General features: G+C 69.7%; 48 protein-coding genes (1 of these 48 cut by a window edge). 23 read left to right on the forward strand and 25 right to left on the reverse strand.

Annotation, left to right across the window (positions count from 1 at the left end; translation table 11 throughout):
- Both D3218_RS02210 and D3218_RS02215 read left to right on the forward strand, forming a co-directional pair.
- A protein-coding gene (locus tag D3218_RS02210) for a gamma-glutamylcyclotransferase family protein (protein ID WP_119538239.1) crosses the window boundary here: on the forward strand, positions 1-297 show its final stretch. Its footprint begins 357 nt before the window's first position; the window shows 297 of its 654 coding nt (coding positions 358-654); its start codon lies beyond the left edge, outside the window; it ends in the stop codon at positions 295-297.
- Positions 298-443: 146 nt separating this feature from the next.
- Positions 444-1,823 (forward strand): class II 3-deoxy-7-phosphoheptulonate synthase, encoded by a 1,380-nt coding sequence (locus tag D3218_RS02215; RefSeq protein ID WP_119538240.1) that lies wholly within the window; start codon positions 444-446, stop codon positions 1,821-1,823.
- A gap of 78 nt (positions 1,824-1,901) precedes the next feature.
- On the opposite strand, the gene D3218_RS02220 is transcribed toward D3218_RS02215, so the two are convergent.
- Positions 1,902-2,570, reverse strand: coding sequence for a DedA family protein (locus D3218_RS02220; RefSeq protein ID WP_119538241.1), 669 nt, complete (start codon positions 2,568-2,570; stop codon positions 1,902-1,904).
- Between the two features lie 208 nt (positions 2,571-2,778).
- Here D3218_RS02220 and D3218_RS02225 point away from each other — a divergent pair, with 208 nt between their 5' ends.
- The 3 genes from D3218_RS02225 to gltX are packed head-to-tail and all read left to right on the forward strand — an operon-like array spanning position 2,779 to position 5,739.
- On the forward strand, positions 2,779-3,096 hold the full coding sequence (locus D3218_RS02225; protein WP_136625043.1) for a hypothetical protein: 318 nt from the start codon (positions 2,779-2,781) through the stop codon (positions 3,094-3,096).
- Positions 3,093-4,322 (forward strand): MFS transporter, encoded by a 1,230-nt coding sequence (locus D3218_RS02230; RefSeq protein WP_245414885.1) that lies wholly within the window; start codon positions 3,093-3,095, stop codon positions 4,320-4,322. The genes D3218_RS02225 and D3218_RS02230 overlap by 4 nt, the downstream gene beginning before the upstream one ends.
- Positions 4,323-4,365: 43 nt before the next feature.
- On the forward strand, positions 4,366-5,739 hold the full coding sequence (gene gltX, locus D3218_RS02235) for a glutamate--tRNA ligase (protein WP_119538244.1): 1,374 nt from the start codon (positions 4,366-4,368) through the stop codon (positions 5,737-5,739).
- A 30-nt stretch (positions 5,740-5,769) separates the two neighbouring features.
- On the opposite strand, the gene D3218_RS02240 is transcribed toward gltX, so the two are convergent.
- On the reverse strand, positions 5,770-8,082 hold the full coding sequence (locus tag D3218_RS02240) for an NADP-dependent malic enzyme (RefSeq protein WP_119538245.1): 2,313 nt from the start codon (positions 8,080-8,082) through the stop codon (positions 5,770-5,772).
- Positions 8,083-8,267: 185 nt separating this feature from the next.
- On the opposite strand from D3218_RS02240, the gene D3218_RS02245 reads away from it, so the two are divergent.
- Entirely contained in the window at positions 8,268-9,104 is an 837-nt protein-coding gene (locus D3218_RS02245) for a UDP-2,3-diacylglucosamine diphosphatase (RefSeq protein WP_119538246.1), read from the forward strand.
- 7 nt (positions 9,105-9,111) lie between these two features.
- On the opposite strand, the gene dgcA is transcribed toward D3218_RS02245, so the two are convergent.
- A complete protein-coding gene (gene dgcA, locus D3218_RS02250) occupies positions 9,112-10,098 on the reverse strand; it encodes an N-acetyl-D-Glu racemase DgcA (RefSeq protein WP_119538483.1) in 987 nt (328 codons plus the stop codon).
- A 136-nt stretch (positions 10,099-10,234) separates the two neighbouring features.
- Here dgcA and D3218_RS02255 point away from each other — a divergent pair, with 136 nt between their 5' ends.
- From D3218_RS02255 to D3218_RS02270, 4 genes are all read left to right on the forward strand, one after another.
- Positions 10,235-11,425: an ABC transporter permease gene (locus D3218_RS02255; RefSeq protein ID WP_119538247.1), complete on the forward strand. Its 1,191-nt coding sequence runs from the start codon at positions 10,235-10,237 to the stop codon at positions 11,423-11,425.
- The gene (locus D3218_RS02260; protein ID WP_119538248.1) at positions 11,406-12,236 is read left to right on the forward strand and encodes an ABC transporter ATP-binding protein; all 831 of its coding nucleotides are present in this window, start codon (positions 11,406-11,408) and stop codon (positions 12,234-12,236) included. The genes D3218_RS02255 and D3218_RS02260 overlap by 20 nt, the downstream gene beginning before the upstream one ends.
- The gene (locus tag D3218_RS02265; RefSeq protein ID WP_119538249.1) at positions 12,236-13,903 is read left to right on the forward strand and encodes an MlaD family protein; all 1,668 of its coding nucleotides are present in this window, start codon (positions 12,236-12,238) and stop codon (positions 13,901-13,903) included. Before D3218_RS02260 ends, D3218_RS02265 begins: the two co-directional genes overlap by 1 nt.
- Before the next feature lie 140 nt (positions 13,904-14,043).
- Entirely contained in the window at positions 14,044-14,640 is a 597-nt protein-coding gene (locus D3218_RS02270) for an ABC-type transport auxiliary lipoprotein family protein (protein ID WP_119538250.1), read from the forward strand.
- Between the two features lie 688 nt (positions 14,641-15,328).
- Here the strand turns inward: D3218_RS02270 and D3218_RS02275 are convergent.
- Positions 15,329-22,330: an apolipoprotein A-IV repeat region-like domain-containing protein gene (locus D3218_RS02275; protein WP_119538251.1), complete on the reverse strand. Its 7,002-nt coding sequence runs from the start codon at positions 22,328-22,330 to the stop codon at positions 15,329-15,331.
- Positions 22,331-22,815: 485 nt separating this feature from the next.
- Between D3218_RS02275 and D3218_RS02280 the strand changes: the two genes are divergently transcribed.
- A complete protein-coding gene (locus tag D3218_RS02280) occupies positions 22,816-23,136 on the forward strand; it encodes a 2Fe-2S iron-sulfur cluster-binding protein (RefSeq protein WP_119538252.1) in 321 nt (106 codons plus the stop codon).
- 17 nt (positions 23,137-23,153) lie between these two features.
- Here D3218_RS02280 and D3218_RS02285 read toward each other — a convergent pair whose 3' ends face one another.
- Positions 23,154-23,753 (reverse strand): DUF922 domain-containing protein, encoded by a 600-nt coding sequence (locus D3218_RS02285; protein ID WP_119538253.1) that lies wholly within the window; start codon positions 23,751-23,753, stop codon positions 23,154-23,156.
- 134 nt (positions 23,754-23,887) lie between these two features.
- Between D3218_RS02285 and folP the strand changes: the two genes are divergently transcribed.
- Positions 23,888-24,730, forward strand: a complete 843-nt coding sequence (gene folP / locus D3218_RS02290) for a dihydropteroate synthase (protein WP_119538254.1) — start codon at positions 23,888-23,890, stop codon at positions 24,728-24,730.
- Complete coding sequence (gene folK / locus D3218_RS02295; protein ID WP_119538255.1) at positions 24,727-25,230, forward strand: 2-amino-4-hydroxy-6-hydroxymethyldihydropteridine diphosphokinase; 504 nt, start codon at positions 24,727-24,729, stop codon at positions 25,228-25,230. The genes folP and folK overlap by 4 nt, the downstream gene beginning before the upstream one ends.
- Positions 25,231-25,233: 3 nt before the next feature.
- On the opposite strand, the gene D3218_RS02300 is transcribed toward folK, so the two are convergent.
- From D3218_RS02300 to D3218_RS02315, 4 genes are all read right to left on the reverse strand, one after another.
- Positions 25,234-25,767 (reverse strand): hypothetical protein, encoded by a 534-nt coding sequence (locus tag D3218_RS02300; protein WP_119538256.1) that lies wholly within the window; start codon positions 25,765-25,767, stop codon positions 25,234-25,236.
- A 98-nt stretch (positions 25,768-25,865) separates the two neighbouring features.
- Positions 25,866-26,900 (reverse strand): YcjF family protein, encoded by a 1,035-nt coding sequence (locus D3218_RS02305; RefSeq protein ID WP_119538257.1) that lies wholly within the window; start codon positions 26,898-26,900, stop codon positions 25,866-25,868.
- Positions 26,897-28,354, reverse strand: coding sequence for a YcjX family GTP-binding protein (locus tag D3218_RS02310; RefSeq protein WP_119538258.1), 1,458 nt, complete (start codon positions 28,352-28,354; stop codon positions 26,897-26,899). The genes D3218_RS02305 and D3218_RS02310 overlap by 4 nt, the downstream gene beginning before the upstream one ends.
- 85 nt (positions 28,355-28,439) lie before the next feature.
- Positions 28,440-28,940, reverse strand: coding sequence for a SixA phosphatase family protein (locus D3218_RS02315; protein ID WP_119538259.1), 501 nt, complete (start codon positions 28,938-28,940; stop codon positions 28,440-28,442).
- A 281-nt stretch (positions 28,941-29,221) separates the two neighbouring features.
- Between D3218_RS02315 and dksA the strand changes: the two genes are divergently transcribed.
- A complete protein-coding gene (gene dksA, locus D3218_RS02320; RefSeq protein ID WP_119538260.1) occupies positions 29,222-29,638 on the forward strand; it encodes an RNA polymerase-binding protein DksA in 417 nt (138 codons plus the stop codon).
- Positions 29,639-29,824: 186 nt separating this feature from the next.
- Here the strand turns inward: dksA and D3218_RS02325 are convergent, their stop codons facing one another.
- Positions 29,825-31,552: a flagellar biosynthetic protein FliO gene (locus D3218_RS02325; RefSeq protein WP_119538261.1), complete on the reverse strand. Its 1,728-nt coding sequence runs from the start codon at positions 31,550-31,552 to the stop codon at positions 29,825-29,827.
- Positions 31,553-31,833: 281 nt separating this feature from the next.
- Here D3218_RS02325 and cckA point away from each other — a divergent pair, with 281 nt between their 5' ends.
- On the forward strand, positions 31,834-34,350 hold the full coding sequence (cckA, locus tag D3218_RS02330) for a cell cycle histidine kinase CckA (protein ID WP_119538484.1): 2,517 nt from the start codon (positions 31,834-31,836) through the stop codon (positions 34,348-34,350).
- On the opposite strand, the gene D3218_RS02335 is transcribed toward cckA, so the two are convergent.
- Positions 34,307-35,266 carry a pseudouridine-5'-phosphate glycosidase gene (locus tag D3218_RS02335; protein WP_119538262.1) on the reverse strand — a complete coding sequence of 320 codons (960 nt, stop codon included), beginning with the start codon at positions 35,264-35,266 and terminating at the stop codon, positions 34,307-34,309. The genes cckA and D3218_RS02335 overlap by 44 nt on opposite strands.
- 12 nt (positions 35,267-35,278) lie before the next feature.
- The gene (locus D3218_RS02340) at positions 35,279-36,247 is read right to left on the reverse strand and encodes a PfkB family carbohydrate kinase (RefSeq protein WP_168990391.1); all 969 of its coding nucleotides are present in this window, start codon (positions 36,245-36,247) and stop codon (positions 35,279-35,281) included.
- A 148-nt stretch (positions 36,248-36,395) separates the two neighbouring features.
- Here D3218_RS02340 and recA point away from each other — a divergent pair, with 148 nt between their 5' ends.
- Complete coding sequence (recA, locus tag D3218_RS02345; RefSeq protein ID WP_119538264.1) at positions 36,396-37,469, forward strand: recombinase RecA; 1,074 nt, start codon at positions 36,396-36,398, stop codon at positions 37,467-37,469.
- Positions 37,470-37,528: 59 nt separating this feature from the next.
- On the opposite strand, the gene D3218_RS02350 is transcribed toward recA, so the two are convergent.
- The 4 genes from D3218_RS02350 to D3218_RS02365 all read right to left on the reverse strand — a co-directional run bounded on the left by D3218_RS02350 (position 37,529) and on the right by D3218_RS02365 (position 41,108).
- Complete coding sequence (locus tag D3218_RS02350; protein WP_119538265.1) at positions 37,529-38,572, reverse strand: zinc-dependent alcohol dehydrogenase family protein; 1,044 nt, start codon at positions 38,570-38,572, stop codon at positions 37,529-37,531.
- An 85-nt stretch (positions 38,573-38,657) separates the two neighbouring features.
- Positions 38,658-39,293, reverse strand: coding sequence for a phosphonate metabolism protein/1,5-bisphosphokinase (PRPP-forming) PhnN (gene phnN / locus D3218_RS02355; RefSeq protein WP_119538266.1), 636 nt, complete (start codon positions 39,291-39,293; stop codon positions 38,658-38,660).
- Entirely contained in the window at positions 39,286-40,434 is a 1,149-nt protein-coding gene (locus D3218_RS02360; protein ID WP_119538267.1) for an alpha-D-ribose 1-methylphosphonate 5-triphosphate diphosphatase, read from the reverse strand. The genes phnN and D3218_RS02360 overlap by 8 nt, the downstream gene beginning before the upstream one ends.
- On the reverse strand, positions 40,431-41,108 hold the full coding sequence (locus D3218_RS02365) for a DUF1045 domain-containing protein (RefSeq protein WP_119538485.1): 678 nt from the start codon (positions 41,106-41,108) through the stop codon (positions 40,431-40,433). The genes D3218_RS02360 and D3218_RS02365 overlap by 4 nt, the downstream gene beginning before the upstream one ends.
- Before the next feature lie 565 nt (positions 41,109-41,673).
- Here D3218_RS02365 and alaS point away from each other — a divergent pair.
- Complete coding sequence (gene alaS, locus D3218_RS02370) at positions 41,674-44,328, forward strand: alanine--tRNA ligase (RefSeq protein WP_119538268.1); 2,655 nt, start codon at positions 41,674-41,676, stop codon at positions 44,326-44,328.
- Between the two features lie 66 nt (positions 44,329-44,394).
- On the opposite strand, the gene D3218_RS02375 is transcribed toward alaS, so the two are convergent.
- Both D3218_RS02375 and D3218_RS02380 read right to left on the reverse strand, forming a co-directional pair.
- Positions 44,395-44,760: a PRC-barrel domain-containing protein gene (locus D3218_RS02375; protein ID WP_136625044.1), complete on the reverse strand. Its 366-nt coding sequence runs from the start codon at positions 44,758-44,760 to the stop codon at positions 44,395-44,397.
- 135 nt (positions 44,761-44,895) lie between these two features.
- Positions 44,896-46,110 carry an NADP-dependent isocitrate dehydrogenase gene (locus D3218_RS02380; protein ID WP_119538270.1) on the reverse strand — a complete coding sequence of 405 codons (1,215 nt, stop codon included), beginning with the start codon at positions 46,108-46,110 and terminating at the stop codon, positions 44,896-44,898.
- A 195-nt stretch (positions 46,111-46,305) separates the two neighbouring features.
- Between D3218_RS02380 and D3218_RS02385 the strand changes: the two genes are divergently transcribed.
- Both D3218_RS02385 and murI read left to right on the forward strand, forming a co-directional pair.
- Positions 46,306-47,079: an RNA methyltransferase gene (locus D3218_RS02385; RefSeq protein WP_119538271.1), complete on the forward strand. Its 774-nt coding sequence runs from the start codon at positions 46,306-46,308 to the stop codon at positions 47,077-47,079.
- Complete coding sequence (gene murI / locus D3218_RS02390) at positions 47,076-47,858, forward strand: glutamate racemase (RefSeq protein ID WP_119538272.1); 783 nt, start codon at positions 47,076-47,078, stop codon at positions 47,856-47,858. The genes D3218_RS02385 and murI overlap by 4 nt, the downstream gene beginning before the upstream one ends.
- 5 nt (positions 47,859-47,863) lie before the next feature.
- Here the strand turns inward: murI and D3218_RS02395 are convergent, their stop codons facing one another.
- Positions 47,864-48,370, reverse strand: coding sequence for a hypothetical protein (locus tag D3218_RS02395; RefSeq protein WP_119538273.1), 507 nt, complete (start codon positions 48,368-48,370; stop codon positions 47,864-47,866).
- A gap of 123 nt (positions 48,371-48,493) precedes the next feature.
- On the opposite strand from D3218_RS02395, the gene D3218_RS02400 reads away from it, so the two are divergent.
- The 4 genes from D3218_RS02400 to D3218_RS02415 all read left to right on the forward strand — a co-directional run bounded on the left by D3218_RS02400 (position 48,494) and on the right by D3218_RS02415 (position 51,286).
- Positions 48,494-48,652 carry a YqaE/Pmp3 family membrane protein gene (locus tag D3218_RS02400; protein ID WP_019998473.1) on the forward strand — a complete coding sequence of 53 codons (159 nt, stop codon included), beginning with the start codon at positions 48,494-48,496 and terminating at the stop codon, positions 48,650-48,652.
- 209 nt (positions 48,653-48,861) lie between these two features.
- Positions 48,862-49,479 (forward strand): 30S ribosomal protein S4, encoded by a 618-nt coding sequence (gene rpsD / locus D3218_RS02405; protein WP_119538274.1) that lies wholly within the window; start codon positions 48,862-48,864, stop codon positions 49,477-49,479.
- Positions 49,480-49,580: 101 nt separating this feature from the next.
- Positions 49,581-50,462: a tRNA 2-thiocytidine(32) synthetase TtcA gene (gene ttcA, locus D3218_RS02410; protein ID WP_119538275.1), complete on the forward strand. Its 882-nt coding sequence runs from the start codon at positions 49,581-49,583 to the stop codon at positions 50,460-50,462.
- Complete coding sequence (locus D3218_RS02415) at positions 50,459-51,286, forward strand: inositol monophosphatase family protein (RefSeq protein WP_119538276.1); 828 nt, start codon at positions 50,459-50,461, stop codon at positions 51,284-51,286. Before ttcA ends, D3218_RS02415 begins: the two co-directional genes overlap by 4 nt.
- A gap of 22 nt (positions 51,287-51,308) precedes the next feature.
- Here the strand turns inward: D3218_RS02415 and D3218_RS02420 are convergent, their stop codons facing one another.
- The 6 genes from D3218_RS02420 to D3218_RS02445 form a co-directional block, all read right to left on the reverse strand.
- Positions 51,309-52,583: a multidrug effflux MFS transporter gene (locus D3218_RS02420; RefSeq protein ID WP_119538277.1), complete on the reverse strand. Its 1,275-nt coding sequence runs from the start codon at positions 52,581-52,583 to the stop codon at positions 51,309-51,311.
- Positions 52,584-52,722: 139 nt separating this feature from the next.
- Positions 52,723-53,067 (reverse strand): Grx4 family monothiol glutaredoxin, encoded by a 345-nt coding sequence (gene grxD, locus D3218_RS02425; protein WP_119538278.1) that lies wholly within the window; start codon positions 53,065-53,067, stop codon positions 52,723-52,725.
- Positions 53,068-53,169: 102 nt separating this feature from the next.
- Positions 53,170-53,403 carry a BolA/IbaG family iron-sulfur metabolism protein gene (locus D3218_RS02430; protein WP_119538486.1) on the reverse strand — a complete coding sequence of 78 codons (234 nt, stop codon included), beginning with the start codon at positions 53,401-53,403 and terminating at the stop codon, positions 53,170-53,172.
- A 102-nt stretch (positions 53,404-53,505) separates the two neighbouring features.
- On the reverse strand, positions 53,506-55,722 hold the full coding sequence (gene purL, locus D3218_RS02435) for a phosphoribosylformylglycinamidine synthase subunit PurL (RefSeq protein WP_119538279.1): 2,217 nt from the start codon (positions 55,720-55,722) through the stop codon (positions 53,506-53,508).
- Positions 55,723-55,806: 84 nt separating this feature from the next.
- Positions 55,807-56,211, reverse strand: a complete 405-nt coding sequence (locus tag D3218_RS02440; RefSeq protein ID WP_119538280.1) for a hypothetical protein — start codon at positions 56,209-56,211, stop codon at positions 55,807-55,809.
- The gene (locus tag D3218_RS02445; protein ID WP_245414886.1) at positions 56,204-56,611 is read right to left on the reverse strand and encodes a hypothetical protein; all 408 of its coding nucleotides are present in this window, start codon (positions 56,609-56,611) and stop codon (positions 56,204-56,206) included. Before D3218_RS02445 ends, D3218_RS02440 begins: the two co-directional genes overlap by 8 nt.
- Between the last annotated feature and the right edge of the window lie 3 nt (positions 56,612-56,614).

The following is a 56,614-nucleotide window of genomic DNA, read 5'->3' on the forward strand; positions in this document are numbered from 1 at the left end:
GTGGCCGATGTCCCGCTGTTCATCTACGAGGTTTCGCCGGTCGCGCTCGACGCCGCCGAGGCGGGGGCAACTATCCTGCAGTCCTATCTCGACGCGGTGCTGCAGGGGTTCCGGTCGCTCTACGGCGACACGGGGGTGGCTCGGTTCGTGGCGGAAACCGAAGGGTTCGAGACCGCGGTGCTCGCCGATCGGGCCGATCCGCGTTATCCGCGCGCGGTGCGGCTGGCGCCCGAAGAGGCCGAACTCTTCGACCGCCTCGTGACCGAGCGCGGCGCGCGGATCGTGCCGGCGGGCTGAACGCGTCCGGCGTCAACCCTTTGGTGACAAACGGCCAGGTTCGTGTCACTAAGCCGCCACCGATCCCTCGGGCGGTCTCGCCGGCCCGAGCCCTTTCGCCCGAACGAGAAACAGGAACCGGGCCCACGGTCGGTAGAGGAGATGTCATGGCCAAGGATTGGACCCCGTCGAGCTGGCGCGCGAAGCCCATCGAGCAGGTGCCGGCGTATCCCGACCTCGCGGCGCTGGGCGAAACCGAGAAGCGCCTGGCCTCCTTTCCGCCGCTGGTCTTCGCGGGCGAGGCCCGCAAGCTGAAGCGGGCGCTGGCCGAGGTGGCCGAGGGCCGCTCCTTCCTGCTCCAGGGCGGCGACTGCGCGGAGAGCTTCGCCGAGCACGGCGCGGACAACATCCGCGACTTCTTCCGCGCCTTCCTGCAGATGGCGGTCGTCCTCACCTTCGCGGCGTCCTCGCCGGTGGTGAAGGTCGGGCGCATCGCCGGCCAGTTCGCCAAGCCCCGCTCGTCGGGCAACGAGACCAAGGACGGTGTGACGCTGCCTTCCTACCGCGGCGACATCATCAACGGCATCGAGTTCGAAGAGAGCCAGCGCGTGCCGAGCCCCGAGCGGCAGGAGATGGCCTACCGCCAGTCGGCCGCGACGCTGAACCTCCTGCGCGCCTTCGCGCAGGGTGGCTATGCCAACCTCGACAACGTCCACCAGTGGATGCTCGGCTTCGTGTCCGGCAGCCCGCAGGCGGAGCGATACGGCCAGCTCGCCGACCGCATCTCCGAGACGATGAACTTCATGCGGGCGATCGGCATCAACTCCGAGAGCCATCCTTCGCTGCGCGAGACCGATTTCTTCACCAGCCACGAAGCCCTGCTCCTGGGCTACGAGGAGGCGCTGACGCGCGTCGATTCGACCAGCGGCGAGTGGTACGCCACCTCGGGCCACATGATCTGGATCGGCGACCGCACGCGCCAGCCGGACAATGCGCACGTGGAATACTGCCGGGGCATCAAGAACCCGATCGGCCTCAAGTGCGGTCCTTCGCTCCAGGCCGACGAGCTGATCCGCCTGATTGACATCCTCAACCCGCAGAACGAGGCGGGCCGGCTGACGCTCATCACCCGCTTCGGTCACGAGAAGGTGGGCGAGCATCTGCCCCGCCTGATCCGCGCGGTCCAGAAGGAAGGTCGCAAGGTGGTCTGGTCGTGCGACCCGATGCACGGCAACACGATCACGGTGAACGACTACAAGACCCGGCCCTTCGACCGCATCCTGTCGGAGGTCGAAGCCTTCTTCGACGTTCACCGCGCCGAGGGCACGCACGCGGGCGGCATCCATGTCGAGATGACCGGCAAGGACGTGACCGAATGCACGGGCGGCGCGCGGCCGGTCCTCGCCGAGGATCTGTCCGATCGCTACCACACGCATTGCGACCCGCGCCTCAACGCCAACCAGGCGCTGGAGCTCGCCTTCCTGACCGCCGAGCGGATCAAGAAGGAGCAGGACGCCTATTGCCCGCCGCAGGCGGTCGGCTTCTGAGCGGGAGAGCTCGCAGCTAGGGAAGGATGGTTGGGCCGGACGGAAACGTCCGGCCTTTTCGATTCCCGGTGTCCCGGATCAATCGCCGGACTTGCGCTCAGCGCCGGGCGGGCGGCGGGAGCGGGCCGGCTCCAGCGCCTCGGCGTCCGCCTCGTCGCGCCCGCGCGAGAACAGCTTGTCGCGCACCACCGAGCCGCCCTGTTGCCAGGCGAAGAACAGCGCCAGCAGCACGACGACGACGGCCAGACCGACCATCACCCCGTGCTCCATCATTTCCAGGCGCTGGAACACGGAGGTGATCGAGTAGCCGAAGACGTAGCCGATCGTGGTGAACAGGCCGGCCCAGATGCCGGCGCCGATGAAGTTCAGGATCAGGAATCGCGGAACGGTGATCGAGGACAGGCCGAGCGCGATCAGCCCCGGCATGCGCAGGCCGTAGACGTAGCGGTTCACGATCACGAAATAGGCCTGGAACCGGTCCACCAGCCGCAGGGCCTTGGCGAACTTCGGCTTCTTCTTCCAGCGGACCACCCACCGGCTGTCGGAGAAGTAGCGCGAGAACAGGAACACCGCGAGGTCGCCGCAGAAGGAGCCCACGAAGGCCAGGCTCGCCATCAGTTCGATCGAATAGGAATTGCGGTAGGCGAGGAAGCCGCCGATGATGGCGAAGACCTCACCTTCGAAGAACGTCCCCGCGAAGACGATGCCGGGGCCGAACCGATCGATCAGAGAGAGGATTTCGTACACGCGGTCTCCGCAGGCGTCGTCATGCTAGGTTTCCCCGCGCCCTATGTCGGGCGGAATGCGCGATTTGCAAAGGGGAGGCAAGGGCCAAGCGCGCATCACAGAGTTGCGCGCGTTGGCGTGTCGTGCTGTCACGCATGGGGGTTCGCTCACAGGGCGAAAGGCGCTCGACCCGGTGGCGAGCGCGAGGGGAATTCGACGAATGCATGCGATGGAGACGCCCGCGCCGACGGATGTCCTGGCGGCGGTGCTGGCCGTGGGCATCCTGTTTCTCTTGCGCTTCGCGCTGGCGCTGCGCCGGATGCGACACGAACTCGGCGCGCAGCGGCGCGATCCCGTTCCGGCATGGCGCGACGTCACGCGGCCGATGAGCTTCGGCGCCGCCATGGAGCCGAATCGTCGCCATGCCGTGCGTCAGCTCGTGACGGGGCTTTTCCTCCTGGCGCTGGCCGCGGTCCTCGGCGCATGGCTCGGCGGCGCCGCCCTGTTCGGCTGGCCGGTGCCCTTCGCACCGCAGTGGGCGTCGTGAGCGTTCGGCACGAGGGCGCGGGGCGTTTCCTCGTCGCCAACGCGCGCTGGCTCGGCGGTGCGTTCCTCCTGTGCCTGTGCTCGTCGTTCGGGCAGACCTACTTCATCTCGCTGTCGGGCGGCGAGATCCGGCGCGAGCTGCAACTCAGCCACGGCGAGTTCGGCCTCCTCTACATGCTGGCGACGCTCGCCAGCGCCGCCACCCTGCCGTTTCTCGGGCGGGCCATCGATCGCTTTCCGACGCGCCGCGTCGCGAGCGCGACCGTGGTCGGGCTGGCTGCCGCCTGTGTCGTCATGGCAACGGTCCCCTCCGTTCCGGTTCTAGTGGTGGCCCTGTATCTCCTCCGCCTCTGCGGGCAGGGCATGATGTCCCAGACCGCCTTCACGGCGGTGGGGCGCTGGTTCGTCGCCAATCGCGGGCGGGCGGTGTCCTATGCCACGATCGGCTATCAGGCCGGCGAGGCGACGCTGCCGCTCATCTTCGTGGCCACGGTCGGTCTCCTGGGCTGGCGCGGAAGCTGGTTCGCCTCCGCCGCGTTCCTGGTCGTGCTGGGCCTTCCGGCGATCTACGCCCTCGTCCGCCGCGAGCGCGACCCGCAGAGCACCATGGCCCCCGATCTGCGCCGACCGGCGGTGCGCGAGCGCATGCTCGCCGAGGTCGTGCGCATGCCGAGCTTCTACCTCCTGTGCACCGCCGTGGTGGCGCCGTCCTTCATCGTCACGACGATCTTCTTCCACCAGATCTACCTCGCCGATCTGCGCGGTTGGCCGGTGGAGCTGTTCGCCTCGGGCTTCGTGCTCATGTCCACGGCGACGGCGGCCTGCGCGCTGACCTGCGGCTGGCTGATCGACCGCTACACGGCGGTGCGCATCCTGCCGTTCTTCCTCCTCCCGCTGACCTTCGCGTGCCTTGCGATCTCGCAGATCGAATCGTCCGCGGCGATCTTCGTGTTCATGGGGCTCGTCGGCATCTCCAACGGCTTCGCCGCGACGCTCTTCGGCGCGCTCTGGCCCGAGCTCTACGGTGTGCGCCATCTGGGCGCGATCCGCTCGGTGGTCCTTTCGGCCATCGTCTTCGGCAGCGCGCTGGGCCCCGGCGTCACCGGCTACCTGATCGATCGCGGCGTCTCCTTTCCGTTGCAGATCGCGGTGATGGGGATCTACTGCCTGTGCGGGGCGGCGATGCTGGCGTTCTGGTCCCGCTGGCACGCCCGTCAGGCCGACTGAGCCTCGATTGCCACGAGCGCCGCCGGGGTCTATCGCCAGACGCATGACCGTGCTCGTTCGCTTCGCCCCGTCGCCCACCGGCTATCTCCATATCGGCAACCTTCGGCCGGCGCTGTTCAACTGGCTCTTCGCCCGGCGGCAGGGCGGCCGGTTCCTCCTTCGCTACGACGACACCGACCGCGAGCGGTCCCGGGCCGAATATGCGGAAGGCATTGCCGAGGATCTCGCCTGGATCGGCATCCGGCCCGACGCCGTGGCGCGCCAGTCCGATCGCCTGTCGCACTACGACGCGGCGGCCGACCTCCTGCGCGACAGCGGCCTGCTCTACGCCTGCTACGAGACCGCCGACGAGTTGGAGCGCATGCGCAAGCGCCGAATGGGGCGTGGGCAGCCTCCGGTCTACGGCCGCGAGGCCCTACGCCTCTCGGCGGAGGATCGCGCGCGCCTGGAGGCGGACGGTCTGCGCGCGCACTGGCGCTTCCGCCTGCCGAACTTCGCCGACGACCCGTTCCGGCCGGAACGGACCGAGGTGCACTGGGACGACGTCGTGCGCGGCCGGCAGACGGTGGACCTCGCCTCCCTGTCCGATCCCGTGCTGGTACGCGAGGACGGCACCTATCTCTATACGTTCTGCTCGGTGGTGGACGACGGCGAGATGCGTGTCAGCCACGTGCTGCGCGGCGACGACCACGTGACCAACACCGGCGTCCAGATCGCCCTGTTCGAGACGCTGGGGCACGCCGTGCCGGCCTTCGGGCACTTCAACCTCCTGACCACGATCGACGGGGAGGGACTGTCCAAGCGCAGCGGCGCCCTGTCGCTCCGCTCGCTGCGCGCCGAAGGGCTGGAGCCGATGGCGGTGGCCTCGCTCGCAGTGCTCACGGGCCTGTCGGGATCGATCGAGGCGATGCCCGACCTTGATGCCTTAGAGGCGCGGCTCGATTTCCGTCACGTCTCAGCATCGAGCTCGAAGTTCGATCCGGCCGAGCTGGCGCGCCTCAACGCCGAACTCGTGCACGCCATGCCCTACGAGCGGGCGGCCGAGAGGCTTCGCGCGCTCGGGGTGCCCGACGCCGTGGCCGAAGCGTTCTGGCTGGCGGTGCGGCGCAATTGCGGGCGCGTGGCCGACGCCGCCGAATGGCGTGACGTCGTGTTCGGACCGCCGCCGGCCGCGCCGGCGCTCGGCGACGAGGATCGCGCGTTCGCAGGACGCGCTTTCGACCTCCTGCCGCCCGGCCCCTGGGACCGAACCACGTGGAAGACCTGGACGGAGCGCGCGAAGGCCGAGACAGGCCGCAAGGGCCGGTCGCTGTTCATGCCGCTGCGGCTGGCGCTGACGGGGCTGGAGCACGGGCCCGAACTCGCCGATCTCCTGCCGCTGATCGGGCCGGAGCGCGCGGCCGCCCGCCGCCCCTGAGGGCGGCGCGCCGACCCGCGCCCGGCGGCCTCAGCCTTCCTCGTCGCGCTGAACCGCCTCGGCCACCGCGATCGCGGCCATGTTCACCACGCCGCGCGAGGTCACCGACGGCGTCAGGATATGCGCGGGCTTTGCGGTGCCGAGGAGGATCGGCCCGACATGCAGCGCGTCGGTCATCGACTTCACGACGTTCATCGTGATGTTGGCCGCGTCCAGCGTCGGAAACAGCAGGAGGTTGGCGTCCTCGGTCAGCGTCGAGTTGGGCATCACCCGCTGACGCAGCTCGCGCGAGAGCGCGGCGTCGCCATGCATCTCGCCGTCGATCTCGAGGTTCGGCATCGCCTCGCGCACCAGCGCGAGCGCGGCGCGCAGCTTGCGGGCGTCCTGCGTATCGGCCGTGCCGAAGTTCGAATGCGACAGCAGCGCGGCGCGCGGCTGGATGCGGAACCGCTGGATCATGCGTGCCGCGAGCTGCGCGATCTCCGCCAGGTTCTCGGCCGTCGGGCTGTCCTGCACGTAGGTGTCGGCGAAGAAGGTCGTGGCGTTCTGCGAGATCAGGAGGCTGAGGCCCGACAGACGTCCGACGCCCGGCGCCACGCCGATGATCTGGCGGATGTCACGGATCTGGCGCGAGAATCGGCCTGCGAGGCCGCAGATCAGGATGTCGGCGTCCCCGCGCGAAACCGAGACCGCGCCGATCACCGTCGTGTTGGTGCGCACCAAGGCGCGCGCCGTATCCGGGTTCACGCCGCGACGACCGACCTTGGAGAAGTAGTGGTCCACGTAGTCGCGGTAGCGCGGATCGTCCTCGGGGTTCACCACCTCGAAATCCTGATGCGGGCGGATGCGCAGGCCGAAACGTTCGAGCCGCGTCTGGATCACGCTGGGGCGGCCGATCAGGATCGGCCGGCAGACCTTGTCCTCCATCAGGACCTGCGCGGCGCGAAGGACGCGCTCGTCCTCGCCGTCCGAGAAGATGACCCGCTTCTCCGAGTTCCGCGCGATGGCGAAGATCGGCTTCATCACCAGGCCGGAGCGGTAGACGAAGCGGTTCAGCCGGTCGAGATAGGCGTCCCAGTCGGCGATCGGTCGCAGCGCGACGCCCGTCGCCTCGGCCGCGCGCGCCACGGCGGGGGCGATTTTCAGGATGAGCCGAGGGTCGAAGGGCGAGGGGATCAGGTATTCCGGCCCGAAGATCGGCGTCTCGGATCCGTAGGCCTTGGCCGCGACCTCGGACACCTCCTCGCGCGCCAGCGCGGCGATCGCGTCCACCGCCGCGATCTTCATCTCCTCGTTGATGGACGTCGCGCCGCAGTCCAGCGCGCCGCGGAAGATGTAGGGGAAGCACAGGACGTTGTTGACCTGGTTGGCGAAATCCGAGCGCCCGGTGCAGATCATCGCGTCCTGGCGCACCTCGCGCGCGAGGTCGGGCATGATCTCCGGCGTCGGGTTGGCGAGCGCCATCACCAGCGGCTTCTCGGCCATCGATTCGAGAAGCTCGGGCTTGAGCACCCCGCCGGCCGAGAGACCTAGGAAGATGTCGGCCCCACCGATCACCTCGGGGAGCGTGCGCGCCTCGGTCTTCTTGGCATAGACCGCCATCCAGCGGTCCATTCCCTTCTCGCGCCCCTCGTAGACGACGCCTTCCTTGTCCGTGCAGGTGATGTTCTCGACCCGAGCGCCGAGCGACACGAGGAGGTTGAGGCAGGCGAGGGCGGCCGCCCCGGCACCGGAGGTGACGATCCGCACGTCCTCGATGCGCTTGCCCGCGAGCAGCAGCGCGTTGCGCACCGCGGCAGCGACGATGATCGCCGTTCCGTGCTGGTCGTCGTGGAAGACAGGAATGCCCATCTTGGCGCGGAGCTGCTCCTCCACCTCGAAGCACTCGGGCGCCTTGATGTCCTCGAGGTTGATGCCGCCGAAGGTCGGCTCCAGCGCCGAGACGACGTCCACCATGCGATCGATGCTGGTGGCGTCGATCTCGATGTCGAAGACGTCGATGTCGGCGAACTTCTTGAACAGGACCGCCTTGCCTTCCATCACCGGCTTAGACGCGAGCGGGCCGATATTGCCGAGCCCGAGCACCGCCGAACCGTTGGACACCACCGCCACGAGGTTCGCCCGGCTGGTGAAGTCGGCGGCGACCGCCGGATCGTCGGCGATGGCGAGGCACGGCGCGGCGACGCCCGGCGAGTAGGCGAGCGCGAGGTCGCGCTGGTTGCCGAGGGGCTTGGTGGCGTGGACGCCGAGTTTCCCGGGCTTGGGATGGCGGTGGTAGAACAGCGCCTGCTCGTCCAGATCCCGCTTGGCGGAGGTGTTTCTGGTCTCGTCGGCGCTCGTCATGCCTGCGTCTCCCGTGTCTCGGGCGCGGCGCAACGCTGCGCCGGACCCGCATCGATCATGCGTGGACCGACTAATGCCTGCGGCGACCGCGGTAGACAAGCTCCGGGCGGAACGCGCGGCGTCACATGGATGCAATGCAAAACGGCCAGTTTGCCCCCAATGGCAAGCGAAGGGGGCCGACGCCCATGACGCCGACGAGAACGCCTGGTCCGATCCGGCATTTCCGCACGCTCTTCATCTCCGACCTGCATCTGGGCTCCAAGGCGGCGCAGGCCGAACGCCTCCTGGCGTTCCTCGCCGTGCACGATGCGGAGAAGATCTATCTGGTCGGCGACATCGTGGACGGATGGCGGCTCAAGCGCGCGTGGCACTGGCCGCAGTCCCACAACGACGTGGTGCAGGCGTTCCTGCGCAAGGCCCGCAAGGGCACGCAGATCGTCTACGTTCCCGGCAATCACGACGAGTTCCTACGCGGCTTCCCCGGCCAGCATTTCGGCGGGATCGAGGTGCGGCTGACCGACGTGCACGAGACGGCGGACGGACGGCGCCTCCTGGTGATGCACGGCGACGAGTTCGACGTCGTGGTGCGCAACGCGCGTCTGATCGCCTATCTCGGCGACTGGGCCTACGACGCAGCCATCGCGATCAACCTCGTGTTCAACCAGTTCCGCCGCCGCTTCGGCTTCGGCTACTGGTCGTTCTCGTCCTGGGCCAAGCTCAAGGTGAAGAACGCCGTGTCCTTCATCGGCGCCTTCGAGACCGCGCTCGCCTCCGAGGCCGGGCGCATGGGATGCGACGGCGTGGTGTGCGGCCATATCCACCACCCGCAGATCGCGGAGCGGGCCGGGATGCTCTACGTCAACAGCGGCGACTGGGTGGAAAGCTGCTCCGCGATCGCCGAGCGTCACGACGGCTCGCTCGAACTCCTCACCTGGACGGGCCTACCCGCGGCGGCGCCTCAGCTCGTGGACCTGCCGCAGTCCGAGGAGATCAAGCCGCTCGAGCCCGCCAAGGCCGCCTGACGCGCCCTCAACCCCAGAGCGCCGGGCTCGGCGCGCCCACGGTCGAGCCCTCGTAGGCCAGCCCGTCCGCCCGATCCTCCGCCAGCAGGAGCGGTCCGTCCAGATCGCAGAGCTCGGCCTCCTGCGCGAGGAGCACGGCCGGCGCCATGGCGAGCGACGAGCCGACCATGCAGCCCGCCATCACCCCGAAGCCGAGCCGGCGCGCTTCGCGCAGGAACCTCAGCCCCTCGGTCAGCCCGCCGGTCTTGTCGAGCTTGAGGTTCACGTAGTCGTAGCGGCCGACGAGGCTCGCAAGGTCGCCGCTGCCGTGCACCGATTCGTCCGCGCAGACCGGCACCGGCCTTGGCATCCGGGCAAGCATCTCGTCCTGCCCCGCCGGCAGCGGCTGCTCCACCACCGCCGCTCCGACCCCCGCCGCCGCCAGCATCAGCTCACGGATCGTTTCCGGCCGCCAGCCCTCGTTGGCGTCGATGATGAGTCGCGCACCCGGCGCCGCCGCGCGCACGGCCCGCATCCTTTCCGCATCGCCCTCCGGCCCGCCGACCTTGACCTTGAGGACGCTGCGCCCCCGCACGGCGGCGGCTGCCCGGTGCATCTCGTCGGCGGTGTCCAAGGAGATGGTGAAGGCCGTGTCCACGGCACGGGGGCGGGCGATGCCGAGCCGCCGGGCCACTCCGTCGCCGTCGCGCTTGGCCTCGAGGTCCCAGAACGCGCAGTCCAGCGCGTTGCGGGCCGCGCCGGCGGGCAGGAGGTCCTGCAGCTCCTGCCGCGTCGCGCCGGCCTCGACCGCGGATCGCGCACCCTCGATCGCCGCGCACACGCTCTCGACGCTCTCGCCGTAGCGCGCATAGGGCACGCATTCGCCTCGGCCTCGCGCGGCGCCTTCGTCGAGGGTGCAGACGACCACCACGGCCTCGGTCTTAGAGCCACGCGCGATGGTGAAGCGGCGCGCCAGCGGGAAGCGGTCCACTGTGACTGAAAGACGACGCGGCATCATATTTCCTCGACAAACTCGGGTGGGCATTGCATCGCACACGATGCAAGCTAACTCTGCCTTCACAAACTTTAGCCGGCGATGCGAGCGCATCGGCGAGATTTTTCGACTGCCAACCTCCGACCCGAGCGATCGCATGCTGGATACTCCGCAACCCGAAAGGGCACCGAAGAAGGATGGTCGCCCGGACGGCGCCGCCCCTTCGCTCGACGCGGAGAAGGGCAATGGCGGCGTCGTGCTGCATTTCGCCGGCGACTGGCTCGCACGCACCATCGGCGGCGTGGAGCAGGTCGTCGACGAGACGCGGAAGGCCGACCTCGGCAAGGCCGTGACGTTCGACCTCTCCGGAGTGGGGCGGCTCGACACGTCCGGCGCGCTGCTGATCGAGAGGCTGGAGCGCGGCCTCGGCGAGAAGGGTGCCGAGATCCGCTCGGAAGGGCTCGGCCATGCCGAGACCATGCTGTTCGAGGCGGTGCGCAAGGCGCTCGACACGCCTCGGCCGGAGGTCAAGGCGAAGCGGACCTCGAAGGTCGCCGATTTCTTCGCCGCCATCGGTGCCAACGTCTTCGCGGTGGGTCGCGAATCGATGATGGGCCTCAACATCGTCGGCGCCTCGCTCTACGGCGCCGGCCGACGCATCACCGGCAAGCAGCGCTGGCGTCCGGCGGCGATCGTCAGCCAGATGGACCGGATGGGCGTGCGCGCCGTGCCGATCATCGCGCTGATGAGCTTCCTGATCGGCGCCGTGATCGCGCAGCAGGGCGCCTTCCAGCTTCGCAACTTCGGCGCGGAGATCTTCGTGGTCGATCTGGTGGGCATCCTCCAGCTCCGCGAGATCGGCGTCCTCCTCACCGCCATCATGATCGCCGGCCGCTCCGGCAGCGCCATCACGGCGGAGATCGGCTCGATGCGGATGCGCGAGGAGGTCGACGCGCTTCAGGTCATCGGCCTCAACCCGATCGGCGTCCTGGTGTTTCCGCGCATCGTGGCGCTGACGCTGGTGCTGCCGCTCCTCGCCTTCATCGCCGACATCGCGGGCCTACTGGGCGCGATCACCGTGACCTGGATCTATTCCGGCATCACGCCCGACGCCTTCATCACCCGCATGCGCAGCGCCATCGACATCGGAACCGTGTTCGCCGGCCTCATCAAGGCGCCGTTCATGGCCATCGTGATCGGCGTCGTCGCCTCGCTCGAAGGTCTGAAGGTCGGCGGCAGCGCCGAAAGCCTCGGCCGCCACGTGACCGCCTCGGTGGTCAAGTCCATCTTCCTTGTCATCCTCCTGGATGCCGTGTTCGCGATCTTCTATGCCGCCATCGGATACTGACACCAAACCCCGCTCCGAGGACCACGACGTCATCATCCGCGCGACGGACGTGACGGTGCGCTTCGGCTCCAAGACGATCCTCGACGGCCTGTCGCTCGACGTGCGGCGCGGCGAGATCCTTGGATTCGTCGGCGCTTCGGGAACCGGCAAGTCCGTTCTCCTGCGCACGATCCTCGGCCTCAACGCCAAGCAGGGCGGCACGATCGAGGTCTTCGGCGTCGACTACGAGCGCGCCGACGAGGCCGCGCGCCTCAGCGTCGAGCAGCGTTGGGGCGTCCTGTTCCAGCAGGGCGCGCTGTTCTCCTCGCTGACGGTGCTCGAGAACATCCAGGTGCCGATGCGCGAGTATCTCGACATCTCGCCCAAGCTGATGGACGAACTGGCGCGGTTGAAGATCGACCTCGTCGGGCTGGCCGCGGACGCGGCCGACAAATACCCGTCCGAACTTTCGGGCGGCATGATCAAGCGCGCCGCGCTCGCCCGCGCGTTGGCCCTGGACCCGGACATCGTGTTCCTGGACGAGCCGACCTCGGGCCTCGACCCGATCGGCGCGGCGGACTTCGACGAACTCATCATGACGCTGCGCGATACGCTCGGGCTGACGGTGTACATGGTGACGCACGACCTCGACAGCCTTTTCCAGGCCTGCGACCGAATCGCGGTGCTGGGCAAGAAGAAGGTCCTCGTGGAAGGGCCGCTCCAGACGATGCTGGACTTCGACGACGACTGGGTTCGGTCGTACTTCCACGGCAAGCGGGCTCGCTATGTCGTGCCCAAGGACGAGAATCCGTACTACAGCGAGAACGAGTGATGGAAACCAGAGCCAACTACATCCTCGTCGGTGTGTTCACCGTCGCGGTGCTTCTGGCGAGCTTCGGCTTCGTCTACTGGTCCGCGAACGTTTCCGATCGCGACTCGCGCATTCCCCTCCTGGTGCGGATCGAGGGCTCGGTGTCCGGCCTCAGCCAGGGCAGCCAGGTGCTGTTCAACGGCCTTGCGGTCGGTTCGGTCACGAACCTGCGCATCGACCCCAACAATCCGCGCGTCGTGATCGCCACCACGCAGATCGACCGCGCCACGCCCGTCACCACCTCGACCACTGCCACGATCGGCTTCCAGGGCCTGACCGGCATCGGCTTCATCGGGCTCACCGGCGGCAACGTCAACGATCGCAACATCATCGAATCCGCGATGGAGCAGGGCGCGACGCCGGTCATCACCGCCAATCCGTCCGACGTCACCGACATCCTGGCGACGGCGCGCGACATCGCCGACCGCGCCAACAACATCCTCGGAGAGTTCGAGCAGATCGTGCAGGCGATCGGGCCGGCGGTGCGCACCACTGCCGACAACGTGGCGCAGACCTCCACCAACGTGCGCACCTTCACCGACAGCCTCGCCTCCAACGCCGACCAGATCGACGACTTCCTGGCCAGCCTCGCCGAGCTTTCGCGCAGCGCCAACAACGTGGCGCTCCAGCTTCCCGATCTGATGAGCCGGGCCAGCACCTTCATCGGCGCGCTGGACGTGGCGGCAGTCAACCAGTCGATCCAGAACGTCGCGGCGATCACGCAGTCGCTGCGCGACCAGACCGGCAACGTGACGCGCGCGATCGAGTCCGTCTCCACGGCCGTCTCCGGCTTCGGCGCCGTCGGCGACACGATCAACCAGAACCTGCCGAGCGTTCAGGACTTCCTGGCGCGTCTCGGCCCGATCTCCGAGACCGCCACCAGCGTGGCGACGCGCCTCGACTCCACGCTTGCCGACGTGTCTCAGATCACCGCGGCGGTGAACCCGGATCAGGTGCGCTCGACCATCGACAGCGTCAGCGGCTTCACCGGCGCGCTGAACGCCCAGTCGGGCCGCGTCGGCTCGGTTGTCGCCGGCGCCGACACCGCGCTGCAGACCCTCAACGGCGCGCTGGAAGGGCTGAACGGCACGCGCGCCCGCATCGACACGCTGCTCGCGGCTGTCAGCGCGTCGACCATCAACCAGGCGGTCAACGACGTGTCGTCGGCCACCAACAACATCGCGGCCGCCGCCGATTCCGTTCGCGGCGTGGCGGACAACATCAATTCGCGCCGCGAGGACATCAACAGCATCATCACCAATGTCGAGGACACGAGCGCCAGCCTGAAGGTGGCGTCGAACCAGGTCCAGACGCTGATCAACTCGGTCAACGGGCTGGTGAACAGCCCGGACGGGCAGGGCCTCACCACCGAGGCGCGGGCGACGCTGCAGAGCATCCGCCAGACGGCGGAGACGATCCAGCGCGCGATCGGCCCGATCTCGGCCAACCTGCAGAACTTCACCGGCCAGGGCCTCCAGGACGCGCGCAACCTCATCCGCGAGACGACGCAGGCCGTCACCCGGATCGAGCGGGCGATCATCGATCTCGCCAACAACCCGAGCCGCGTGATCTACGGCGGCGACGGCGGCGGCGAGGTGCGTCAGTTCGACGGCCGGACGCGGCGCTGACCCGCAGCGCCGCCCGCCGGCGGGTGTTCCGCCGGCAACAGTGTCGGGCGAAGCGGCCGGAAGAGGCGCTGCGCCCCTTTGAAACCCACCGGAAGCGCGCCAGCTTGCGTGTTCCGCCTGTAAATGCGTCGAGGATCCAGATGGCACGAAACGCTGCGGCAAGATGGTCCGGCCTGGTTGTGGCGGCGCTCGCGCTGTCGGCCTGCGCCTCGCTCAAGACACCGCCGGCGACGTTCGAGCTGTCGCCGCCGCGCGCCGCGGCCGTCGGCTCCGCGTCCACGCGGGCGCAGATCCTGCTGCCCGAGCCCACGGCGACGCGCACGCTCGACAGCCAACAGATCGTCGTCAAGCCGACGCCGCAGACCATCGAAGGCCTGGCGGACAGTCAGTGGAGCGACCGGCTTCCGCGCCTCGTGCAGCTTCGCCTGCTCCAGGCGTTCCAGAACACGGGGCGCATCGGCGCCGCCGGCGTGCCGGGGCAGGGCCTCGCCATCGACTACCAGGTCGTCACCGAGTTGCGCCGATTCGAGATCGCGTTCCAGCCGAGCGCGACGGCCGTGGTCGAGATTTCGGTCAAGGCGTTGAACGACCGCACCGGCGTGGTGCGCGGAAGCCGCGTCTTCCAGGCGGCGGTTCCGGTCGCGAACGGAGACCCGTCGGCCTACGTGACGTCGCTCGACGCGGCCTTCTCGCAGGTGGCCGACGAGATCGTCGGCTGGATGATCCGCCTGATCTGACCTCCACGACGAGGCCTCTACGCGAACCGATGAAAGCCCGCTTCGGCGGGCTTTTTCATGCGCGGCGACACCCCGATCTCCGGTGGAGCTCGGCCGCGCGCGGCGCGTCCCGTCACGATCGTTTCGGCGCGAACGTCCTCATCGCCATGAAGGGCGCAACGCATCGAAACCCGTTGCAGGGGCGTCGGTCGAATAGCAGGCGCGCCCCACCGGACCCGGACTGGCGCGTAGGCATTGGAACCCCCATGCGGTGCAGTCCGGAGAACCCTGCGCCCCTCGCTTCCTCATGGCGCGAGCCTGACGCGTCCGGCTCCCACATTTCCGCCCACCTCGTATCGAACGGCTGGAGGGACCACACGGAGCGTGCCGCGCGAGAGGCGTAATGACCGCTCCAGCTAGCTTCGCCATGCGCGGGCCATCTCGATGACACGCGGCAACCTTTCAGCGGCTGCATCGGACGTCGTCCCATGCCTCATACGGCTTGTTCGCCCGTGACGAACCCCATCGCCCATGTCGCAGTCGATATGCCTAATCGGGGCCAGGTGCCACCTACGGTCGTCTTGCGCCGCACGGTGAACCGCCGTCCCCAACCGCGCCGGTGATAGTGGGCGTGTTCAGCTTCGGGGACGAAAAAGGGCGGAGCCGCGAGGCTCCGCCCTTTCGTTTGTTCTCGATGCACCCTTCGCCGTCAGTCGAAGCGTCCGGAGGCGTGGGCCAGCATCGTGTAGACCTTGCCGGTGTCGGAGGTCAGGTAGGACTTGCTCCGCGTGTTGTCCGGGTCGCGGCGCGAGGCATCCTGGAGGAGCGACTCGAAGTCCGCGATGTAGCGGTCCACCGCGTGGCGGAAGTCCGCGTCCCGCTGGTACTTGCGGCGGATCTCGTCGAACGTCTGCTGACCCTTCATCGTGTAGAGGCGACGGGTGAAGACGTTCCGTTCGCCGTTGCGATAGCGGTCCCAGAGTTCCACCGACACGTTGTGGTCGATCGCACGGGCGATATCGACCGACAGCGAGTTGAGCGAGTCCACCACATGCGCCTGACTGCGCTCGGCCCGCGCCGCCGGCGCGGCCGAGGCGGGCGCCTCGACGTTCGCCTCGGGCTCCTCGTCCTGCGAGGCGCGACGCAGGAGGTCGGACACCCAGCCGCCCTCGGTCTCGTCCGCGGCGGGACGCGCCGTCGGCGCGTCGCGCGCCACGCGCTCGGCAGGCGCAGCCGGCCGGAGCGGCGAGAACTCGCCCGTGCGGGCCGGCTGAACCTCGGACGAGGTCTGCTGCGACGACAGCATACGGGCCGCGTCCGGGCCGCCGCGCATATCGTAGGCGAGGTTGCCGCCGACCGCTGGCGGTGCAGCGCGGCGTTCCGCCTCGGCGGGGGCGGACGGTGCGCGCGCGCCACGGTTGTCCGTGGCAGGCTTGCGCACGTCCATCGCCCGACCGGAGGTCGAGACGATGTCGCTCAGCTCGCGCAGCGCGCGGATCTGGTCGGACACCGCACGGCGCATCGCACGGGTGCTCTCGCGGGTTTCCTCCGGCAGCTCGAACACGCCCCGGCGGATCTCCGTGCGTGCCGTCTCCAGCTCGCGGCGCATGTCGCCGGCAGCCCGACGCATCTCAGACGTGGCCCCGGCGAACTTCTCCGAAGCCTCCTCGATCACCGTGCGCAGGGCCTCGCGGACCTGCTCGGCGGCGGCCTGGGAACGGCGCTCGGTCTCCTCGAGCTGCTGCTCGGCTTCCCCGAGGCTGGTCCCCAGCTCGCCGGTGACCGTTCCGGCCACCGCGCGGGCACGCGCTTCCGCCTGCGAGAACAGTCGCTCCACGACGCCCTCGAAGGAGTTGAGCATGGCCGAAATGTCGCGCGAGCGGTCGGCCAGGCTGCCGGCCAGCAGGGTGAGCCCCTCGTGCCGCTCTTCCAGCGTGCCCTGCAGGTTGGTCTGCGTCTCGTCCAGGAGACGGGCGGCGTCCGACAGGAGACGCCCGTGCTCTGCGAACTTCTCGGTCATCCCGCCGATCTGCGTGAACGCCGTCGAGGTGACGCCGTCCATGCGCGCGATGGACTGCTCGAGGCGGTCGGAGGAGGAGGTGATCTCGTCCTCGACGCGCATCGCCTCAGTGCGGAAGCGGTCGCGCGTGTCAATCAGCGAGGTCTCGACGCGGCTGATGGAGCCGCTGGCGTCCTCCAGCATTGTCCGCAGCGTATCGTTGCTGTTGTCCAGGCGGTCGAGGAGCTGCGTGACCTCCTGGCCGAGTTGGCCACGGGCGCCGGCGACGCGGCTGACCGTTTCCTCGGAGCGCGCGTCCAGGGCCGACAGGAGTTCGGCCGACGAGCGACCGAGGCGCTGAACCGTCTCCTCCGTGCGCTGGATGAAGTCCGCGACCACGGCCGCGTTCTCCGCGCGCAAGCGCTCGGCCACCTGGTCGGACGTGCCTTCCAGGGCCTCGATCGCGGCGGAACCGGTCTCGGACAGGCGCTGGACGATCGGTCCGGTGCGGGTCTCGATCAGGTCGGCCAGCTCCGCGTTGCGCTCGGCCAGGAGCTGCGACAGGGCGCGCGTGCGCTCGGTCATGCGCTCGCCGACACGGTCGGCGCTCTCCGACAGGTCGCGCTCGGACGAGGCGACGCGTTCGGCGATGTCGGTGCCGAACCCGGCACTGACCTCGACCATCTGGTCGCGGGCGCGCTCGGCTTCGAGACGAAGCGCCGTGGCCGCGGCCGAAAGACCGAGCACCACCTGCGAGCCTTCGCCCGCCAGCGCGGCCCGCGCCTCCTCCGCCTCGCGCAGGATCTCGCCCGAGACCTGCGCGGTTTCCTCGCGAATGCTGCCGGCGACCGACAGGATCTCGCCGCGGATGCGCGAGGACGTGCCCTCGATCTCCTCGCGTAGGGCGGCGACGGAGCGCGACAGGTCGTCGTTCAGGCCGACCGACGTGCTGGCGAGCATCGAGGACAGGCGATCGGACAGGGCGCCGAGCTCGGCGACGAACCCGTCCGTGCGCTCGCCCAGGAGCGACACGCTCTGGCCGGTCTCGTCGCGGATGAGGCCCGCCGTCCCGCGAACGCGCTCGGCGAAGCTCTCGGCGTCGGCCAGGAAGCGCTGGCGCGCGCTCTCGGCCTGCTCGGCCATGGACAATGCCACAGCGTCGATCTCGCCGACGATGCGGGCGGCATCGGTGGCCATGCGCTCGCGCGCATCGCCCGAGCTCGCCTCGAAGCGGTCGGTCGCACCGGTGAGCTCGGCGACGAGCTGTCCGGCCGTCTCGCCGATCTGCTCGCGGGCACGATCCGTCTCGCCGCGCATAGCGTCCACGACGCGCGCCACTTCGCCGGTGATGCGGCCCGCATCGTCCAGGAGGTTGCGGCGCGACAGCTCGCCGGCTTCCCGGAGCCTGGTGCTGGCGTTCCCGAACTCGGCACCAATCGCCGCCGTCTGTTCCGCGACCTCGCGACGCAGGACGTCGGACTGCTCGCGGACCTGCACGGCCGCGGAGGCGACCTCTTCGCGGATCTGCACGGCGTCGGCCGCGAACTGCTCGCGGGTCTTGTCGCCGATGAGACGGAGGCGGTCGGAGGCGTGGTCGATGTCCCCGGACAGCGACTCCGCCTGCTGGACCACGATCTGGCGCGCGGCCTCGGCATCCTGGCGCAGGCGGTCGGCCATGGCCTCCAACCCGCCCGCGAACTCGCCGGCCACCTCGGACAGGCGCTCGCGCGCCGCTTCGGCTTCGCTGCGCATGGCGAGCGAGGCGCCGCCGATCTGCGTCGTGAAGGCGTCGCCCTCGAGGGCCAGCGCCTCGCGCAGCTCTTCCGCGTCGGCGCGCATGCGGCCTGCGACGTCGCTGACCTGACGGCCGAGCTGCTGTGCCTCGGCGGCGAACCGCTCCTGCGCCTCCTGGCCGACGCGCCGGATCGACTCGGCGGAGAGCGAGATGCCCTCGGCGATCTGCGCGCTCTCGCCGGTCAGCTCGTTGCGCGCCGCCTCGCTGGTCTCCTGGACCGACTGGATCACCGCGCGGATGCGCTCTTCGAAGCGCTCCGCCTCGGCCACGAACTCCGACTGTGCCTCCGCCGAGGAGGTGCGGAAGGTCGAGCCCAGCTCGCCGATGATGATGGCGATCTTCTGCGTCTCGGTCTCGAGGCCGGCACGAGCCCGGTCGGCCTCCTCGCCCATGCGGGCGGAGGCGGCGACGATCGACTCGCGCAGCGTGTCGGCGATCATGGAGGTGCGGCCCGAAAGGGTGCGCTCCACGTTGCCGAGACCGCGTTCCAGGCTGGCGTTGATGGCGCCGGTGCGCTCGTCCAGCGCCGCCGAGAGGCTCACGGTGCCGGCGGCGAGGGCGGCCGCGATCTCCTCGCGCTTGGTCTCCAGCGCGGTGGTCACGTTGCCGGCGCTCTGCTCCAGCACGCGGCGCACGTCGTCGGCCCGGTCGCCGAGCGTCGCGGCCAGCGAGCCGGCGACGTCCTCGATCGCGGACGTGAGGTTGTCGCGGCGCTCGTCCATGGCCGTCGCCAGCAGGCCGTCGGATTCGACCAGCGCCTGACGCAGGGCCGCGATGCGCGTTTCCAGCGTGGAGAGGATGGTCGCGTTGCCGCTCTCGAGCGTCGAGGCGATGCGGCCCGCGCGATCGTCGAGGTCGGCGATCAGCGAGCTCTCCGAGGCGTCCACCATGCGGCGCATGGAGACGACGCGCTCGTCCAGACCGTCCAGGATGGCGCTGCGCGCACCCTCCACCGCGTCGCGCAGCGCGGAGCCGCGGCCGTCGAGGCCCTGGATCAGCAGCGACAGCGCATTCTCCACCGCGGAAAGCACGGTGCCGGCATTGTGGTCGATCTCGCGGGCGAAGCGCGCCGTGCGCTCGTCGAGGCTTTCCGTCAGCCCGACATGCGAGTTGTCCACCGCTGACGACAGGTCGCGGACCCGAGCCGCGAGCTCGTTGACGACGCGCTCGACCGACTGCTCGAAGCTCGCCTCGATGCCCGCCGTGCGGGTCTCGAGCCCGGCCAGGAACTCCTGACGACGGTCGTCGCCGGTCATCAGCGCCGCTTCGAGGCGACCGATCACGTCGTCTCCGACGCGCGAGGTATAGAGCTCCAGCGAGTGAGACAGCCGCTCGCCGCTGTCGCGCATGAAGGCTTCGCTGGCGGCCAGACGGTCCGCGAGGCCGGTGGTCAGCGTCTCGTTGCGCTCGTCGAACTCGGTGACGAAGCGCCGGGTGCGCTGCTCCAGCATGCGATCGAGGGCTTCCAGCCGCGTCTCGAACTCGCCGGACAGAACCTCGGTGCGCTGGTCGAGCGCGACCTCGATGGCGGATCCGCGCTCGGCAAGAAGCGCGTTCATGCGGTCCATGCGCGACTGGAAGCGCTGGTCGGCCTGGCTGTCCGCCGCGGAGAGGGCGGCTTCGAGGCGGTCGGCACGGGCATCGACGCCCGACACCATGCGGCCCTCCGCGCTGCCAATGATCGCCTCCATGCGGGTGACGTTCTGCTCGATCGACTGCGCGAGCGCGGTGCCGCGTTCCTCGAACTGCGCCAGCAGGGTCTGCTGGGCGAAGGCGAGGGAGGTGTCGATGTCTGCCGCGCGATCGCTCAGCACGGCGCCCAGCGAACCGATCTGCGCGTCGAAGCTCGATCGAACATGCTCGGAATGGGCGGCGAAGCTCGCGTCGATCCCCTGGCGGGCCGACTCGGCCACGGCGGCGAGGTCGCCGCGTCCGCCGTCGATGGCCTGGCGGATCTCCTGGGTGCGGTCGGCGACGTCGCGCGAGAAGTTGCCGGACGTTTCGGAAAGCACCACGGCGAAGCGTTCGGCCGACCGATCGATCGCGAGGGCCTGCCCCTCGATCGTCTGAACGAGCTGGGCGCCCTTGCCCGACAGAGCGCCCTCGAGCTGCGCGAGGCGCTCGTCGAAGCGGCCGAGCACGTCCTCGTTGCGCGCGCCGAGGAGGGCGGTCGCGTTCTGGATGCGGGTGTCGAAGGCCTCGTCGAGATTGCGCAACAGGCGCTCGGTCTCCGACGCCAGATGCGAAAGCCGCTGGTCCAGGCCCCCGGTGAGCGAGGCGATCAGCGTCTCGTTCTCCGCGAGCATGCGGGCGGAACGCTCGTCCAGCGTCTCGCCGAGACGACGGTCGAAACTCTCGGACCCGGCGGCGAGGCTCTCCGTGCGCTCGGCCAGCGTCCGCAGGACGGTCTCGTTCGAGTCGCGCAGGCGCTCGCCGGCCTGCTCGCCGATCGCCGAAACGCGCTGGACGAGATCGTCGGAGCGCGCCTGGAGCTCTTCGGCCTGGGCCCGCAGCGAGCGCGCCAGGTCCTCGCCCGTCTGGGCGAGGCGGCGCGTCGTCTCCTCGGCCGTCTCGCCGATGCGCTGGATGACGCTGGCGCTGCTGCCGCTCAGCTCGGCCTCGATCTCGCGGCTGCGGTTGTCGAACATGGTGGTCAGCGTCTGGCTACGGTCCTCGTAGGCCTGCGACAGCGCGGCCCCGCGCTCGTCCAGCAGCGAGTGGAATCGCTGGGTGGCCTCCTCGACCTGCCGGATGATGCGGGTGGAGGCGGTGTCGACGTCGCCGATCAGCCGGTCGTGCGAGCCGACCACGGAGGACCGGAGACGCTCCGCGTGCGAGAGCATCGCCTCGCGCTCGCTCGACAGGTCGTTGACCAGGGAACGGATCTTCACCTCGTTGTCGGCATAGGCCCGCTCGAGCGAAGACACTTCCGAATGCACGATGCCCTCGAGCTCGCCCATGCGCGACAGAGCGCGCTCGACGCCCTCGCCGAGCGCGGCGACCTCGCGGCGGATGGCGTTGCCGACGCTGGTCACCTTCTCGGAAGCGATGTTCTCGGGCTCGGCCAGCCGTAGCGCGACCTCGGCGAGCGAACGGCTCATCAGCCGCAGGTCCTGCGAGCGCCGCACCATCACGGCGAAGGCGAGGATCAGGAGGGCAGGGAGCACCACGGCAAGGGTCGCGAGCGCCAGCGTCGGCGCGGCGGGGGCGGGCGAGCCGTTGGCGGTCAGGAAGGCGAACGAGGCGGCGCCGGCCAGCACAACCCAGGCGGCCGCGACCACTCCGCCGATCACCAGCGTCCGGCGGGAGGACCGGCGGGTGAGGAGGGCATCCGCCATCACGGCGGCGGAACGCTGCTCGTCGTTGGCGACGGACGACTTGAAGTCACGCGTGCGAGAGGCGCGGATCGGCTCGGGGGCGGCGGCGGGTTCCTGCCGTGCGGCCGGCGGCGGGGTGGCAACGCGCGCGCGAGGGGCGTCGTGCGCCCCGGTGCTGGCGGTTCCCGCCGCGATGGCGGCCGCCACGGGCGGAACCGCGCTGCCGATCCGGTCGGCGGAGGCGGGGGGGGCGATGCGGTCGGAGTCGCCCATGGAGGCGATCAGCTCCTCCTCGGCGAGCTGGAACTCGGGCTCGGGCGGAACGGCGGTCTCGCCGTCGGCGGAAAGGGGGGACGCTTCGTGCTGCTCGGCCGCGCTGGCGCTCGTGGCCTCCTCCACCGAGCGGTCGAACTCGGTGAGGGCGAAGTCGATGTTCATTTCGGACGGGGCGAGCGTGTCGCGCTCCACATGCCCTTCGGCGGTTCCCGAGACGCTGCCTTCCTCGGCCTCCGCTCCGAGAAAATCCGTGTCCTGAAGCGCAGCCTCCAGCTCGGTGACTGCTTCGTCCGATAGCTGTTCAGCCGTCTTGATCTTCGACATGACCCGCCGCCCCGTACTCGTTTACTCGTGGGGTGAACGAAGGGTCGCTGCCGCATGACAGGCCGAGCTCCGTTCCACCGCTACCACCCCGCCCTCCGAAACGCGGATTGCGGGCCTTCTACACGCCATCAAACTAGAGGGCACGGAGGCGGAAGGAAACCCGCAATTCCGGGCTTCGATACAAGTTTAAACATTTGGTTAACGTCAAAATCGAAATGCCGCGCGACGCGGTATCGATCTCTTGACCGAACGCGGCGGGCGACCCGTTCCAAAGCTGAACGCACCTGACGTAGGGGCCGCCGCGCCTTCGCCGCCGATTCCGCGTCTGAAGCCGCGAATCGGCGTCGGCACGTTAAGGATAGCCCGCGGCGCACGGCCTCGGTCGCGGGCCCTTCCTTTTCGCCGACGCATCTGTTGATAACCCGCGAGGCGCGCCGCCGCCGCCGGACGGTTGACCCCCGCGCGCCACCGTTCTAACCGCAGGCATGACCGCGATCATCTTCCTCGCCCCCGACGGCACCCGCTACGAAATCGACGCGCCCGACGGCTCCAGCGTGATGCAGGCGGCGATCCGCAACGACGTGCCGGGGATCGACGCCGATTGCGGCGGCGCCTGCGCCTGCGCGACGTGCCACGTCTATGTGGACGAGGCGCAGATCGGACAGCTGGCGCCAATGGAGGCGATGGAGGAGGACATGCTGGACTTCGCGCTGGACGTGCGTGCGAACTCGCGCCTGTCTTGTCAGATCCGGGTACGGCCCGAGTTGCGCGGGCTCACGCTCACGGTGCCCCCGCGCCAGGCGTGAGGGGCTATTCGTCCAATCTAGCGGATCGCCTTGCCGGTGGCGGCGGCGAGCTTGCCGTTGAGCCGGGAGTCGACCACGCGGGCTTCCGCCCGGTCGAACCCGACCTGCGCATTCGCGTGGTCGAGTTGCAGTTCGTGGACGCGCCGCGTGGCGACGAGTTCCATTCGGGCGCACGTGGGCTCGGCCGGAAGCGCCAGAAGCTCGCGGTTCATCCGGTCGAGCCAGGTCTTGGCGATCTTCGAGTGATGCGCCTCGTGCTCGGCGATGTCGCGCTGCAGGATCTTCCACTTCGTGCGCGTCTGCGGGTCGGCCCGGCCCGGCGCGTTCCAGCGGGGCAGGGTGGTGACGAGATCGAGGCGCAGATTGGTGCGGCTGACCTGGCAGCCCATCTTGCGCGACGCGAATTCGAGATCGCGCGAGAAGGTGACCTTGGTCGAGCCCGCGTGGCGCTCGCCGCCCGACAGGAGCGGCCCGGTCATCCCGAGCGCGCGGTCGAGTTCCGCGAAGGTCGCGCCCTGGACCATGAAATAGGTGGTTCGTTCCGTGATCTCGGCGCCGTGCGCCACGCCGGTGGCCATCCATCCCGCCGCAAGGCCGGAGATCAGAAGTCGCCGCATCGTCGCAAGCCTCGACCCTTGAAACACCCAACCCCTACGCTACGCGGGTTCGAAGCAGATACAAGGGACGATTGCGGATTAATTGGGGTGGCGCGGACCATGGGTCTCGCTGCGCCGCCCGCGCGGGGAGCGGCATGAACGTCGAGCGCATCTGGCGCCTTGGGCACCGGCGCGAGCTGCGGCTGGGTCCGCGCGCGGTCATCATGGGCGTCTTGAACGTCACGCCCGACAGCTTCTCCGACGGCGGCCTGTACGACGGCAGCGTGGCGCGCGCGGTGGAGGCCGCCCTCGCGATGGTGTCGGAGGGCGCGTCGATCGTCGATGTGGGTGGCGAATCCACCCGCCCGGGCGCCGAGCCGGTGGATGCCGCCGAAGAGCAGCGCCGCGTGCTGCCGGTGATCCGGGCGCTTCGCGCGCGCTGCGAGGTGGCGATCTCGATCGACACCTATCGCGCCGAGACGGCCGCGCTGGCCGTGGAGGCGGGCGCGTCGATCGTCAACGACGTGTGGGGCGCCCAGAAGGACCGGCGCATCGCCGAGGTGGCCGCCCGTACCGGCGCTGGGCTCTGCCTGATGCACACCGGCCGCGAACGCGAGAAGCTTCCCGACGTGATCGAGGACCAGCGGGCCTTCCTTGGCCGTTCGATCGAGATCGCCCGCGCCGCCGGGGTGGCGGACGAGAGCATCGTGATCGATCCGGGGTTCGGTTTCGCCAAGGCGCCGGAGGAGAATCTCGAGCTGATGATGCGTGTGGGCGAGCTGGCCGATCTCGGCTTTCCGATCCTCGCCGGCACCTCGCGCAAGCGTTTCGTGCGCGGCGTTCTCGACCGCGACACGGGCGACGCCGACGTCGCCACGGCCGCGACGGGCGTCCTCCTGCGCGAGCGGGGGGTCTCCATCCTGCGCGTCCATGCCGTGGCGCCGACGCGCGACGCCCTCGCCGTCGTGGATGCGGCGCTGGCCGGGAGGCAGGCATGACCGTCGCGTTCCTGGGGCTGGGCGGCAACCTCGGCGATCCGGTCCGGGCCATGGCGACGGCGTTGCGCGCGCTGGATGCGGCGCCGGGCACGCGCGTCGCAGAGGTGTCGTCGGTCTACAGGACGCCGCCCTGGGGCCCCGTGGAGCAGCCGCCCTTCCTCAACGCCTGCGCCAGGGTGGAGGCCGAAATCGATGCCGAGGCGCTCCTCGCGCGATGCCTGGGGATCGAGCTTTCGCTGCACCGGGACCGAAGCGTGCGTTGGGGGCCGCGCACCGTGGACCTCGACGTCCTCGACTTCGGCGGCGTCGTGATGCGCGGCGACCGACTGACGCTGCCGCACCCGCGCATGGCCGAGCGGGCCTTCGTGATGGTGCCGCTGGCCGAGATCGCGCCGGACCTGTCGGTCGCGGGCGCGACGGCGGCCGAGTGTCTGGCGCGGCTTGATACCAGCGGCATCGTGCGTCTGGAGGCGTCGCCCGACTGGTGGTGCGCCGGCTGATCCTCAGTCGGCCAGCGACGCCTTCCGCACGGTCTCGTCGCGCTTCAGCGTCATGCCGATCACGGGAACGAGCTCGCCCGCGACCTGCACCGAGATCGTGATCATCAGCTTGTTCTTCTCCTCGAGCCGGGCGACCATCGCGCCCTTGAGCTGCTTGCGGTCGAGGCCGACCACGACCCGGTTGCCCGAGACGTCGCCCGACACGATGTCGAGGCCCTTGCCGCCCGATCCGTCCAGGAAGGTGCCCTTGTAGGAGGAGCCGCCCTTGGTGAAGGTGGCGTTCATCGGCTGCGAGAACATGCCGACGCGGCAGCTTCCGTCTAGCGACATGCCCACGGCCTTGTCGGGCTGGAGGCCGGACAGGTCGCACACGAACTTGGTGCCCTTGTACTTGCCCGCGACGATCTCGCCCGGTCCGGTCCAGCGCCCGAAAACGGTCTTGAAGAAGGCCTCGTCCACGTCCGCTGCGCGTGCCGGGAGGGCCGCCGTGCAGGCGAGGGACAGAAGCGAGAAACCGGCGACGATGGGGCGGAGCATGGCGGGCCTTCGGAGCGGCAAGGACATGCGCCTATCTATCGCTCGGAACGGTTAACCGAACCTTTCACGATGCGGTGTCAGGTCGGCCCCCTAGCCGCTCAGTCGCTTCCCATCGGTTTGAGATCGCTCAGGAAATCGCCGATGCGCGGTCGCTGGACGCTGAGAAACGGCAGCGGGCGGCACAGGTCCATCGCCGCGATGCCGATGCGCGCCGTCAAGAGCCCGTTGACGATGCCCTCGCCGAGCTTGGCCGACAGGCGGGCGGCAAGCCCGTGGCCGACCACCTGGCCCACCATCCCGTCGCCCACCGCGATGGAGCCGGTGACGGCCAGATGCGCCAGGACGTCGCGAACGAGGCGCAGGAGGCCGAGCGCGCCCGGCCGCGCGCCGTAGAGCGTCGACACCGCGCGGATCAGGCGTACCGTCTCGAACAGCACGAAGGCGAGGTCCATGAAGGCGCGGGGACTGACGGCCGTCACCACCGACACGCGCTTGGACGAGGCGAGCACCAGCGCGCGCGCCCGCGCGTCGAGCGGCAGCAGCAGCTCGCGCTCGGCGAGCGTCAGCAGGTCGCGACCGTCGATCACGTCGTCGCGCAGCGCGTGGAGCCGCTCGCGTCCCGCCGCGGTCTCCGGCCGGGCCGACACCAGCTTGGCGAGCCTGGCCACGACCTCGGCCGCGTCGGCGGCGGAGTCCGTCTCGAAGGCGCGCCGCGCGTCGGCGCGTTCGCGCTCCACGTGGTTCAGCCGCATGATGCCGATCGCCTCGCGCCCGACGACGCCGACGAGACCGAGCACGAGGAGCAGGGCGAGCACGAGCGCCGTCCAGCCGAGCCAGTCCGATCGTTGGAAGAGGTCGCGCACGAAGGCGTCGAGCGCGAGGCCGAAGGCGAGCGAGACCAGGGCGCCGAGCGCCCCCAGCGCCAGCCGGCCGAAGGAGAAGCTGCGCCGCCGGCCCGCGGCGGGTTCCGCGTCCAGTGCCGCCGCCGCTTCCGCCTCCAGCGCGTCGTCCGGCTCGATCCGCACCCGCTCCAGATCGGAGAAGCTGCGCGGCTCGCGCGCGGCGCGCGGCATTGGCGCCGATGGCGGATCCACGGCGAAGGCGGACGGGCGGCGCGGCGGCAGGTCGCTCATGCGAGGCGGTCTCCCAGCAGGAACTGGAGCGCACGGTCGAGCCGGATCTGCGGCAGCGAGAGCGTCAGCCCCTCGGCGGTCCGCTCCAGCCGGGGCGGGCGGAAGCGCACGAAGGTGAGCGGATCGAGAGCCCCCGTGCCGTCGGCGCGCCCGCGCAGGATCCGCGAGGCATCCTCCGGCAGGTCTCCGGGGAACACGGCGGTCTCGGTGCGCCCGTCGAAGCGCTGCCCGCCGATCTCCTCGCCCTCGATGGGCGTGCCGACGATCACCGGCAGCGTCTCGCCGCGGTCCGAGACGGTCGCCTCGTGCGTGGCGCGAACGGCCGCCATGGCGGCCACCTCGGTCTCGGCGCCGGATAGCTTCGCCCGGCTCACGGCGCCATCGACCAGGCGGCGCACGATGTTCTCCAGCCGCTGGTGGCTCGTCCGGTGCAGGTGGTCCGCCTTGGTGGCCGCCACCAGGATGCGGTCGATGCGGGGGGTGAACAGGGAGCCCAGCCAGGAGGCTCGGCCGGGCCGGAAGCAGGCCAGGATGTCCGCCAGCGCGGTTTCGAGATCCTGCACCGCTTCCGGTCCGGCGTTGATCGCCTGGAGTGCGTCGACCAACAGGATCTGCCGGTCGAGCCGGGCGAAGTGATCGCGGAAGAAGGGCCGCACCACCACGGTCTTGTAGGCCTCGTAGCGCCGCGCGTGCACCGCGCCGTAGCTGCCCTTGGGGTAGGTGCGGCCCGGCTCCACGGGAAGCGGCGCGAAGGTGAGCGCCGGCGACCCTTCGAGGTCGCCCGGCATCAGGAACCGGCCCGGCGGGAGTGTGGAGAGCGCCGTGCGGTCCTCGCGGCATGCGCGAAGATAGTCCGCGAACGTCGCGCTCAGCCGCTGGCTCGCGCCCTCGTCGGCGGGCGAGGCCGGATCGATCGCCGCGAGCGCATCAAGGAACGGCCGCGCCATCCGCTCGCGCGAGGGGAGGCGCGCGCGCTCCAGAGACTCGCCCGAGAAGGCCGCGAAGTCTTTTTCCAGAAGCGGCAGGTCGAGCAGCCATTCGCCGGGATAGTCGACGATGTCGATCGAGAGCTTGCCGGGCGACAGAAACCGCATCCAGCCAGACGCCGACTCGTATTCGATGGTGAGCCGCAGCTCCGAGATCGCCCGCGTCGACTGCGGCCAGACGCGATCTTCCAGCATCGCGCGCAGATGCTCCTCGTACTGGAAGCGCGGAACCGCGTCGTCGGGCTGCTCCTCCAGATACGTCCGCGAGATTCGGCCGGAGCTATGCGCTTCGAACACGGGCAGGCGCCCGCCGTGCAGGAGGTTGTGCACCAGCGCGGTGATGAACACCGTCTTTCCGGCGCGAGAGAGCCCGGCGACGCCGAGCCGCAACGTCGGGTGGAACAGTCCCGCGCCCCGATCCGAGAGATTGTCGAAGACGATACGCGCTTCGTCGGCGATGGAGGGCATGGAAAACCGATCGGATCTCGAATGTGCGGGCGGGTGCCTCGCATATAGTCGGCCCGCACCGCTCCCGACAGGCCGCGCGGCCGTCTTATGGCCTAACGATGTCCTGCAGCGTGGCGCGCATCGCGCCGTCGAGCGCGTCGCCCTCGATCTCGAGGGTCAGCCAATGAGCCGTGCCGATCCCCGGTCGCGCGAGTCGAAGTGCCGGGGTTTCGCGCGTGCAGAGGGCGAAGACGAGCTGTTCGATCGTCGGGTTGTGGCCCACGAGCAGCAGGTCACCCGGTCCGCCGAAGGCCCGGATCTGCGCTTCGTAGGCGGCGGGACCGAGTGCGTAGAGATCGTCGTCGAAGCGGATGTCCAGCGCATCCGGCAGGGCCCCGCGCACGATGTCGAGCGTCTGGCGCGCCCGCACGGCGGTGGAGCAGGCGACCCGCGCCACCGACGCCCCGCGCCCACCGAGGTGTGCGGCGAGCCGCGCCGCGTCCTCGCGGCCCCGATCGTCCAGCGCGCGCTGGTGATCCCGCTGCCCGGGCACGGCCCACGAGGAATGCGCGTGCCGCAGGATATGAACCGTTCGAACCACCGTCATGAGTCCTCGATAGGATATGGGCGCGGCGCGGTCGAGATTCGTTCGCCGGCTGGCACGTACTGGCTGCAACCCGTGCGGGTGTGCGGCGCTGTTCCGTCGCACCGCCTTCGCGCAGACGCATGCCAGGCGCCTGCCGCGGCGTGTTCAGCGGCATGTCACAAATCCGCTGCGTTTATCGCAGTTTAGCGTTCCGCATGTCGGTGGGGAATGCTGGACACCCAACTTGTCCGGCTCTTCAACGCTCGCTATAAGCCCGCCCAAGGCGAAGATGGAGGATCCGCATGAGTGAAACCCTTCCGTTGGGAACCGGCTTGCCGGAAGACGGGGCCTTCATGAACGACCGCCAGAAGGAGTACTTCCGCAAGAAGCTCTTGACCTGGAAGGCCGACATTCTGCGCGAATCGCGCGAGACCCTCGAGGCTCTGGCGAGCGAGAACGCCAATCTGGCGGACGCGGCCGACCGCGCCTCGTCGGAGACGGACCGGGCGATCGAGCTTCGGGCACGCGACCGGCAGCGCAAGCTGATCGCCAAGATCGACGCCGCGATCGAGCGCATCGACGAGGGGACCTACGGCTATTGCGAGGAGACCGGCGAGCCGATCAGCCTACGCCGCCTCGACGCCCGACCGATCGCCACGATGTCGCTCGAGGCGCAGGAGCGCCATGAACGTCGCGAAAAAGTGTACCGCGACGAATAGGCCGGTCGAGGTCGATCACGCGAAACGAAATCGGGCCGCTGATGCGGCCCGTTTTCGTTTGCGCGGATCGTTGCCGCGCTTCGTCCATCGCGATCCCGGAACGCGGTGACCTTCGCGGCCGACCGGCGGCCCATCGGGCCGCCGCACACCTGTCGGCGCTGTGCGATCGCGTCGGCCGTCCTGGCCTCAGCGCCGCTCGGACACGTCGATCGTGAAGTCGTGAAGGAGGCGCTCCATCTCCTCCTCGAGCGTCAACGGTGTGCGCTCCTGCTCCTCCGGCGGCAGGTCGAGTTCCGGCTCGCGTCGAGCGGCGGGAGCGACAGGCGCGGCGACGGGAGTGGGCGCATTTTCCGCTGGCGTCGCCTGCGGCGGCCGGGGAGGCTGCACGGGCATGTCCACCGGAGGCGGTGCGCGCCGCTCCTGGATCGTGGTGGCGAAGCTCTTAACAGAAAGCGGCGGCGGAGCCGGCTCCGGCGCGTCGGCGGAAGGGCCTGCGAAACCGACTTCCGCCTTTGCGGATTCATCCGAGCGAGGCGCAAGAGGCGCCGACGGCCAGCGGACCGGAACGCGGTCCGGCAGCGAAACCGACGGGGCCGTGTTGGCCGAGGGCGCGTCGCGTTCAGGGCGCGGGGTGTCGCCGCCGGGTGACCCGGCCAGCGAGGGCGCGCCGGTTGCGTTCGGCGTCGGCGACCAGAGCGACCGGGCCGACGTCGCCTCGGGTTCGGTGCGGGAGGGCGCCGGCGGAGGCGGCGCGACAGGCGTCGCGCGCGACGGTTGCGGAAGCGTCGGGGTGGCCATGGAGCGCGGTGCCGCAGGCGGCTGAACCGGCGGCGCGGCGGAAGGCGGCGGCGTGGCCGGGCGAGGGGCCGCGGCAGCGGAGGCGGGCGCGGCCGGCGGCGGCGCGGAGATTGGCGGGGTCACCACGGGCGCCGCAGGAGGCGCGGGCGGGCGCGGAGCCGCCACGACCGGGGCCACCGGAGGGGCGACGGGCGTAGCGCGGGGCAGTTCCAGCGCCGCACGAGCCGGCTCGACGCGGTCTTCGTTCGACGGCGCGGGCTCCGGTCGCCGGGGCGCGGCCTGTGCGGCAGCCGCCGATGGGGAAGCCGGGCGGGAAACGGCAGCCGGCATCAGCGGCACGTCCGTGGCAGGCGGATCCACGCGGAGCGGATTGGCCGAAACCTCGGGCGCGGGCGCGGCCTCCACACGGCGCGGCATCGGCGGTTCCTCCGCCACGCGCGCCTGGGGGGCAATGGGAGGCGCCACGATGGGCGCGGACGGCGCGGGTGCGGCCATCGGTGGCTCGGATCGCGTGTCCTGAACGGCGGGTCCGACGGACGGCGCGGCGACCGGCACGCGATCGTCCATCGACGGGCCGCGATCGGCCGTCACGGCCGGCGCGCGGACGGCGGGCTCGGTCCGTCGTTCGGGCAGGGGCTCCGAGGTGCGGCTTTCCGCCACCGGCGCGAGCGGCGGGTGGGCGCCTGGCGCCTGGCTCTCCGTCGGCACGGGCTGGACGCTGGGGCGCGGCGTGCGCCGATGCGGCAGGGCCTGCTGCGGCGCGGCCGGGCGCTGTTCCGGCTCGGCGAAGCCCGGCTCCTGGCGCACGCGGCGCGTCTGGCCGCGCACGATGCCCGGCTCCACCACGAGGTCGTTCTGGCCGCCGATCAGGATCAGGTGCTCCACGTCGTCGCGGCGCACCAGCACGAGCTTGCGCTTCGGATCCACCGGCGCCATATCGAGCACCGCGAGGCGGGGCGCCCGCGCGCGCCCGCCGATGCCGCCGCTGCCGGCGAAAACCCGCTTGGCCAGCCCGATCAGCACCAGCGCCAGCAAAATGACGAGCGCAGCCGCGAGAATCACCGTCATGATGGGAGCCAGGCCTTCGCCGACGACGCTCGCGAGCCACTCACGCATTTACCATATCCTCCTGAGCCGCCGAACGCGAAAGGGACAACGAGCCCAATCGGATGGCGGCTTACCTGCAATCTAGCGTCCGACCGGCCGGGCTCCAGCGCCGCGTCAGCTTCGGTACATAGTGCCGTGGCATCATGTCGGACGATTGCGTATGGCGCAAATTCGACAGATTCTCGTGCCCGTGCCGTTCTGCTCTAATCTGTTCGGCTTTGCCTCGGAAGGGTCGATCGTTCGCATATGGAACTTCTGCTGTGGACCAGACGCCCGCTTCCGCGCCGCCCATGAGCGACAAGCCCCTGATCGACGGACGGACCGACTCCGACGGCGTGCGCCGGCTTCTCTTCCTGGCCGGCTTCGTGTTCGTTTTCGCGGCCACGCTCGCGCTTCTGGGGCACTCCTACGGCGCGGTCGCGCTCCTCGCGATGTTCGCGATCCTGGCCATGTGCGGCATCATCGCCGTGTTCGCCCTGGCGCTCGGGTTCCTGCATGTCGGGCCGCGCCAGGCGGGGGCGGACATCGCGCGCGAGGCCCTGAACTCGCTGCCCACCGGCATGCTGGTGGCCGACCGCAAGGGCCGCATCGTCTACGCCAACCGCGCCTACGGCGAGGAGACCGGCGCCGCCGGCCCGTCCTCGGTGCGCAGCCTCGAACGCCTCCTTTCGCGCGAGGCGGAAGCCTCCGAGGCGATCTACCGCCTGGCCAATCTGGCGCGTGAGAACCGGTCCGGTCAGGAGGAATTCCGCCTGACCCGGCGTCTCGGCAGCACCGGCCCGTCCGCTCCGCACTGGTACCGCGCCTCCGTCGGGCCGTTCGGCGAGGATTCCGCCGGTCTGCAGCTCTGGCAGATCGCGGACATCACGCCCGAACGCGAGGAGCAGGAGTCCTTCTTCAAGAACCTCCAGCACGCGATCGACTACCTGGACCACGCGCCGGCCGGCTTCTTCGCCGCCGACGACCAGGGCCGCATCGCCTATATCAACGCCACGCTGGCCGACTGGCTGTCGCTCGACCTGGCGGCCTTCAAGCCCTATTCGCGCTCGATTCAGGACTATCTCGGCGAGGGCGCATCGAGCTTCCTGCGCCGCGCCGGCGAGCCGCGCACGCCGGGCGCCGTCGAGAGCTTCGACCTCGACCTCGTGACGGCCGCCGGCCAGCGCCTTCCGGTCCGCCTCCTGCGCAACGCAACGCGCACCGCCGACGGCGCGCCCGGCCTGACGCGCACGCTGGTGCTCGACCGCACGCCGCGCGGTGACGACGAGAACGCGCTGCGAGCCGCCGAGATCCGCTTCACGCGCTTCTTCAACTCCTCGCCCATGGCCATCGCTGCTATGGACGCGCAGGGCCGCGCGACGCGTGCGAACGCCGCTTTCGCCACGCTCTTCGGCGACGAGGCCGCGCTCGGCCGCACCACCGTCTCCGATTGCCTGCGCGAGCAGAACCGCGAGGCGTTGCGGCAGGCCGTCTCGGCGGCGATGCGCGGCCAGGCGGGCATCCCCTCGCTGGACGCCGACCTCGTCGGCGAGCCGACGCGCTCGGCGCGGCTCTACCTGAGCGCCAACACGGACGTCAGCGACGGCTCGGGCGAGGTGGCGATCCTCTACGGCGTCGACATCACGCAGCAGCGCACGCTGGAGGATCAGTTCGCCAAGGCCCAGCGCATGCAGGCCATCGGCAACCTCGCGGGCGGCATCGCGCACGACTTCAACAACGTCTTGACCATCATCACCGCCTCGGTGGACTTCCTCCTCCTGAACCACCGCACGGGCGATCCCTCGTTCCAGGATCTCCTGCTCATCAAGCAGAGCGCCAATCGCGCCGCTTCGCTGGTGCGCCAGCTCCTCGCCTACTCGCGCCGTCAGACCATGCGTCCGAAGATGCTGAACCTGACCGACGTCATCGCCGACATGCACCTCCTCCTGAAGCGGATCTCTGGCGACCTGGTGAAGCTGGAGCGCCAGCACGCGCGTGACCTCTGGCCCGTGATGGCCGATATCGGCCAGTTCGAGCAGGTGGTGACCAACCTCGTGCAGAACGCGCGCGACGCGATGTCCACCAACGGACGCGTCATCATCTCGACCCGCAACGTCCCCGCCGACGAGGCCGCGCAGTTCGGCTACAGCGAGCTCGGCGAAGGCGACTACGTGCTCATGGAAGTGTCGGACACCGGATCCGGCATGCCGGCCGACGTCGCCGAGCGCATCTTCGAGCCCTTCTTCACCACCAAGGAGATCGGCAAGGGCACGGGCCTCGGCCTTTCCATGGTCTATGGCATCGTCAAGCAGTCGGGCGGCTCGATCTTCGTGGAGACGCGGTCGGGCGAGGGCACGACGTTCCGCATCTTCCTGCCCCGCCACATCCCGGCCGAGGTCCCGGCCGGCAAGGGGGAGGCGCAGTCGCCGGCCGCCTCGATCGCCAAGCAGGACCTGTCCGGCACCGCTTCGATCCTTCTCGTGGAGGACGAGGACAACGTGCGCGCCGGCAACGTGCGCGCGCTCAAGATGCGCGGCTACGAGGTGCACGAGGCGTCGAGCGGCCTGGAGGCGCTGGAAGTGATGGAGGAGATCGACGGCAAGGTCGACCTCGTGGTCTCCGACGTCGTGATGCCCGAGATGGACGGCCCGACCCTCCTGCGCGAGATGCGCAAGCAGCGGCCGGACCTCAAGTTCATCTTCGTCTCCGGCTATGCCGAGGACGCCTTCGCCAAGAACCTGCCCGAAGGCGAGAAGTTTGGCTTCCTGCCGAAGCCGTTTTCGCTCAGGGAGTTGGCGGTAGCGGTGAAGGAAGCGCTGGAGGAGTAGTCTCCCGACGCGCCGCGGCCGCCACCGCGATGCGCGCGGCCAGCCGCGCGTTGGAGCGGACCAGGGCGATGTTGGCCTCGAGCGATCGGCCGCCGCTCAGCTCGAAGATCCGGCGCAGCAGGAAGGGCGTGACGTCCTTCCCCCTCGTTCCGGCGCCTTCCGCGTCGGCGAGCGCCGCCTCGATCCAGCCCGCCACGGTGGACCGGTCGATCTCCAGCTCGGGCGGCAGCGGATTGGCCACCAGCACGCCGCCGCCGAGGGATAGCGCGTCCCGCATGCGCCCGAAATCCGCGATGGCCTCCGGCGTGTCGAGGCGCAGCGGCGACGGGATGCCGGATCCGCGCGACCAGAAGGACGGCAGTTCGTCCACGCCGTAGCCGATCACCGGAACGCCCTTAGTCTCCAGCACTTCGAACGTCTTCTTCAGATCGAGGATCGCCTTGGCGCCGGCGCAGACCACGGTGACGGGTGTCCGCGCCAGCTCGTCGAGGTCCGCCGAGACGTCGAAGCTCGTTTCCGCGCCCCGGTGGACCCCGCCAATGCCGCCGGTGGCGAAGGTGCCGATACCCGCGAGCGCCGCCGCGATCATCGTCGCCGCCACGGTGGTGGAGCCGGTGCGACCCGTCGCCATCGCAAAGGGCAGGTCGGCGCGCGACAGCTTCATCGCGCCCTGCGTCTGCCCGAGGGCGAGCAGCTCATGATCCGAAAGGCCGATCCTCAGCACCCCGTCGAGCACCGCGACGGTCGCCGGCTCGGGACCTTCCGCGCGGATCAGTCCCTCGACGCCCCGCGCCATCTCGACGTTCTGGGGCCAGGGCATGCCGTGGGTGATGATGGTGGACTCCAGCGCCACCACGGGGCGGCCCGCGTCCAGCGCGGTCTGGACGGGCGGGGAGCAGAGAAAGGGTTGCGGCACGGCGGGTCTCCGTCAGGCGGACAAGGGGCGGGGAGCGGGAAGGGCGTCGGCGGCGTCTTCGGCCGCGGCGGCGGACGCGGCATCGAGGCCGGGGCCGATGCGCAGGGCGGCCGCCACGAGGCCGGTGCGCACCGCGGCGGCGAAGGGGCGATTGCGGAGGAACGTGCCGAACGTCGCGCCCGCCAGCGTGTCGCCGGCTCCGACGACGTCGGAGATCTGCGGCACCTGCGGCGGCGTCTGGCGCCAGGCGGCCTCGCCGTCGATCACCAGCACGTCGCGCGGGCCATCGGTCGCCACGGCCCGGCGCAGCCCGGCACGTGTCGCCGCACTCACGAAGTCCGTATCCGTCGCTTCCGCCGCAAGCCCCAGCAGGCTCGCCATCTCGGCGCGCGAGGCGAAGAGCACGGCGAGGCGCGACAGCGCGTCGGCGAGACGCGGCGCCTTGGCGGGCGAGACGGCAATGGCGGCGACGGGAAGGTCCCGCTGTTGGTGCGCCAAATGCCGCAGCGAAGCGGCGGAGAGGTTGGCGTCGATCAGGAGCCCGTCGGCGGCAGCCAAACGGTCCGCCAGATGGCGGCGGGCGAGCGTGCGCGGCAGCAGCCGGTCGTAGATCTCCATATCCGCCACGCCGCCGATCAGCTCGCCGGACGCGTCCACCATCGCCGTGAAGGTCGCCGAGCGTCGATCGAGCCAGGCGATCCGCCCGTCCCCGATCCCGGCGCGATCCAGCGCGTCGCCGATGCGCTCGGCCACCGCGTCGCCGCCGCAGGCGCTGACCAGATGGGCCCGGGCGCCGAACGCGCGCAGCGCCAGCGCCGCGTTGAACGCGGCCCCGCCGAGGCGTTCCGTGAGCCGGCCCGGGTTCGAGCAACCCGGTCGGAACGGGCCGAGGCTCGCGGCCACGCGATCGAGATGCGCCGCGCCGACAAGCACCACCGAGGGGCCGTCGGCGACGGAAGGCGTTAACCCGCCGTCAACCATCGTGCCGCGCCTCGCGGGCGCGAATCGGGCCGCCGGCATGAGAACAAATCGCGATCATCGCTTGCAAAATGAGAACAAAAGAGGTACATGAAGGCACGCGGCATCGACGTTGCACCCCAACAGTCCTCATGGAATAAGGTCCTGCCCCATGGCCCAGAATTCACTCCGTCTCGTTGAGGATACATCGGTGGACAAAACAAAGGCGCTCGACGCAGCCCTGTCGCAGATCGAGCGGGCTTTCGGCAAGGGCTCCATCATGCGCCTCGGCGCGACCGAGAAGCTCGATATCGAGACGGTGTCCACCGGCTCCCTCGGTCTCGACATCGCGCTCGGCGTCGGCGGCTTGCCCAAGGGTCGCATCGTCGAGATCTACGGCCCGGAATCGTCTGGCAAGACGACGCTGGCGTTGCACACGGTGGCCGAGGCGCAGAAGGCCGGCGGCATCTGCGCCTTCGTCGACGCGGAGCATGCACTCGACCCGGTCTATGCCCGCAAGCTCGGCGTCGACCTCGACAACCTCCTGATCTCGCAGCCCGACACGGGCGAGCAGGCGCTGGAGATCGTGGACACGCTGGTGCGCTCGGGCGCGATCGACGTGCTGGTGGTGGACTCGGTCGCCGCGCTCACGCCGCGCGCGGAGATCGAGGGCGAGATGGGCGACTCGCTGCCGGGCATGCAGGCGCGCCTGATGAGTCAGGCGCTGCGCAAGCTCACCGGCTCGATCTCGCGCTCCAAGTGCATGGTCGTCTTCATCAACCAGATCCGCATGAAGATCGGCGTCATGTTCGGCTCGCCGGAGACCACCACGGGCGGCAACGCGCTGAAGTTCTATGCCTCCGTGCGTCTCGACATCCGCCGCATCGGCTCCATCAAGGAGCGCGAGGAGGTGACGGGCAACCAGACCCGCGTGAAGGTGGTGAAGAACAAGCTCGCGCCGCCGTTCAAGCAGGTGGAGTTCGACATCATGTACGGCGAGGGCGTGTCGAAGGTCGGCGAGCTGGTCGATCTCGGCGTGAAGTCCGGCATCGTCGAGAAGTCGGGAGCCTGGTTCTCCTACAATTCGCAGCGCCTCGGCCAGGGCCGCGAGAACGCCAAGCAGTTCCTGCGCGACAACCCGGCCGTTTCCGCCGAGGTGGAGGCCGCCATCCGGCAGAACGCCGGGCTGATCGCCGAGCAGCTCCTCCAGAACGGCGGGCCGGAGCCCGGCGAGGACGCCGAGTGAGACGAACGAAGAGGGCGCCGCGAGGCGCCCGTTTTTTCTGCGCCGCTCCCTTCGGTGCGTCAGAGGCGCGGATCGATCATGGCGATGCCGTCCGGCGCCGTGGTGCCCATGGCCGTCAGCACCGGCACCGCCGCTTCCAGCGAATAGGTCTCGCCGAGAAGGCGTTCAGGATGAAGCCGTCCGGCCAGGATCATGTCCAGCATCGCGCCGTAGCGCCAGGACTGCATGCCGTGGCTGCCGTAGATCTCGAGCTCGTGCGCGATCACCTGCGCCATCGGGACCGACGCCTGCGCATTCTCCGCCAGCATCAGCCCGACCTGCACGTGGCGACCGCGCCGCCGAAGATTGGCAACCGAATTGAAGCAGGTTTCGGGATGGCCGAGCGCGTCGAGCGACAGGTGCGCGCCGCCGCCGGTGATCTCGCGCACGGCTTCCACCACCGACGGGACGGCGCGGGCGTCGACGCAGGCTTCCGCGCCCATGGCGCGGGCGAACGCCAGCTTCGCGGGCGCGACGTCCACCGCCACCACGCGGGCGCCCATCGCGGCGGCGATCATGATCGCCGAAAGACCGACGCCGCCGGCGCCGTGCACGGCCACCCATTCGCCTCCGCGCACGCGCCCCTGGTCCACCACCGCACGGAACGACGTCGCGAAGCGGCAGCCGAGGCTCGCGGCCGTCGCGAAATCCATCACGTCCGGCAGGCGCACCAGGTTGTGGTCGGCGCGGTCTATGGCGACGAACTCGGCGAAGGAGCCCCAATGGGTGAAGCCGGGCTGGAACTGGGCTTCGCAGACCTGCTGCTGCCCGGACCGGCACTCGCCGCAATGTCCGCAGGCCGCGATGAACGGCACGGTCACCCGGTCGCCCCGGCGAAAGCTCCGCACCTGTGCGCCGACTGCCGACACGACGCCGGCGAACTCGTGGCCCGGCACGTGCGGCAGGCGGATATCGGGATCATGCCCGATCCAGCCGTGCCAGTCGCTGCGGCAGAGGCCCGTCGCCATCACCTCGATCACCACGCCGTCGGGCGCCGGCGTCGGGTCGGGCACCCGGCGGATGGCGGGCTCCGCTCCGAACCTTTCGAAGATCATGGCCTTCATGGACGCGCTCCCTCGGTCGATCCGTCCTGTCGATCCGATGCCTGCCCGACCGTCAAGCGTCGAGGATCGCCGTCCGCGCTTTGGCTCACGATTCCTCATGCCTGTCGGGGCCGACGTGCCCCTCGGGATCTGCATGACCGGCGAGTTCTGCGGCGAAGGACAGGAGGTGCCGCCGCAGGCGCTCGGCGCCCGCGGCGGCAGGTCCGCCGTTGTCGATCCGCACCAAGCCGCGTGCGACCTCCGGCATCCGTAGTCCGACCTGCCGTGCGAGGCGCGCCTCGATCTCGTCCGGCGTTTCGCGTCCGCGCGCGGCGATCCGCTCCACCAACACGGCGCGGGGTGCCGTGATCTCGACCGCCGCGATGCCGCCGAACCGCGCGTCCGCCTCGCGCAGAGAGCGGCGCGACAGGTTGGCGACCACGATCCGGCCGGTGCGGATCTCGTCCTCCACCGCGCGGGGCAGCCCGTAGGCGAGGCCGTGCGCCCGCCAGCTGAGGCAGAACCCGCCCTCCGCTTCCGTCGCTGCGAAGGCGTCCGGCGAGAGACAGTCATGCTCCTCCGTTTCGCCGTCGCAGGGCCGAGTGATGACGCGCCGCGCAAGGCGGATGCGCGGCTCGCCGTCGAGGCGCTCGAAGGCCAGGCGGATCAGCGTATCCTTGCCCGCGCCGCTCGGCCCGACCACCGCCACCAGGAGGCCCGGGCATCGCCCTTCGTCACGCAACGCGGCGGCCCTCGCGCCAGACGCTGCGCACCACTGGCGGCGTCGCGGCGCCGGGTTGCGCGCGCACGCGGATGAGGTCGGCCCGCAGGCCGGGCGCGATGACGCCGCGATCGGCGAGCCCAGCGACGCGCGCCGGCGTGCTGCTGACCATGGCGACCGCCTCCGGTAGGCCGATCGTTCCCGCCATGAGGAACGCCGCCTGAACGAGGCTGAACGGCACGTAGTCCGAGGACAGGACGTCGAGCACACCGATCTCGACGAGTTCCGCGGCCGAGACGTTGCCCGAGTGCGAGCCGCCCCGCACCACGTTGGGCGCGCCCATCAGCACCGAGAGGCCCGCCTCGCGCGACAGCCGCGCCGCCTCCAGCGTGGTCGGGAACTCGGCCAGCGCGATGCCGAGCTCGCGGCTCTCCTCGACATGCGCGGCGGTGGCGTCGTCGTGGCTGGCGAGGGTGATGCCGGCCCGGCGGCAGCGGTCGGCGATGGCGCGGCGGTTGCCGGCCGAGTTCGCCTCCGATTCGCCGATCCGCCGGGCGCAGAAGGCATCGAACGCGGCGTCCGACATCCGCATCTTGCCCTGGTAGTAGGCGCGATAGGTCGCAAGGTCCACGAACTGCCGCTGGCCGGGCGCGTGGTCCATCAGCGAAGCAAGGCGAACCCGATCGTTGCCCACCAGCGCCGCGAAGCTCGGCAGCACGTCGGGCGCCGAAACCTCGCATCGCAGGTGGATGAAGTGCTCGGCGCGCAGGCGGTCGTCGCGGACCGCCTCGTCGATCGCCGTCGCCATGGCGATCATGTCGGCGGAGCCGAGCGCGGCGTCCTCGTCCATGCCGACGCGCAGCGCATCGAAGACGGTGGTGATGCCGGACGCCGAGACCTGCGCATCGTGCGCCTGGAGCGCCGCGTGCATGTTCCAGCGCACCTTGGGCCGGGGCAGGTAGTGCCCTTCCAGGTGGTCGGTGTGCAGCTCCACGAGGCCGGGCAGCAGATGGTCGCCGTCGCAGTCGGTGCCCGCGCGCGAGGCGCCGGTGGAGATGTCGGCAATGCGCCCGCCGCGCACCAGGACGCTGCCGTGCACGATCTCGTCCGCCAGGACGATCCGGGCGTTTGTGAACGCCTCTTCGGGGGAATGGCTGCTCATGTCTGTCTCGTTCGCGATTCGGTCGAAAGCGGATGGAGGGCACGGACGCGGAAGGGGGCGCCGGGCTCGTCCTCGACGAAGAGGGCAAGCCCGTCGACCGGCAGCGGGCAACCGAGCACCGGGGCGAAGTGGCGGCGAAGCCGAGCGTCCACCGCTGCCGCATCCGGCTCGTCCACCGGGCCGGTCAGCGTCATGTGGAAGCGGAATTCCTCGAACACGTAGGGATAGCCCCACGCGTCCAGAAGGGCGCGCTGCCGTTCCGTGAGCCGGTCCGGAGCCCGGCGCGCCCGCTCGGCGTCGCTGAGGGGCGCTCGGAACCGCTCGAACTGCCGCACGGTTTCGCCGGCTAGCGCGTCGAGGTCGGGCAGGGCCTCGTCGGGCACGAGGGCGAAGAAGCGCCCGATGCGACGGAGCGCCAGGCGCGGGATCTCCGTCGCGGCCCGCGCGGCGCAGAAGGCGGCAAGGCCTCGGTCGATCTCCTCCGGCGTGTGGCCGTCGCGAAGGCGCATCGGCGGCTTCATCGTGGCGTGGAACCCGTAGCGAGCGGGCTCGGCCACCAGCGCGTCGGCGACGCTCGCGCCACCGGTCGCGAAGGCGTCGCGTCCCAGCCACTCGGCTGCGAGCCGGGTGACCGGCGCATCGCGCGGCGGCGTGAAGTAGAGGGCGACACGCATCAGGTGCTCCGTTTCCCGACGATTCGCCGCGATCGAGTTCCCCGCCGGAACGTGCTGGTCGACCGCGACCGGCAAGGTCCTCGGATGATAGGGCCGGACGCGCGCCACGAACAGCGTTCCCGCGGCATCGTCTCCTGCCGCCGGAGCGATCGCCACGTCGCTGCGCGGCGGAAGGACGACCACCGCGAGGCCGACCCGATCCATTCCGGCTGCGTGTATCCGTAGATCATTCATTCGAAGATCCGGTCGTGTCCGCGCCGAAACGTGGGGGCCAGGGTCGAATACCGTCGGCACCCGCTGCCTTGATCGCGGGATTCCCGTGCGACAACCGCTCGTAGCCACGGCATCCATATGGGGCATAGCCAAGGTGGGAGGCGATCGGTCCCATCCGACGACGCATGATCGAGACCCAGCGACCCGCCCGCATTTCCCGCGGAGCGGAGGCTTCCGTGCGTCCGCTTCCGGAGCCGGCTCGGCGGCATGGACAGGGTTCCGGCCCGTCGCTAAAAGGCTGGCGCTGCGGCGTATTCGCGCCGCGATCCTATCCGAGACTTAAGGGTTTCCCATGAGCGGCGTGAACGAGATCCGGTCGACGTTCCTCCAGTACTTCGCGAAGAACGGCCACGAACCGGTCGCCTCCTCGCCGCTGGTGCCGCGCAACGACCCGACGCTGATGTTCACCAACGCCGGCATGGTGCAGTTCAAGAACGTCTTCACCGGTCTCGAGAAGCGCCCCTACAGCCGCGCCACCACGGCGCAGAAGGTGGTTCGCGCCGGCGGCAAGCACAACGACCTCGACAACGTCGGCTACACCGCGCGCCACCACACCTTCTTCGAGATGCTCGGCAACTTCTCGTTCGGCGACTATTTCAAGGAGGAGGCGATCGGCCTCGCCTGGAACCTCGTCACCCGGGAGTTCGGCCTCGACAAGTCGCGCCTGCTGGTCACCGTCTACTCCGAGGACGAGGAGGCGGCCCGCCTCTGGAAGTCGATCGCCGGCTTCTCCGACGATCGCATCATCCGGATCCCGACCTCGGACAACTTCTGGACCATGGGCGAGACGGGGCCCTGCGGCCCGTGCTCCGAGATCTTCTACGACCAGGGCGAGAGCGTCTGGGGTGGACCTCCGGGCTCGGCCGAGGAAGACGGCGACCGCTTCCTCGAATTCTGGAACCTCGTCTTCATGCAGTTCGAGCAGGTCTCGCCCGGCGAGCGCCTCGACCTGCCGCGCCCGTCGATCGACACCGGCATGGGCCTGGAGCGCATGGCCGCGATCCTCCAGGGCGTGACCTCGAACTACGAGACGGACCTGTTCCGACGCCTCATCGCCGCTGTCGAGGAAGCGATCGGCTCGCGCGCCGAAGGCGGCGCGCTGGCGTCACACCGCGTGATCGCCGACCACCTGCGCGCCACCGCCTTCCTGATCGCCGACGGCGTGCTGCCCTCCAACGAGGGCCGCGGCTACGTCCTGCGCCGTATCATGCGCCGGGCCATGCGCCACGCGAAGCTGCTGGGCGCGCGCGAGCCGGTGATCTATAAGGTGCTGCCGACGCTGGTGGCCGAGATGGGCCGGGCATATCCCGAGCTGGTGCGGGCCGAAGCCCTGATTTCGGAGACGCTGGAGCTCGAGGAGCGGCGCTTCCTGACGACCCTCGACCGGGGCCTGTCGCTGCTCAACGACGCGTCGACCTCGCTCGGCCAGGGCGACATGCTGGACGGCGAGACCGCCTTCAAGCTCTACGACACCTACGGCTTCCCGCTCGACCTGACTCAGGACGCGCTACGTGCGCGCGGCGTCGGCGTCGATCTTGCCGGTTTCGATTCCGCCATGCAGCGGCAGAAGGCCGAGGCGCGGGCAAGCTGGACCGGCTCGGGCGAGGCGGCGGCGGAGACCGTCTGGTTCGCCATCCGCGAGCGCGAGGGCGCGACCGAGTTCCTGGGCTACGACACCGAGACCGCCGAGGGCCAGGTGCGCGCGCTGGTGCGCGACGGCGCCGAGGTGCAGAGCGTTTCGGCGGGCGAGGAGGCGGCGGTGGTCCTGAACCAGACGCCTTTCTACGCCGAATCGGGCGGCCAGGTCGGCGACACCGGGACGCTGCGCGGCGAGGGCGTCCGCTTCGTGGTGACCGACACGCAGAAGGTCGCCGACGGGCTGTTCATCCATCGCGGCAAGGTGGCCGAGGGCGTTCTGAAGACGGGCGCGCCGCTCGAGCTCACGGTCGACCACGTCCGTCGCTCGCGCGTGCGCGCCAACCATTCGGCGACCCATCTCCTGCACGAGGGCCTGCGCGAGGTGCTGGGCACCCATGTCGCCCAGAAGGGCTCCATGGTCTCACCCGACCGCCTGCGCTTCGACTTCTCGCACCCGAAGCCGGTTGAGGCCGAGGAGCTGGCGCGCATCGAGGCGCTCGCCAACGAGGTGATCCGCGAGAACGCGCCGGTGGAGACGCGCCTGATGGCGGTGGACGACGCGATCGCGCTCGGCGCCATGGCGCTGTTCGGCGAGAAGTACGGCGACGAGGTTCGCGTCGTGTCGATGGGCGGACCCAAGGACGGCAGCGCCAAGGCGGCCTATTCCATCGAGCTCTGCGGCGGAACGCATGCGCGCGCCACCGGCGACATAGGGCTGGTGCATGTCGTCTCGGAAAGCGCGGTGGGCGCCGGCGTTCGCCGCGTCGAGGCGCTGACGGGCGAGGCGGCGCGCGACCATTTCCTGGAGCAGGACGCCCGCGTGCGCCGCATCGCCGCCTCTCTCAAGGTCGGCCCGGCCGAAATCGCCGATCGCGTCGAGGCGCTGGTCGAGGAGCGCCGCCGCCTGGAGCGCGAGCTCACCGAGGCGCGCAAGAAGCTGGCGCTGGCCGGCGACGGCTCGTCCTCGTCCTCGGCGCCGAAGGAGATCGGCGGCGTGGCCTTCGTCGGACGCGTCCTCGACGGCGTGTCGGCGAAGGATCTGAAGGGCCTGGTGGACGAGGTGAAGGCCGGGCTCGGCTCCGGCGTCGTCGCCTTCGTCGGCGTGGCGGACGGGAAGGCAAGTGTCGTGGTGGGTGTCACCGCCGACCTCACGGCGCGCTTCAGCGCGGTGGATCTCGTGCGCGCCGCGTCCGAGGCCATCGGCGGCAAGGGCGGCGGCGGGCGGCCGGACATGGCGCAGGCCGGCGGCCCGGACGCCGATCGAGCCGACGCGGCGATCGCCGCGATCGAGGCACGGCTCGCCGCCTGATCCCGCGCGAACGCGGCCGGGAAACGAGATGGGAAAGGGCGCCGCGAGGCGCCCTTTCTCATGGGATCAGTCGTCGTAGGTCGGGAACGACGCGACCTCGGCGGCCGAGGTGCTGAGCGTCAGCCGGTTTCCGTCCGGCATGAAGCGGTCGATCGGGATCACGCGGTCGCCGGTGAAGCCGGTGGTGCTCCCGTTGAAGTCGACCACCAGGGCGGTGGGCGTGTTGGCGTCCGTGCCGAGCACTTCCTCGACCTCGCCGAGCTCGACGCCCGCCGGGTTCAGGACCCTAGCATCCTCGACCGCGTCCGCGGTCATGTTCCAGGGCATCAGCATCACGCTGTCCTCGACCTCGACGAGGGAAGCGGTCTGAGCCTGGGCGGCCGATGCCGAAATCAGCGCGGCGCCGGCGGCGGCAAGAAGCATACGGTGCATTGGAAATTCTCCCGTGCGGTTCGATAGGCCGCTAACGGTGCCCTCCGAGGACGGTTCCTCGACAAGTTCGTGATCCGAAACGAAAAAACCCGGCCTCGCGGCCGGGTTTCCGTGGGGATTCTAGGGGCAGCCCTATCAGGCCGCCATCGCCTTCTTGAGGTTCTCGTCGATCTTGTCGAGGAAGCCGGTGGTCGACAGCCACGGCTGATCCGGGCCGATCAGGAGCGCGAGGTCCTTGGTCATGTGGCCGGCCTCAACCGTGTCGATGCAGACGCGCTCCAGCGTGTCGGCGAAGCGCTTCAGCTCGGCGTTGTCGTCGAGCTTGGCGCGATGCGCGAGGCCGCGCGTCCAGGCGAAGATCGAAGCGATGGAGTTCGTGGAGGTCTCCTGCCCCTTTTGGTGCTGGCGGAAGTGGCGCGTCACCGTGCCGTGGGCCGCCTCGGCCTCGACCGTCTTGCCGTCCGGCGTCATCAGCACCGAGGTCATCAGGCCGAGCGAGCCGAAGCCCTGCGCCACGATGTCGGACTGCACGTCGCCGTCGTAGTTCTTGCACGCCCAGACGTAGCCGCCCGACCACTTCAGCGCGGAGGCCACCATGTCGTCGATCAGGCGGTGCTCGTAGGTCAGCTTGCGCTTGTCGAACTCGGCCTTGAACTCGGCGTCGAACACCGCCTGGAAGATGTCTTTGAAGCGGCCGTCATACGCCTTGAGGATCGTGTTCTTGGTGGACAGGTAGACCGGGTAGCCGCGCAGCAGGCCATAGTTGAACGAGGCGCGGGCGAACTCGCGGATCGAGTCGTCGAGATTGTACATCGCCATCGCGACACCGGACGACGGCGCCTGATAGACCTCGTGCTCGATCGTCTCGCCGTCCTCGCCGACGAACTTGATCGAGAGCGTGCCCTTGCCGGGGAACTTGAAGTCGGTCGCGCGGTACTGGTCGCCGAAGGCGTGGCGGCCGACGATGATCGGCTGGGTCCAGCCGGGCACGAGGCGCGGCACGTTCTCCATGATGATCGGCTCGCGGAAGATCACGCCGCCGAGGATGTTGCGGATCGTGCCGTTCGGCGACTTCCACATCTTCTTGAGCTTGAACTCCTCGACGCGCTGCTCGTCGGGGGTGATCGTGGCGCACTTCACGCCGACGCCGTGCCGCTTGATCGCGTTGGCGGAATCGATCGTCACCTGGTCGCTCGTGGCGTCGCGGTTCTCGACCGACAGGTCGTAGTACTCGAGATCGATGTCGAGATAGGGGTGGATCAGCTTGTCCTTGATGTACTGCCAGATGATCCGGGTCATCTCGTCGCCGTCGAGCTCCACGACCGGATTCTGGACCTTGATCTTCGCCATCGATGCTTTCCCCTGGGATTGCGCCCGGCCGGACGGCGCGCGCGCTTTCGGATGATGGGGGCGGGCGCCCCCGACATGATGGCGCGGCTATAGCATCGCCCCCCAGCCGCGCAAAGCCGCGGCGGCCTTTGCGCCGCCCGCCGGCATCGGATAATCGTGCGCGGCATTCGCGGGAACAGGCAGGGGCGAGCACACGTGGCCGGCACCAACAGAAACGACGAGAACCGGACGGGCGGTCCCGCCATCATCCTCGTCGAACCCCAGCTCGGCGAGAACATCGGCATGGTGGCGCGCGCCATGGCCAATTTCGGGCTGGACGACCTGCGTCTCGTCAATCCGCGCGACGGCTGGCCCAACGAGAAGGCGCGGGCCAGCGCCTCGCGCGCCGACCACGTGATCGACGCCGTGCGCCTGTTCGACACGGTGGAGGCTGCGGCGGCGGACCTGACCTATCTCCTCGCCACCACAGCGCGGCCGCGATACTCGGTGAAGGCCGTGCGCGGGCCGGAGGAGGCCGGCGCCGAACTGCGCGCCCGCATCCACGCCGACCAGCCGGCCGGCATCCTGTTCGGGCGGGAGCGATTCGGATTGTCGAACGAGGAGATCGACCTCGCCGACGAGATCGTCACCTTTCCGGTCAACCCGGCCTTCGCCTCGCTCAACATCGCCCAGGCGGTGCTCCTGATGAGCTACGAGTGGATGAAGTCCGGGCTGGAGGAGGGTGCCGCGCCCCGCTTCACCGCCCCCGAGCTCGTCCCCGCGCCCAAGGACGACCTCTACCGCTTCTTCGACCACCTCGAAACCTCGCTCGACACCACCAACTTCTTCTTCCCGCCCGAGAAGCGCGAGGCGATGGTCCATAACCTGCGGGTCATGATGACGCGCGCGGGCTTCTCCGAACCCGAGCTGCGTATGCTTCGCGGCGTCTTGCGCGCCTTCGACCATCGGATCGAGAGGGGCACGAAATGACGGAGCGTCCGGTTCTCCTGTTCGATTCCGGCATCGGCGGGCTGACGGTGCTGCGCGAGGCGCGCGTGCTGATGCCCGAGCGGCGCTTCGTCTACGTCGCGGACGACGCCGCCTTTCCCTACGGCGATTGGGAGGAGGAGGCGCTTCGGGAGCGCATCGTCGGCCTGTTCGGCGGCCTGATCGAAGAGCACGACCCGGCGCTCTGCATGATCCCGTGCAACACGGCCTCGACGCTCGTGCTGGCGGATCTTCGCGCCGCCTTTCCGCAGATGCAGTTCGTGGGCACCGTGCCGGCCATCAAGCCGGCGGCGGAGCGAACGCGCTCCGGCCTCGTGTCCGTGCTGGCGACGCCGGGCACGGTGAAGCGGCAGTACACGCGCGACCTCGTCACCCAATGGGCCGCCAAATGCGAGGTCGAGCTCGTCGGCAGCGTCCGCCTCGCCGCGCTGGCCGAGACCTACATGCGGCACGGTTTCGTGGAGGAGGAGGCGGTGGCCGCCGAGACCGCGCCGTGCTTCGTGGAACGCGAAGGGCGGCGCACCGACATCGTGGTGCTGGCCTGCACGCACTATCCGTTCCTCGCCAACCGCATGCGCAAGACCGCACCCTGGCCGGTGGACTGGCTCGATCCCGCTGAGGCCATCGCGCGCCGCGCGCTGTCGCTGCTCGCGCCGGCGAAGGGGGAGATGCCGTCGGGGCCCGACCGCGCGATCTTCACGGGTGGCGGGCCGGACGCGGCGACGCGCTCGCTGATCCGCGGGTTCGGCCTCGTCGCCTGACCGGCTCAGATCCGGCCGAGCGAGATGTCGGAGGTGCGTCGGCTCGCGCCGTCGACCTGGTCGGTCACCGACAGCGAGAAGGCGCCACCCCCTTCGTTGCGGATGGTCATCACCGCCGTGCGGTCGCCGTGGACAACCACGGGATAGGTCAGCGTGAAGGTCAGCGTGTCGCCCCGCAGCCGCCCGTTCGAGAGCTGCGACACGCCACGCGTCGAGCCTGTATAGGAGCCGGAGAAGCGGCCGCTGCCTGGATCGAACCGGATGTCCGCGCCGATCTCGCGTCGCACGATCACCGCCGCGCGACACGTGCCGGCGATACGCAGGCGGTTCTCCCCCGCCAGGGTGCCGTCCACCGTGCAGGACACGCGACGGGGCGAACTGTCCTGTTCGCGCTGCACCGAGCCCGAGCCGCGAAACGAGCCCTCGAAGCGGGAGAGGAACTGCGGGTCGGCGTGCGCGGGCGTGGAACAGAGGAGGGCGCCCAGCAGGAGGGCGCTAGAAATTCTCGTCATCGGATGGGCTCCGGATCTGGCCGGCACGGATCGGTTCGCCGACGGCGCCGCTTGAGTGTCGAGAACGGAACGGATGGGGTGCCATATCGTTCGTCACACGGACGAAAAACCAACGGGCTGACCATGGACCTCATCAAGATCATCTTCGCCATCCTGCTGCCGCCGCTCGGCGTGTTCCTGGAAGTCGGGCTCGGCAAGCATTTCTGGATCAACATCATCCTGACGCTCCTCGGCTACATTCCCGGCATCGTCCACGCGGTCTGGGTGATCGCCCGCAAGTGACCGCAACGGCTTGACTTCCGGCCCCCCGGCCAATAGGGACTGCGCGTCGGCGGATCGAAAGGTCCGCCGGTTTCATTTTTACGTGTCCCGTGGGCTGTCGTGCGCTTCGTTCGGCGGCCCTGTCGGTCCGGCCCCGGTGCCGGACAAAGGAGGGCGCGTTTCCTGGCGTCGCGGATGGTCCGCGCGCGCCTCACATTCTGGGAAATGCGATGTCAAAGCGCGAGTCTTCCAAGTACAAAATCGATCGCCGCATGGGCGAGAACATCTGGGGCCGTCCGAAGTCCCCGGTGAACCGCCGCCAGTACGGCCCGGGCCAGCACGGCCAGCGCCGCAAGGGCAAGATGTCCGACTTCGGCACGCAGCTCCGTGCGAAGCAGAAGCTCAAGGGCTACTACGGCGACATTTCCGAGAAGCAGTTCCGCAAGACCTACGAGGAAGCCGCCCGTCGTCGTGGCGACACCTCGGAGAACCTGGTCGGCCTGCTCGAGTCGCGCCTCGACGCGATCGTGTATCGCGCCAAGTTCGTGCCGACGATCTGGGCCGCGCGCCAGTTCGTCAACCACGGCCACGTGAACGTCAACGGCGTGCGCACCAACATCGGCTCGTACCGCTGCAAGGCGGGCGATGTGATCGAGGTCCGTCAGAAGTCCAAGCAGCTCACCGTGCTGATCGAGGCGACCCAGCTCGCCGAGCGCGACGTGCCGGACTACATCGAGGCCGATCACTCCAAGATGGTCGCGACCTTCCAGCGCGTTCCGAACCTCGGCGACGTGCCGTATCCGGTCGTGATGGAGCCGAACCTGGTCGTCGAGTTCTACTCGCGCTGATCGGTTCGCACGACGCGACACCCACCAGAAGGCCGCCTCCGGGCGGCCTTTTGTTTTTCAGCCCGCTTTGTTAAGCGGAGCGCGAGACCGGAACCGAGACCATGCTGGACGACGCGCCGAACCTGCCGGCCGACGAGGCCCCGGACGCTGCCGACGCAGGCGGCGCGCATTCCCTGTTCCGCGACGTGCCCGACACCGTTTCCTTCAAGAAGCTGCGCAAGCGCCTGCTGCGCGAGATGCGGGAGACGATCGAGATCCATGCGATGGCGCGGCCCGGCACGCGCTGGCTGGTGGCGATCTCGGGCGGCAAGGATTCCTACTCGCTGCTCGCGCTGCTGCTGGACCTCAAGTGGCGCGGGCTTCTGCCGGTCGATCTCCTGGCCTGCAACCTCGACCAGGGGCAGCCGAACTTTCCGAAGCACGTCCTGCCCGAATGGCTGGCCGCCCACGGCATCGCGCACCGGATCGAGTATCGGGACACCTATTCCGTGGTGAAGGCGAAGGTGCCGGCCGGGGCGACCTACTGCTCGCTCTGCTCGCGCCTGCGCCGGGGCAACCTCTACCGCATCGCCCGCGAGGAGGGCTGCGAGGCCCTGGTGCTCGGGCACCACCGCGACGACAGCCTCGAGACGTTCTTCCTGAACATGGTCCATGGCGGCAAGCTCTCGGCGATGCCGGCCAAGCTCCTGAACGACGACGGCGATCTTCTGGTCCTGCGCCCGCTGATCCGCTCGGCCGAGGACGACATCGCGCGCTTCGCCGCCGCCATGCGCTTTCCCATCATCCCCTGCGATCTGTGCGGCAGTCAGGACGGGCTCCAGCGCAACGCCATGAAGACGTTCCTCTCCGACATGGAGACGCGCTTTCCCGGGCGTCGCGAGACGATCGCCCGCGCGCTCGCCAACGTCCGGCCGAGCCATCTCCTCGACCCCGCGCTCTTCGACTTCGCCAGCCTTCAGACCCGATCGGACCGAGACACGTGACATTCGACATCGATACGCTCGCCACCATTCTGCGCGACGCCGCGAAGGCGGAGATCATGCCCCGCTTCCGCCGGCTGGACGCGGGAGACATCCGCGAGAAGACCTCCGCGATCGACCTCGTGACCGAGGCGGACGAGAGCGCCGAGCGGTTCATCAAGGACGCCTGCGCCGGCGCCTTCCCGGACGCGCTGTTCGTGGGCGAGGAGAGCGTGGCGGCGGACCCGGCGCTGCTGCCGAGGATCGGCGAGGCCGAGCTCTCGATCGTCGTGGATCCGATCGACGGAACCGCGAACTACGCGATGGGCGCGCCGATGTTCGGCGTGATGGCGGCCGTGGTGTCCAAGGAGCGCACCGTCGGCGGCATCATCTACGACCCGCTGGGCGACGACTTCATGATCGCGGAGCGCGGAGCCGGCTCCTTCCTCGTGCGCCCGGACGGCGAGCGCCAGCGCCTGCGCGTGGCGGCGCCCGCGCCGGTCGAGGAACTGTTCGGCGTCGCCTCCTCGAGCTTCCTACCGCGCGAACAGCGCAGGCTGCTGCTCCAGCGCCTCGCCGACATCCGCGTCTTCGCCAACTACCGGACGGCGGCGCACGAGTATCGCCTGATGGCCTCGGGCCACGTCCACTTCCAGTTCTACCTGAAGCTCATGCCCTGGGACCATCTGGCCGGCTCGCTCCTGATCGAGGAGGCGGGCGGTCACGTGCGCAAGCTGGATGGCTCGCCCTACCTGCCGACCGACGTGGACGGCGGCCTCCTGACCGCGCCGGACGCCGAGACCTGGCAGGCGGTGCGCACCCTGATCGGGACCGACATCACCGCCTGACGGATCGACGGTGACCGGCGGCCTATTCGGCGGCCGCCGGTTCCACCACGCGCGGCCCGCCGTCGGGCGGGCTCCGGCGCTCGTTGAAGAGCTTGCCCTTCTCGGCCGCCAGCGTGCAGGCGATGGCGCCGAGCGACAGGAGGACGTATCCGGTCAGCAGCGGGATCAGCGTTCCGTCGTACATGTAGCCGATGATGCCGCCGAGCACGCCGCCGCCGAAGGTCTGCATGAAGCCGAGCACGGACGACGCCGTTCCGGCGACATGGCCGAGCGGGTCCATCGCCAGCGCGTTGAAGTTCGTGCCGATGAAGCCGAACATGCACAGGGACACGATCGTCATCGGCAGGTAGACCGCGAAGGGCGGCACGCCGCCGTTCATGAGCGCGATGGCCAAGTGCAGCAGGTTGAGCGCCAGGAAGATGCACAGGGCCGCGTGCGACAGGTGCCGCATGCCGAACCGCTCCACCAGACGCGAGTTGCTGAACGAGGCCACCGCCATGAAGATGGCGCCCGCCGAGAAGTAGAGCGTGAACTCGGGGCCGAGGCCGTAGACCGAAACGTAGACCTGCTCCGCCTGGTTGACGAAGGCGAACAGGACGCCGAACACCAGCGCCGTCGCCAGCGTGTAGCCGAAGGCCATGCGGTTGGTGACGACAACCCGGAAGGCCTGGAGCACGCGTGTCGCGGTCAGCGGCAGGCGGTCCTCCGGGTGCTGCGTCTCCGGCAGGCGGATCAGAGTCCAGAGCATCACGAAGGCGCCGAAGGCCGCCACGGCGATGAAGATCTCGTGCCAGTCGCCGAACAGCAGAACCACCTGGCCGAGATTGGGCGCGATCACCGGGATCGCCATGAAGATCATCATCACCAGCGACATGACGCTGGCCATCCGCGCGCCGCCGAAGCAGTCGCGCACCACCGAAACGGCGATGACGCGCGTCGCCGCGGCCCCGACGCCCTGGATGGCGCGCAGGGCCAGGAGCATGCCGAAGGTCGTGGAGAACACCGCCGCCACCGAGGCCAGCACGTAGACGCCGAGGCCGAACAGGAGCACCGGCCGCCGTCCGAAGCGGTCCGACAGCGTGCCGTAGAGGATCTGCGAGGCGCCGAACCCGAGGACGTAGGAGGTGATGACGAACTGCGCATGGTTCGGATTGGCCAGTTGCAGCGTCTGCGTGATGTTCGTCAGCGCCGGAATGAAGATGTCGATCGCCGCGGCATTCAGCGCCATGATGCAGGCGATCAGGGTCACGAGCTCCCAATATGGGATCCCGCGCACGGTCTTGGGCGCGCTCGACATGAGGTCCGATCTTTCGTTGGTCGAACTGGTTCTAGGCGGAACAGCCTGCAATGCAAGGAATACTGACGAACGGTCCGTCTTCGGCTCAAACGAAAACGGCCCGCTCGGGGGAGCGGGCCGTTGCAGGACGCCGGGCCGGTCAGGCCGCCGGCGAGGGGGCGTTCAGGGCGATGCCCTTGTCCCCGAAGAAATCCTGCAGCTCGCCCGCCTGGAACATCTCGCGAAGGATGTCGCAGCCGCCGACGAACTCGCCCTTCACGTAGACCTGCGGAATGGTCGGCCAAGAGCCGTATTCCTTGATCCCGTTGCGCAGATCGTCGGACGACAGGACGTTGACGCCCTTATAGGGCACGCCGAGATAGTTCAGGATCTGGACCACCTGGCCGGAAAAGCCGCATTGCGGGAAGTCCGGCGTTCCCTTCATGAAGACGATCACGTCGTTCGTCTTCACCTCGTTGTCGATCCAGTCGATGATGCCGGCCATGGCGAAATCCCGTGCTGTGGGCCCGCGAGCGCATCGCGGGCGGGGTGCGTCCCGGCTCACATACGATGTCGGGGCGCCGCTTTAAAGATGATGCCGTCGTTCCTACTTCGGCGCGCTGGTCTGCAGCGCCAGCGCATGAAGGATGCCGCCCATATTTCCCTGCAGCGCCTGATAGACCATCTGGTGCTGCTGCACGCGCGACTTGCCGCGAAAGCTCTCGGCCACGACCTCGGCGGCGTAGTGGTCGCCGTCGCCCGCGAGATCGCGGATCGTCACCGTGGCGTCGGGGATCGCGTCGCGGATCATCTTCTCGATGTCGTGGGCGTTCATGGGCATGCGCATATCTCCTGCCGGCGGCGCGGGGAAGGACCCGGCGACCGCCGGTTCAAGGATAGGGCCGATGCCGGGCCCGAGCAATCGAGACCGGCGCCGGTCGCATCAGGCGGCAGCCGTCTCCGCCGGGAGGCTTCCGGACATGAAGGCGGGGAACCAGCTTTCGTGTGCCACGGTCAGATCGGCCACGGCGCACGACAGCACGCCCTCGATCTCCAGCGCCGCGCCGCCCACCGTGCCGAGACGGCGGTGGGGCAGGGCGCCGAGCTCGGACGCGACGGCGTCCGCCGCCTCCGCCGGCACCGCCACCACGTAGCGCGCCTGGTCTTCGCCGAACAGCAGCGCGTGGCGCGGGCCCTCGCCGACGGACGCGCGGGCGCCCAGCCCGGCGGACACGCACATCTCCGCGAGCGCGACCGCCAGTCCACCGTCCGAGAGGTCGTGGCAGGCGGACACGCGGCCCGAGCGGATCAGCGCTCGCACGGCGTCGCCGTGCCGGCGCTCCGCTTCGAGATCGACCACCGGCGCGCCACCATCCTCGCGGCCCGCGATCTCCCGCAGGAAGATCGACGAGCCGAGATGCGCGCCGTCCGTGCCGACCAGGAAGAGCACGTCGCCTTCGCGCCAGCCGCCGATCGTCGCGGTCTTCGTGCGATCCTCGATCAGGCCGACGCCGCCGATGGTCGGGGTCGGCAGGATCGCGCGCCCGTGGGTCTCGTTGTAGAGCGACACGTTGCCGGAGACGATCGGGAAGCCTAGCGCCTCGCAGGCGGCGCCGATGCCCTGAACGGCCTTCACGAACTGGCCCATGATCTCGGGCTTCTCGGGATTGCCGAAGTTGAGGTTGTCGGTTGCGGCCAGCGGCTCGGCGCCCACGGCCGTCAGGTTGCGCCAGCACTCGGCCACGGACTGCGCCCCGCCCTGGAAAGGATCGGCCTCGCAGTAGCGTGGCGTGACGTCGGACGAGAAGGCCAGCGCCTTCGTGGGATGGCCGTCGACGCGCACGACACCGGCGTCGCCTCCGGGCCGCTGCATCGAATTGCCCTGGATCAGCGTGTCGTACTGCTCGAACACCCAGCGGCGCGAGGCGATGTCGGGCGAGCCCATGATGCGCAGGAGCGCCGCGCCGTAGTCCTTCGGCTCGGCGACATCGGCCACCGAGACCGCCTCGGCGGCCTTCGGCTCGATCCACGGACGGTCGTATTCCGGTGCCTCGTCGCCGAGTTCCTTGATCGGCAGGTTGGCGACCTCCTTGCCCTCGAACAGGATGCGGAAGCGCAGGTCGTCCGTGGTTCGGCCCACCACGGCGAAGTCGAGACCCCACTTCACGAAGATGGCCTCGGCCTCCTCGTGCTTCTCGGGGCGCAGAACCATGAGCATGCGCTCCTGGCTCTCGGACAGCATCATCTCGTAGGGGCTCATGCGCGCTTCGCGCACCGGCACCTTGTCGAGGGCGAGCTCGATGCCGAGATCGCCCTTTGCGCCCATCTCCACCGCCGAGCAGGTGAGGCCCGCGGCGCCCATGTCCTGGATCGCGATCACGGCGCCGGTCTGCATCAGCTCGAGGCAGGCCTCCAGCAGGCACTTCTCGGTGAACGGGTCGCCGACCTGCACGGTCGGGCGCTTCTCCTCGATCGTGTCGTCGAACTCGGCCGAGGCCATGGTCGCGCCGCCGACGCCGTCGCGGCCCGTCTTGGCGCCGAGATAGACCACCGGCAGGCCGACGCCTTCGGCCTTGGAGTAGAAGATCGCGTCGGTCTTCGCCAGCCCGGCGGCGAAGGCGTTGACGAGGCAGTTGCCGTTGTAGCGCGGGTGGAAGTTCACCTCGCCGCCCACGGTCGGCACGCCGAACGAATTGCCGTAGCCGCCGACGCCGGCGACCACGCCCGAAACGAGGTGGCGGGTCTTGGGATGGTCCGGCGCGCCGAAGCGCAGCGCGTTCATCGCGGCGATCGGCCGCGCGCCCATGGTGAACACGTCGCGCAGGATGCCGCCGACGCCGGTCGCCGCGCCCTGGTAGGGCTCGATATAGGACGGGTGGTTGTGGCTCTCCATCTTGAAGACCACGCAGTCGCCGTCGCCGATGTCCACCACCCCGGCGTTCTCGCCCGGACCCTGGATCACGCGCGCGCCCTTGGTTGGCAGGGTGCGCAGCCACCTCTTGGACGACTTGTAGGAACAGTGCTCGTTCCACATCGCCGAGAAGATGCCGAGTTCGGTGATCGTCGGCTCGCGCCCGATCAGGTCGAGAATGCGCTGGTACTCGTCCGGCTTCAGGCCATGGCCGGCGATGAGCTCCGGGGTGATCTGGATGTCGGCCATGGAGACTCCGAAACGGTCTGGAAAACTGGCGCGGGCTCCCCGCGTCTCAGGCGGGGGGAAGCGGGCGGTGCGAAAGGCGGTGCGTCATCTGGCGCGTACCCAATCCGACCGGTTGCGGCAAGGGCCGACATCGGCCGCCGCGCGAAGGATCGTCGCGTCGTCCTCGACCTGGCTGACCGCACCGTCGATCCGCCGCTGGAGGATCAGCAGCGTGTGGTCCGGCCGCCCGTCGCGCATCGGCGCGCGCAGGCAAACGGCGTAGCCGCGCGCCGGATCGGCGAACACGAACCCGCGGGTACGCTCGAACGCCTGCCGCCGGTAGATCGCGGCGCCGGTGTCGCCGATGTAGCGCGTCTCGGCCGCGTTCGGTGCGGGTGCGGCCGGAGCAGTGAGCGGCGCCGCATCGGTCCGGCAGCCGGCAAGCGCGGCGGCTGTCAGCACCAGAAGGCCGAAACCGACCCGGAGCGCGCTCGATCCGCGTTCAGGCATCGCAGCTTGTGGAACCCGCACGCCAGCGTCCGAGGTCGCTCTCGAGGCGGGCCCGGAGCGGCGTGCCGAGAAGCGGGCCGTAGGTGGCGACGTCGGTGGAGCCGGCGGCGCCTTCGACCACGAGAAGCGGCCGCGCCTCGGGGCGGCCCTTGGGCACCAGCAGAAAGCGCGGACGGCCGGAGAACGAGGAAAGCTCGGGCGCGATGCTGTAGCTCGCGAAGTCGGGATCGCGCGACTTGAACCAGCAGCGGTTGGCGGTCAGCGTCAGCCGCTCCATCCGGTCGAGCCCCGTGTCCGCCTTCTTGACCGCGACCTTTTCCGGCTCGGGCACGCGGGACGCGCAGCCCGCGACGACCAGGAGGCCCGCCAACGCGAGCCCGGCCGGCAGCATCCGCGACATGGC

It is taken from the genome of Aureimonas flava, assembly GCF_003583935.1.
Classification (GTDB): domain Bacteria; phylum Pseudomonadota; class Alphaproteobacteria; order Rhizobiales; family Rhizobiaceae; genus Aureimonas; species Aureimonas flava.

Excerpts from the sequence above, each read along its gene's own strand:
- D3218_RS02215 (WP_119538240.1), top strand. The coding sequence starts at position 444 with ATGGCCAAGGATTGGACCCCGTCGAGCTGGCGCGCGAAGCCCATCGAG.
- D3218_RS02225 (WP_136625043.1), top strand. The coding sequence starts at position 2,779 with ATGGAGACGCCCGCGCCGACGGATGTCCTGGCGGCGGTGCTGGCCGTG.
- gltX (WP_119538244.1), top strand. The coding sequence starts at position 4,366 with ATGACCGTGCTCGTTCGCTTCGCCCCGTCGCCCACCGGCTATCTCCAT.
- D3218_RS02240 (WP_119538245.1), bottom strand. The coding sequence starts at position 8,082 with ATGACGAGCGCCGACGAGACCAGAAACACCTCCGCCAAGCGGGATCTG.
- D3218_RS02245 (WP_119538246.1), top strand. The coding sequence starts at position 8,268 with ATGACGCCGACGAGAACGCCTGGTCCGATCCGGCATTTCCGCACGCTC.
- dgcA (WP_119538483.1), bottom strand. The coding sequence starts at position 10,098 with ATGCCGCGTCGTCTTTCAGTCACAGTGGACCGCTTCCCGCTGGCGCGC.
- D3218_RS02255 (WP_119538247.1), top strand. The coding sequence starts at position 10,235 with ATGCTGGATACTCCGCAACCCGAAAGGGCACCGAAGAAGGATGGTCGC.
- D3218_RS02260 (WP_119538248.1), top strand. The coding sequence starts at position 11,406 with ATGCCGCCATCGGATACTGACACCAAACCCCGCTCCGAGGACCACGAC.
- D3218_RS02265 (WP_119538249.1), top strand. The coding sequence starts at position 12,236 with ATGGAAACCAGAGCCAACTACATCCTCGTCGGTGTGTTCACCGTCGCG.
- D3218_RS02270 (WP_119538250.1), top strand. The coding sequence starts at position 14,044 with ATGGCACGAAACGCTGCGGCAAGATGGTCCGGCCTGGTTGTGGCGGCG.
- D3218_RS02275 (WP_119538251.1), bottom strand. The coding sequence starts at position 22,330 with ATGTCGAAGATCAAGACGGCTGAACAGCTATCGGACGAAGCAGTCACC.
- D3218_RS02280 (WP_119538252.1), top strand. The coding sequence starts at position 22,816 with ATGACCGCGATCATCTTCCTCGCCCCCGACGGCACCCGCTACGAAATC.
- D3218_RS02285 (WP_119538253.1), bottom strand. The coding sequence starts at position 23,753 with ATGCGGCGACTTCTGATCTCCGGCCTTGCGGCGGGATGGATGGCCACC.
- folP (WP_119538254.1), top strand. The coding sequence starts at position 23,888 with ATGAACGTCGAGCGCATCTGGCGCCTTGGGCACCGGCGCGAGCTGCGG.
- folK (WP_119538255.1), top strand. The coding sequence starts at position 24,727 with ATGACCGTCGCGTTCCTGGGGCTGGGCGGCAACCTCGGCGATCCGGTC.
- D3218_RS02300 (WP_119538256.1), bottom strand. The coding sequence starts at position 25,767 with ATGCTCCGCCCCATCGTCGCCGGTTTCTCGCTTCTGTCCCTCGCCTGC.
- D3218_RS02305 (WP_119538257.1), bottom strand. The coding sequence starts at position 26,900 with ATGAGCGACCTGCCGCCGCGCCGCCCGTCCGCCTTCGCCGTGGATCCG.
- D3218_RS02310 (WP_119538258.1), bottom strand. The coding sequence starts at position 28,354 with ATGCCCTCCATCGCCGACGAAGCGCGTATCGTCTTCGACAATCTCTCG.
- D3218_RS02315 (WP_119538259.1), bottom strand. The coding sequence starts at position 28,940 with ATGACGGTGGTTCGAACGGTTCATATCCTGCGGCACGCGCATTCCTCG.
- dksA (WP_119538260.1), top strand. The coding sequence starts at position 29,222 with ATGAGTGAAACCCTTCCGTTGGGAACCGGCTTGCCGGAAGACGGGGCC.
- D3218_RS02325 (WP_119538261.1), bottom strand. The coding sequence starts at position 31,552 with ATGCGTGAGTGGCTCGCGAGCGTCGTCGGCGAAGGCCTGGCTCCCATC.
- cckA (WP_119538484.1), top strand. The coding sequence starts at position 31,834 with ATGAGCGACAAGCCCCTGATCGACGGACGGACCGACTCCGACGGCGTG.
- D3218_RS02340 (WP_168990391.1), bottom strand. The coding sequence starts at position 36,247 with ATGGTTGACGGCGGGTTAACGCCTTCCGTCGCCGACGGCCCCTCGGTG.
- recA (WP_119538264.1), top strand. The coding sequence starts at position 36,396 with ATGGCCCAGAATTCACTCCGTCTCGTTGAGGATACATCGGTGGACAAA.
- D3218_RS02350 (WP_119538265.1), bottom strand. The coding sequence starts at position 38,572 with ATGAAGGCCATGATCTTCGAAAGGTTCGGAGCGGAGCCCGCCATCCGC.
- D3218_RS02360 (WP_119538267.1), bottom strand. The coding sequence starts at position 40,434 with ATGAGCAGCCATTCCCCCGAAGAGGCGTTCACAAACGCCCGGATCGTC.
- D3218_RS02365 (WP_119538485.1), bottom strand. The coding sequence starts at position 41,108 with ATGCGTGTCGCCCTCTACTTCACGCCGCCGCGCGATGCGCCGGTCACC.
- alaS (WP_119538268.1), top strand. The coding sequence starts at position 41,674 with ATGAGCGGCGTGAACGAGATCCGGTCGACGTTCCTCCAGTACTTCGCG.
- D3218_RS02375 (WP_136625044.1), bottom strand. The coding sequence starts at position 44,760 with ATGCACCGTATGCTTCTTGCCGCCGCCGGCGCCGCGCTGATTTCGGCA.
- D3218_RS02380 (WP_119538270.1), bottom strand. The coding sequence starts at position 46,110 with ATGGCGAAGATCAAGGTCCAGAATCCGGTCGTGGAGCTCGACGGCGAC.
- murI (WP_119538272.1), top strand. The coding sequence starts at position 47,076 with ATGACGGAGCGTCCGGTTCTCCTGTTCGATTCCGGCATCGGCGGGCTG.
- D3218_RS02395 (WP_119538273.1), bottom strand. The coding sequence starts at position 48,370 with ATGACGAGAATTTCTAGCGCCCTCCTGCTGGGCGCCCTCCTCTGTTCC.
- D3218_RS02400 (WP_019998473.1), top strand. The coding sequence starts at position 48,494 with ATGGACCTCATCAAGATCATCTTCGCCATCCTGCTGCCGCCGCTCGGC.
- rpsD (WP_119538274.1), top strand. The coding sequence starts at position 48,862 with ATGTCAAAGCGCGAGTCTTCCAAGTACAAAATCGATCGCCGCATGGGC.
- ttcA (WP_119538275.1), top strand. The coding sequence starts at position 49,581 with ATGCTGGACGACGCGCCGAACCTGCCGGCCGACGAGGCCCCGGACGCT.
- D3218_RS02420 (WP_119538277.1), bottom strand. The coding sequence starts at position 52,583 with ATGTCGAGCGCGCCCAAGACCGTGCGCGGGATCCCATATTGGGAGCTC.
- grxD (WP_119538278.1), bottom strand. The coding sequence starts at position 53,067 with ATGGCCGGCATCATCGACTGGATCGACAACGAGGTGAAGACGAACGAC.
- D3218_RS02430 (WP_119538486.1), bottom strand. The coding sequence starts at position 53,403 with ATGCCCATGAACGCCCACGACATCGAGAAGATGATCCGCGACGCGATC.
- purL (WP_119538279.1), bottom strand. The coding sequence starts at position 55,722 with ATGGCCGACATCCAGATCACCCCGGAGCTCATCGCCGGCCATGGCCTG.
- D3218_RS02440 (WP_119538280.1), bottom strand. The coding sequence starts at position 56,211 with ATGCCTGAACGCGGATCGAGCGCGCTCCGGGTCGGTTTCGGCCTTCTG.
- D3218_RS02445 (WP_245414886.1), bottom strand. The coding sequence starts at position 56,611 with ATGTCGCGGATGCTGCCGGCCGGGCTCGCGTTGGCGGGCCTCCTGGTC.